53 protein-coding genes (1 of these 53 only partly in view) are annotated in these 56,145 nt (G+C 73.4%); 41 read left to right on the forward strand and 12 right to left on the reverse strand.

Going from position 1 to position 56,145, the window contains the following annotated elements:
• The first annotated feature begins 100 nt into the window (after positions 1-100).
• Both QRN56_RS23290 and QRN56_RS23295 read left to right on the forward strand, forming a co-directional pair.
• Positions 101-280 carry a hypothetical protein gene (locus tag QRN56_RS23290; RefSeq protein WP_285107310.1) on the forward strand — a complete coding sequence of 60 codons (180 nt, stop codon included), beginning with the start codon at positions 101-103 and terminating at the stop codon, positions 278-280.
• 6 nt (positions 281-286) lie between these two features.
• Entirely contained in the window at positions 287-571 is a 285-nt protein-coding gene (locus QRN56_RS23295; RefSeq protein ID WP_285107311.1) for a hypothetical protein, read from the forward strand.
• A gap of 9 nt (positions 572-580) precedes the next feature.
• Here QRN56_RS23295 and QRN56_RS23300 read toward each other — a convergent pair whose 3' ends face one another.
• Positions 581-1,573, reverse strand: coding sequence for a helix-turn-helix transcriptional regulator (locus QRN56_RS23300; protein WP_285107313.1), 993 nt, complete (start codon positions 1,571-1,573; stop codon positions 581-583).
• Positions 1,574-1,810: 237 nt separating this feature from the next.
• On the opposite strand from QRN56_RS23300, the gene QRN56_RS23305 reads away from it, so the two are divergent.
• The 21 genes from QRN56_RS23305 (at position 1,811) to QRN56_RS23405 (ending at position 22,637) form a co-directional block, all read left to right on the forward strand.
• A complete protein-coding gene (locus QRN56_RS23305; protein WP_285107314.1) occupies positions 1,811-2,953 on the forward strand; it encodes an amidase in 1,143 nt (380 codons plus the stop codon).
• Between the two features lie 171 nt (positions 2,954-3,124).
• Positions 3,125-3,652 (forward strand): 2-oxo-4-hydroxy-4-carboxy-5-ureidoimidazoline decarboxylase, encoded by a 528-nt coding sequence (gene uraD / locus QRN56_RS23310; RefSeq protein WP_285107315.1) that lies wholly within the window; start codon positions 3,125-3,127, stop codon positions 3,650-3,652.
• The gene (locus QRN56_RS23315) at positions 3,649-3,942 is read left to right on the forward strand and encodes a hydroxyisourate hydrolase (protein ID WP_285107317.1); all 294 of its coding nucleotides are present in this window, start codon (positions 3,649-3,651) and stop codon (positions 3,940-3,942) included. The genes uraD and QRN56_RS23315 overlap by 4 nt, the downstream gene beginning before the upstream one ends.
• The gene (gene pucL / locus QRN56_RS23320; RefSeq protein WP_285107318.1) at positions 3,943-4,878 is read left to right on the forward strand and encodes a factor-independent urate hydroxylase; all 936 of its coding nucleotides are present in this window, start codon (positions 3,943-3,945) and stop codon (positions 4,876-4,878) included. It abuts the gene before it with no gap.
• On the forward strand, positions 4,875-6,290 hold the full coding sequence (gene allB, locus QRN56_RS23325; RefSeq protein ID WP_285107319.1) for an allantoinase AllB: 1,416 nt from the start codon (positions 4,875-4,877) through the stop codon (positions 6,288-6,290). The genes pucL and allB overlap by 4 nt, the downstream gene beginning before the upstream one ends.
• Complete coding sequence (locus QRN56_RS23330) at positions 6,287-7,576, forward strand: pyridoxal-phosphate-dependent aminotransferase family protein (RefSeq protein ID WP_285107320.1); 1,290 nt, start codon at positions 6,287-6,289, stop codon at positions 7,574-7,576. The genes allB and QRN56_RS23330 overlap by 4 nt, the downstream gene beginning before the upstream one ends.
• Positions 7,573-8,874: an allantoate amidohydrolase gene (locus tag QRN56_RS23335; protein ID WP_285107321.1), complete on the forward strand. Its 1,302-nt coding sequence runs from the start codon at positions 7,573-7,575 to the stop codon at positions 8,872-8,874. The genes QRN56_RS23330 and QRN56_RS23335 overlap by 4 nt, the downstream gene beginning before the upstream one ends.
• Positions 8,871-9,707 carry a MurR/RpiR family transcriptional regulator gene (locus tag QRN56_RS23340; RefSeq protein ID WP_285107322.1) on the forward strand — a complete coding sequence of 279 codons (837 nt, stop codon included), beginning with the start codon at positions 8,871-8,873 and terminating at the stop codon, positions 9,705-9,707. The genes QRN56_RS23335 and QRN56_RS23340 overlap by 4 nt, the downstream gene beginning before the upstream one ends.
• Before the next feature lie 10 nt (positions 9,708-9,717).
• The gene (locus QRN56_RS23345; protein ID WP_285107324.1) at positions 9,718-10,575 is read left to right on the forward strand and encodes an FAD binding domain-containing protein; all 858 of its coding nucleotides are present in this window, start codon (positions 9,718-9,720) and stop codon (positions 10,573-10,575) included.
• Complete coding sequence (locus QRN56_RS23350) at positions 10,572-13,358, forward strand: molybdopterin-dependent oxidoreductase (protein ID WP_285107325.1); 2,787 nt, start codon at positions 10,572-10,574, stop codon at positions 13,356-13,358. Before QRN56_RS23345 ends, QRN56_RS23350 begins: the two co-directional genes overlap by 4 nt.
• A gap of 100 nt (positions 13,359-13,458) precedes the next feature.
• Positions 13,459-13,977 carry a nucleoside deaminase gene (locus QRN56_RS23355; RefSeq protein WP_285107326.1) on the forward strand — a complete coding sequence of 173 codons (519 nt, stop codon included), beginning with the start codon at positions 13,459-13,461 and terminating at the stop codon, positions 13,975-13,977.
• A gap of 150 nt (positions 13,978-14,127) precedes the next feature.
• Positions 14,128-15,174: an ABC transporter substrate-binding protein gene (locus QRN56_RS23360; RefSeq protein ID WP_285107328.1), complete on the forward strand. Its 1,047-nt coding sequence runs from the start codon at positions 14,128-14,130 to the stop codon at positions 15,172-15,174.
• Positions 15,175-15,176: 2 nt separating this feature from the next.
• Positions 15,177-16,007, forward strand: coding sequence for an ABC transporter ATP-binding protein (locus QRN56_RS23365; RefSeq protein ID WP_285107329.1), 831 nt, complete (start codon positions 15,177-15,179; stop codon positions 16,005-16,007).
• A complete protein-coding gene (locus tag QRN56_RS23370; protein ID WP_285107330.1) occupies positions 16,000-16,782 on the forward strand; it encodes an ABC transporter permease in 783 nt (260 codons plus the stop codon). Before QRN56_RS23365 ends, QRN56_RS23370 begins: the two co-directional genes overlap by 8 nt.
• Positions 16,779-17,603: an ABC transporter permease gene (locus QRN56_RS23375; RefSeq protein WP_285107332.1), complete on the forward strand. Its 825-nt coding sequence runs from the start codon at positions 16,779-16,781 to the stop codon at positions 17,601-17,603. The genes QRN56_RS23370 and QRN56_RS23375 overlap by 4 nt, the downstream gene beginning before the upstream one ends.
• Positions 17,604-17,606: 3 nt before the next feature.
• A complete protein-coding gene (locus QRN56_RS23380; RefSeq protein WP_285107334.1) occupies positions 17,607-18,191 on the forward strand; it encodes a nucleotidyltransferase family protein in 585 nt (194 codons plus the stop codon).
• Between the two features lie 98 nt (positions 18,192-18,289).
• Positions 18,290-19,591 carry a cytochrome ubiquinol oxidase subunit I gene (locus QRN56_RS23385; RefSeq protein WP_285107336.1) on the forward strand — a complete coding sequence of 434 codons (1,302 nt, stop codon included), beginning with the start codon at positions 18,290-18,292 and terminating at the stop codon, positions 19,589-19,591.
• Positions 19,588-20,343, forward strand: a complete 756-nt coding sequence (locus QRN56_RS23390; protein WP_285107337.1) for a cytochrome d ubiquinol oxidase subunit II — start codon at positions 19,588-19,590, stop codon at positions 20,341-20,343. The genes QRN56_RS23385 and QRN56_RS23390 overlap by 4 nt, the downstream gene beginning before the upstream one ends.
• Before the next feature lie 85 nt (positions 20,344-20,428).
• Positions 20,429-21,061 (forward strand): hypothetical protein, encoded by a 633-nt coding sequence (locus QRN56_RS23395; RefSeq protein ID WP_285107339.1) that lies wholly within the window; start codon positions 20,429-20,431, stop codon positions 21,059-21,061.
• A 29-nt stretch (positions 21,062-21,090) separates the two neighbouring features.
• On the forward strand, positions 21,091-21,837 hold the full coding sequence (recO, locus tag QRN56_RS23400; protein WP_285107341.1) for a DNA repair protein RecO: 747 nt from the start codon (positions 21,091-21,093) through the stop codon (positions 21,835-21,837).
• Complete coding sequence (locus QRN56_RS23405) at positions 21,837-22,637, forward strand: isoprenyl transferase (RefSeq protein ID WP_285107343.1); 801 nt, start codon at positions 21,837-21,839, stop codon at positions 22,635-22,637. Before recO ends, QRN56_RS23405 begins: the two co-directional genes overlap by 1 nt.
• A 58-nt stretch (positions 22,638-22,695) precedes the next feature.
• On the opposite strand, the gene QRN56_RS23410 is transcribed toward QRN56_RS23405, so the two are convergent.
• The 5 genes from QRN56_RS23410 to QRN56_RS23430 all read right to left on the reverse strand — a co-directional run bounded on the left by QRN56_RS23410 (position 22,696) and on the right by QRN56_RS23430 (position 27,319).
• Positions 22,696-23,745, reverse strand: a complete 1,050-nt coding sequence (locus tag QRN56_RS23410; RefSeq protein WP_285107345.1) for an iron-siderophore ABC transporter substrate-binding protein — start codon at positions 23,743-23,745, stop codon at positions 22,696-22,698.
• Positions 23,746-23,883: 138 nt separating this feature from the next.
• Complete coding sequence (locus QRN56_RS23415) at positions 23,884-24,675, reverse strand: ABC transporter ATP-binding protein (RefSeq protein ID WP_285107347.1); 792 nt, start codon at positions 24,673-24,675, stop codon at positions 23,884-23,886.
• Positions 24,672-25,736 carry a FecCD family ABC transporter permease gene (locus tag QRN56_RS23420; protein WP_285107348.1) on the reverse strand — a complete coding sequence of 355 codons (1,065 nt, stop codon included), beginning with the start codon at positions 25,734-25,736 and terminating at the stop codon, positions 24,672-24,674. Before QRN56_RS23420 ends, QRN56_RS23415 begins: the two co-directional genes overlap by 4 nt.
• Positions 25,736-26,695: a FecCD family ABC transporter permease gene (locus QRN56_RS23425; protein ID WP_285107350.1), complete on the reverse strand. Its 960-nt coding sequence runs from the start codon at positions 26,693-26,695 to the stop codon at positions 25,736-25,738. Before QRN56_RS23425 ends, QRN56_RS23420 begins: the two co-directional genes overlap by 1 nt.
• 177 nt (positions 26,696-26,872) lie before the next feature.
• The gene (locus QRN56_RS23430) at positions 26,873-27,319 is read right to left on the reverse strand and encodes a hypothetical protein (protein WP_285107352.1); all 447 of its coding nucleotides are present in this window, start codon (positions 27,317-27,319) and stop codon (positions 26,873-26,875) included.
• 503 nt (positions 27,320-27,822) lie between these two features.
• Here QRN56_RS23430 and QRN56_RS23435 point away from each other — a divergent pair.
• Positions 27,823-28,545: a helix-turn-helix domain-containing protein gene (locus tag QRN56_RS23435; RefSeq protein ID WP_285107354.1), complete on the forward strand. Its 723-nt coding sequence runs from the start codon at positions 27,823-27,825 to the stop codon at positions 28,543-28,545.
• A gap of 36 nt (positions 28,546-28,581) precedes the next feature.
• Here QRN56_RS23435 and QRN56_RS23440 read toward each other — a convergent pair whose 3' ends face one another.
• Positions 28,582-29,988 carry a glycine--tRNA ligase gene (locus QRN56_RS23440; RefSeq protein WP_285107356.1) on the reverse strand — a complete coding sequence of 469 codons (1,407 nt, stop codon included), beginning with the start codon at positions 29,986-29,988 and terminating at the stop codon, positions 28,582-28,584.
• Between the two features lie 146 nt (positions 29,989-30,134).
• On the opposite strand from QRN56_RS23440, the gene QRN56_RS23445 reads away from it, so the two are divergent.
• The 7 genes from QRN56_RS23445 (at position 30,135) to amaB (ending at position 37,586) form a co-directional block, all read left to right on the forward strand.
• On the forward strand, positions 30,135-31,103 hold the full coding sequence (locus QRN56_RS23445; RefSeq protein WP_285107358.1) for a metal ABC transporter substrate-binding protein: 969 nt from the start codon (positions 30,135-30,137) through the stop codon (positions 31,101-31,103).
• A complete protein-coding gene (locus QRN56_RS23450; RefSeq protein ID WP_285107360.1) occupies positions 31,100-31,939 on the forward strand; it encodes a metal ABC transporter ATP-binding protein in 840 nt (279 codons plus the stop codon). The genes QRN56_RS23445 and QRN56_RS23450 overlap by 4 nt, the downstream gene beginning before the upstream one ends.
• Before the next feature lie 8 nt (positions 31,940-31,947).
• Complete coding sequence (locus QRN56_RS23455; protein WP_285107405.1) at positions 31,948-32,871, forward strand: metal ABC transporter permease; 924 nt, start codon at positions 31,948-31,950, stop codon at positions 32,869-32,871.
• On the forward strand, positions 32,871-33,266 hold the full coding sequence (locus QRN56_RS23460; RefSeq protein WP_285107362.1) for a Fur family transcriptional regulator: 396 nt from the start codon (positions 32,871-32,873) through the stop codon (positions 33,264-33,266). Before QRN56_RS23455 ends, QRN56_RS23460 begins: the two co-directional genes overlap by 1 nt.
• A 114-nt stretch (positions 33,267-33,380) precedes the next feature.
• The gene (locus QRN56_RS23465) at positions 33,381-34,628 is read left to right on the forward strand and encodes an NAD(P)/FAD-dependent oxidoreductase (protein ID WP_285107364.1); all 1,248 of its coding nucleotides are present in this window, start codon (positions 33,381-33,383) and stop codon (positions 34,626-34,628) included.
• A 16-nt stretch (positions 34,629-34,644) separates the two neighbouring features.
• Positions 34,645-36,054 carry a 2-oxoadipate dioxygenase/decarboxylase gene (hglS, locus tag QRN56_RS23470; protein WP_285107366.1) on the forward strand — a complete coding sequence of 470 codons (1,410 nt, stop codon included), beginning with the start codon at positions 34,645-34,647 and terminating at the stop codon, positions 36,052-36,054.
• Positions 36,051-37,586, forward strand: a complete 1,536-nt coding sequence (gene amaB / locus QRN56_RS23475) for an L-piperidine-6-carboxylate dehydrogenase (RefSeq protein WP_285107367.1) — start codon at positions 36,051-36,053, stop codon at positions 37,584-37,586. The genes hglS and amaB overlap by 4 nt, the downstream gene beginning before the upstream one ends.
• Positions 37,587-37,670: 84 nt before the next feature.
• Here the strand turns inward: amaB and QRN56_RS23480 are convergent, their stop codons facing one another.
• Positions 37,671-38,903, reverse strand: coding sequence for a hypothetical protein (locus tag QRN56_RS23480; RefSeq protein ID WP_285107369.1), 1,233 nt, complete (start codon positions 38,901-38,903; stop codon positions 37,671-37,673).
• A gap of 227 nt (positions 38,904-39,130) precedes the next feature.
• On the opposite strand from QRN56_RS23480, the gene QRN56_RS23485 reads away from it, so the two are divergent.
• Positions 39,131-40,405: a hypothetical protein gene (locus QRN56_RS23485; protein WP_285107371.1), complete on the forward strand. Its 1,275-nt coding sequence runs from the start codon at positions 39,131-39,133 to the stop codon at positions 40,403-40,405.
• Between the two features lie 7 nt (positions 40,406-40,412).
• Here the strand turns inward: QRN56_RS23485 and QRN56_RS23490 are convergent, their stop codons facing one another.
• Together QRN56_RS23490 and dusB are read right to left on the reverse strand one after the other, a co-directional pair.
• The gene (locus tag QRN56_RS23490) at positions 40,413-42,224 is read right to left on the reverse strand and encodes a serine/threonine-protein kinase (protein ID WP_285107373.1); all 1,812 of its coding nucleotides are present in this window, start codon (positions 42,222-42,224) and stop codon (positions 40,413-40,415) included.
• Between the two features lie 47 nt (positions 42,225-42,271).
• Positions 42,272-43,501, reverse strand: a complete 1,230-nt coding sequence (gene dusB / locus QRN56_RS23495) for a tRNA dihydrouridine synthase DusB (RefSeq protein ID WP_502928828.1) — start codon at positions 43,499-43,501, stop codon at positions 42,272-42,274.
• A 227-nt stretch (positions 43,502-43,728) separates the two neighbouring features.
• On the opposite strand from dusB, the gene QRN56_RS23500 reads away from it, so the two are divergent.
• From QRN56_RS23500 to QRN56_RS23525, 6 genes are all read left to right on the forward strand, one after another.
• Positions 43,729-45,171 carry a basic amino acid/polyamine antiporter gene (locus QRN56_RS23500; protein ID WP_285107375.1) on the forward strand — a complete coding sequence of 481 codons (1,443 nt, stop codon included), beginning with the start codon at positions 43,729-43,731 and terminating at the stop codon, positions 45,169-45,171.
• A 28-nt stretch (positions 45,172-45,199) separates the two neighbouring features.
• Positions 45,200-46,462 carry an arginine deiminase gene (locus tag QRN56_RS23505; protein WP_285107377.1) on the forward strand — a complete coding sequence of 421 codons (1,263 nt, stop codon included), beginning with the start codon at positions 45,200-45,202 and terminating at the stop codon, positions 46,460-46,462.
• Positions 46,463-46,625: 163 nt separating this feature from the next.
• Positions 46,626-47,306 (forward strand): hypothetical protein, encoded by a 681-nt coding sequence (locus QRN56_RS23510; protein WP_285107378.1) that lies wholly within the window; start codon positions 46,626-46,628, stop codon positions 47,304-47,306.
• A complete protein-coding gene (locus tag QRN56_RS23515) occupies positions 47,303-48,850 on the forward strand; it encodes an alpha/beta hydrolase family protein (RefSeq protein ID WP_285107379.1) in 1,548 nt (515 codons plus the stop codon). The genes QRN56_RS23510 and QRN56_RS23515 overlap by 4 nt, the downstream gene beginning before the upstream one ends.
• A complete protein-coding gene (locus tag QRN56_RS23520) occupies positions 48,850-49,290 on the forward strand; it encodes a hypothetical protein (protein ID WP_285107381.1) in 441 nt (146 codons plus the stop codon). The genes QRN56_RS23515 and QRN56_RS23520 overlap by 1 nt, the downstream gene beginning before the upstream one ends.
• On the forward strand, positions 49,290-49,703 hold the full coding sequence (locus QRN56_RS23525) for a hypothetical protein (RefSeq protein ID WP_285107382.1): 414 nt from the start codon (positions 49,290-49,292) through the stop codon (positions 49,701-49,703). The genes QRN56_RS23520 and QRN56_RS23525 overlap by 1 nt, the downstream gene beginning before the upstream one ends.
• Before the next feature lie 54 nt (positions 49,704-49,757).
• Here QRN56_RS23525 and QRN56_RS23530 read toward each other — a convergent pair whose 3' ends face one another.
• Both QRN56_RS23530 and QRN56_RS23535 read right to left on the reverse strand, forming a co-directional pair.
• Complete coding sequence (locus QRN56_RS23530) at positions 49,758-51,524, reverse strand: glycoside hydrolase family 13 protein (RefSeq protein ID WP_502928829.1); 1,767 nt, start codon at positions 51,522-51,524, stop codon at positions 49,758-49,760.
• Positions 51,525-51,614: 90 nt separating this feature from the next.
• Entirely contained in the window at positions 51,615-52,664 is a 1,050-nt protein-coding gene (locus QRN56_RS23535) for a LacI family DNA-binding transcriptional regulator (RefSeq protein WP_285107384.1), read from the reverse strand.
• A gap of 160 nt (positions 52,665-52,824) precedes the next feature.
• On the opposite strand from QRN56_RS23535, the gene QRN56_RS23540 reads away from it, so the two are divergent.
• The 3 genes in view from QRN56_RS23540 to QRN56_RS23550 are tightly spaced (each overlapping or abutting the next) and all read left to right on the forward strand, a layout consistent with a single transcriptional unit that may run on beyond the window.
• Positions 52,825-54,048: a sugar ABC transporter substrate-binding protein gene (locus QRN56_RS23540; RefSeq protein WP_285107386.1), complete on the forward strand. Its 1,224-nt coding sequence runs from the start codon at positions 52,825-52,827 to the stop codon at positions 54,046-54,048.
• Complete coding sequence (locus QRN56_RS23545; protein ID WP_285107388.1) at positions 54,048-55,607, forward strand: ABC transporter permease subunit; 1,560 nt, start codon at positions 54,048-54,050, stop codon at positions 55,605-55,607. Before QRN56_RS23540 ends, QRN56_RS23545 begins: the two co-directional genes overlap by 1 nt.
• Positions 55,607-56,145 carry the 5' portion of a sugar ABC transporter permease gene (locus QRN56_RS23550; RefSeq protein WP_285107389.1) on the forward strand. It continues 346 nt past the right edge of the window, so the window shows 539 of its 885 coding nt (coding positions 1-539); it begins with the start codon at positions 55,607-55,609; its stop codon lies off the right edge, out of view. The genes QRN56_RS23545 and QRN56_RS23550 overlap by 1 nt, the downstream gene beginning before the upstream one ends.

The following is a 56,145-nucleotide window of genomic DNA, read 5'->3' on the forward strand; positions in this document are numbered from 1 at the left end:
TGGCACGGTCAGGACAGTGCCATTCTCTTGTTGCCGGACGGGCGGCGGGAAAGGATAAGAAACAGAAAGAAAGAATCCCCCGTCGAAACGGAGAATCATCGTGCGCATCAACAATGCCCAGCGAGTCGCTGCCGCCGTCCTGACCGCCCTCCTGCTCACGGGCGCGGGCCAGGTCGCCGCCAGCGCGTCCGACCCCCAGTGGGAGGCGCACCCGCAGTGGTCGGACTCCCGGTGGACCGACCCGCAGTGGGAGTCGGCCCCGCCGACCACCCAGCCCTGACGATCGATGCGGGTCGTCAGCATCATCGTCGAGGCGCCCACCGCGGCCTGGACCACGTCGGCGAGGCTCGTCGAGGCGGTCCAGGCCGTCGCCGTACCGCAGGACGAGCTGATGCACGTCTACGCCGGCACGCTGCCCACGGGCTTCGGCGTGGTGATCTTCCTGCTGGTCCCGCTGGAGCAGGCGGCGGCGACCGGCTGCCGCCTGCTGCTCGCCGCGGCGGACTCCCTGGAGCTGCCCGGATGGACGCTGGGCGCGGTCCGGGTCTGGAGCCCCGCGGAGCTCGGCTGAGGTCGGGGCTCAGCCGAGGTCGGCCGGGTCCAGCCACCCCCGGTCCAGCGCCCGCGCGCCCGCCTGGAAGCGGCTGCCGGCGTCCAGCCGCTCCATGAGGGCGCTGCTGAGGCGCCGCACCGTCCGCAGGGACACGCCCAGCCGGCGTCCGGCGGTCTCGTCGGTCGCCCCCTTGGCCCACAGCCGCAGCAGCTCGTGCTCCTGCACCGACAGGCCGTCGTCGTCGCGTCGCCGGTCCGCGCCGAGCGGGGTGGCCGACCGCCAGGTCTGCGCGAACAGGGCCATGAGAGCGGCCACGACGCCGGGGGAGGTCATTACCACCGCGCCGGATCCCGACTCGGTGTTGGCCAGGGGGACCATCGCGTGGCCCTGGTCGATGATCTGCAGCCGGACGGGGACCGTCGCGGCCAGCCGCACCTCGGCCCCGTTGTTGCGCAGCCAGGTCGCGTGGTCCCAGGTGGCCTGGTCGTTGCGGATGCTCTCCAGGTAGACGGTCCGCATCCGCACGCCCCGGTCCAGCAGGCGCTGGCTCAGCGCCCGGCTCGACTCCAGCGCGCGGGACGACGTGGCCCGGGTCGGCACGAACGTGCACAGCTGCTGCGTGCACCGTTCGGTGAGCGTCGCCAGGCGGTCCCGCGCCTCCTCCGCGGTCTCCAGCACCTCGACGTCGGGCCCCTTGCGCACGTTCTGCAGCTCGGAGACGAGGCGGGCGAGCGCGACCCGGCCCTCCTCGATCTCCTGGTTGCGCTGCGCGACCTGCGCCTGCTCCCGCGCGAGGAGGGCGGCGAGCCCGATCTCGGGGCTGACGGGGCGGAACCCGTCGTCACCCGCCCACGACGCCTCGACGAGCATCAGGCGGGAGAGCTCGTCCAGCGCGTCGCGGACCTGTTCCTCGTCGATGCCGAGCGCCTCGGCGATCCGGTCGGGCCCCGCGTCGCGGTCCCGGAGCATCTGCAGGTAGACGGACTCGGCCGTTCCGGACAGCCCCAGGCCTTGCAGCATCTTCGACTCCCCGATCGACCAGACCCAAGGGGCGCCGGGTGGCAGTCCCGGTCTCGGAGGATCGCACAGGGCGACGGGCGCGGCCAGGGGTTTGTCCGGACTTCACCCGCTCCGGGCCGTGGGCCGCTGACCTGCGATTTCTCCTTCCGCCCGTGCCTGACCGTCGCTCATCGCGCCGCCCGCTCCCGCACCATCTGCCCGGCCCCGGCAGCTCCACCGGCCTGGCAGCATGTGCGCATGGCTCCTGATCTCAGCGTGTGGCGGGTCCGGCCCGAGGCCGGCCCGCTGGTTGCCCCCACCGGTTCCGGCGTGCTCGACGGCGAGAGCGTCGCGGTCAAGGACCTGTTCGCCGTGGCCGGCGAGCGGGTCGGCGCCGGCAATCCGGCCTGGCTCGCGGCGGCGCCGGTCGAGGAGGAGCACGCCGACGCCGTCGCGCGGCTGCTCGCGGCCGGCGCCGCCGTCGTGGGCCTCGCGCGGACCGAGGAGTTCGCCTACTCGCTGACCGGGGCGAACGCGCACTACGGCACCCCGCCCAACCCGCGCGCGCCGGGACGCATCAGCGGCGGCTCGACGTCGGGCCCGGCGACGGCGGTCGCCGCCGGCCAGGCGAGCGTCGCGCTGGGCACCGACACCGGCGGCTCGGTGCGCGTGCCCGCCGCCTACCAGGGGCTGTGGGGCATCCGGCCGACGCACGGCGCGGTGCCGGCGGGCGGGCTGCTGCCCCTGGCGCCGTCGTTCGACACCGTGGGCTGGCTCGCCCGCGACGCCGGCACGCTGGCCCGGGTGGGCGAGGTGCTGCTCCCGGCCGACGCCGCTGCGCTCCCGGAGGACGCCCCGCTCGTGGTGAGCGACGCCCTCCTGGACCTGGCCGCGCCCGAGGTGCGCGACGCCGTCGGGCGCTTCGTGCGGACCGCCGGTGCGGAGCCGGTCGACTGGGCGCCCGAGCCGGCGTGGCTCGCCGCCTTCCAGGCGCTCCAGGCGGCCGAGGCGTGGGCCGTGCACGGCGCGTGGCTGGCCGACCGGATGGACACGCTCGGCCCCGCGGTGCGCGGGCGGTTCGAGCGGGCCCGGTCCATCGGCGTGGCCGACGCGGAGGCGGCCCGGGCCGACGTCGGGCGGGCGCGGGCGCTGATCCGGGACCGGCTGGGGGACCGGGTGCTCGTGCTGCCGTCCACGGCGACCGTCGCGCCCCGGCCCGAGGAGGCCGAGGCCGCTCGCGAGGCGACGATGCTGCTCACCTGCATCGCGGGGATCGGTGGCCTGCCGGCGGTGTCGGTGCCGGTGACGACGGCGGGCGGGCTCCCGGCGGGCGCCTGCCTGGTGGGCCCGGCGGGCTCGGACCGCTCGCTGCTCGCGCTGGCGGGCCGACTCGGGGCGTAGGGCCGTCGAACGTAGGGTTGATCGGCGCATGGGGCCCGATGCGCCGATCAACCCTACGTTCGGCTGGATCAGCGGCGTCGCCCGGGTCGCCACGGACGTCGTTCGTGAAGATTTACGGGCCTGAAACTCGTGTGCCACTCGCAAATCGCGTTGAAACCGTAGATTTGTGCCATGGACCTCGCGACGTTCAACGCCCTGTCCCCGTCCGACGCCGCGGCGGCCGTCCGCCCGTGCGCCGACGTCGACTCCTGGGTCGACGCGGTGGTGGCCGGCCGCCCCTACCTGCGCCGGGACCAGCTCCTGCTGCACGCCATGCGGTCCGCCGCAGACTGGGGGGCCGACGACGTCGACGCCGCCCTGGCGCACCACCCGCGGATCGGCGAGCGCGCCACGGGGGACAGCACCGAGGCACGCCTGTCCCGCACCGAGCAGCCCACCGCGGCCGAGGCGACGGCGGCCCGGATCGCCGAGGGCAACGTCGCCTACGAGGCGCGGTTCGGCCGCATCTTCCTGGTCCGCGCCGCGGGCCGCACCGCGGAACAGATCCTCGAGAACCTGACCGAGCGGCTGGCCAACGACCCCGCCGACGAGGCGTTGGTGACGGCGGAGCAGCTGCGCCAGATCGCCCTGCTGCGGCTGGAAGCCCTTGTCGAGGAGAGCGCCGAGGAGACCGTCGAAGAACCGGCGGTGGCGCCATGAGCACCGCCTCCACCCACGTGCTGGACGCCGCCCGCGGCCTCCCGGCCGCGGGGCTGGCGGTCACCCTCGGCACCCGGCAGGCCGTGACCGACGACGACGGCCGCATCGCCTGGGGCGAGGTCACGCCCGGCCGGCACGTCCTCACCTTCGCCGCCGGCGACTGGTTCGCGGCGCAGGGCCGCGACACGTTCTTCGGGCAGGTGCTGCTCGACGTGGTGCTCGGCCCCGACCACACGCACGTCGCGCTGCTGCTGAGCCCGTTCGCCTACACCACCTACCGGGGGAGCTGAATGTCGATAGTCCTGGGGCCCAACCAGTACGGGAAGGCCGAGGTGCGGCTGGTGCGCGTCGACCGCGACACCGCACGGCACCGCGTCACCGACCTGAACATCACCTCGCAGCTCCGCGGCGACTTCCGGGCCACGCACGAGACCGGCGACAACACGGGCGTCATCGCCACCGACACGCAGAAGAACACGGTGCAGGCGTTCGCCCGGGACGGCGTCGGCTCGCCGGAGACGTTCCTGCTGCGGCTCGCCCGGCACTTCCTCGTCGAGCCGCAGGTCACGGGCGGGCGCTGGCGTGCCGAGCAGTACGGCTGGGAGCGCATCGCGACGGGCACGCCGGGCGCCGACGGCGGGCCAGGCCACGACCACGCGTTCGTCCGGGGCGCCGCCGAGCGCCGGACGGCGCTCGTGCACGCCGACGACGCGGGCCTGACCGTGCTCGCGGGCCTGAGCGACGTCACGGTCCTGAAGTCCACCGGGTCGGAGTTCTCCGGGTTCCCGCGCGACCGGTACACGACGCTGCCCGAGACCGACGACCGCATCCTCGCGACCGACGTCACCGCCTGGTGGCGCTACGACGCGTCGTTCGCCGAGGCCGCAGGCCCGGCGGACTACGACGAGCGGTTCGCCGCCGTACGCGCGCTGCTGCTGACCACGTTCGCCGAGCTGCACTCCCTGGCCCTGCAGCAGTCCGTCTACGCGATGGGCAGCGCCGTGCTGGAGGCGTTCGGCGACATCGCCGAGATCCGGCTGTCGTGCCCCAACAACCACCACTTCCTGGTGGACCTGGAGCCGTTCGGCCTGGACAACCCCGGTGAGGTGTTCTTCGCCGCCGGCCGGCCCTACGGCCTCATCGAGGCGGCCGTCCAGCGGTCCGGCCCGGACGGGCAGACCGGTCCGGAGCATCCCGTGTGGTCCACGATCGGAGGGTTCGTATGAGCGTGGTCCTCGCGTCCGAGCGGGTGCTGGTCGAGGGCGAGCTGCGCCCCGCCGTCCTGCGTCTCGACGGCGACCGCATCGACCAGGTGTGGTGGGGCACGAGCGACCCCGACGCCGTGCTGAAGCCGGCCGACGACCTGTTCGGCGAGGTGCTCGGCGCCGCCCCGGAGCCGCCGCCGGAGGTGGTGCGCCTGGGCGAGAAGGTGGTGCTGCCCGGCGTCGTCGACACCCACGTGCACGTCAACGAGCCCGGCCGCACCGCCTGGGAGGGCTTCGCGTCCGCGACCCGCGCCGCCGCGCTCGGCGGCGTCACCACGATCGTCGACATGCCGCTCAACTCGCTCCCGCCCACCACGAGCGTCGCCGCGCTGGAGACCAAGCGCGCCGCGGCCGAGGCGGTCCGCGACCGCGGCGAGCTGCACTGCGACGTCGGCTTCTGGGGCGGTGCGGTGCCCGGCAACGCCGAGGACCTGGAGCCCCTCTGGGACGCCGGCGTCTTCGGGTTCAAGTGCTTCCTCGCCGACTCCGGCGTACCCGAGTTCCCACCGCTCGGACCGGACGAGCTGCTGAAGGCCATGGACCGGATCGCACGGTTCGGCGGGCTGCTCATCGTCCACGCCGAGGACCCGGCGGCGCTCGCGGCGGCGCCGCACCGGCCCGGCCGCGCCTACGCGGACTTCCTGGCCTCCCGCCCCCACGACGCCGAGACGACGGCGATCGCCGGGCTGCTCGACGCCGTCCGGGAGACGGGCACACCCACCCACGTGCTGCACCTGTCGTCCGCGCGGGCGCTCGACCTGCTGCAGGAGGCGAAGGACGAGGGGCTGCCCGTCACCGTCGAGACCTGCCACCACTACCTGGTGCTGGACGCCGAGCACGTGCCCGACGGCGACGCCGCGTTCAAGTGCTGCCCGCCCATCCGCGACCGCGGCAACCAGGACGCCCTCTGGGACGGGCTGCGCGCGGGGATCATCGACTCCGTGGTCAGCGACCACTCGCCGGCCACCGCCGAGGAGAAGTCCGGCGGCAGCCGGCCCGGCGAGACCGACCTCCAGGCCGCCTGGGGCGGCATCTCCGGCCTCCAGGCGGGTTTCCTCGCCCTGGCCGACGCCGCCCGACGGCGCGGCGTGCCCCTGTCGGAGGTGTCCCGCTGGACCGCGGCGAACACCGCCGCGCTCGTGGGGCTGGACCGGGGCACGCGCCCGCGCGGCGTGATCGCCGAGGGCGCCGCGGCCGACCTGCTCGTCTACGACCCCGACGCGTCGACCACCTTCCGCGCCGCCGAGATGGCGCACAAGAACAAGATCAGCGCGTATGACGGCCTGACGGTCCAGGGCGCCGTGGTGCCCGTCCCGGACGGCCGCGCGGCCGCCGGGGTGAGCCGGGGGACGCTGCTCAGGAGGCCCGCATGACCCAGATCCACCCGCCCGCCCGGCTCCTGATGGGCCCCGGGCCCGTCGACGCCGACCCGCGCGTGCTGCGCGCCATGGCCGCACCGCTGGTGGGCCAGTTCGACCCGTTCATGACCGACACCATGACCGAGGCCATGCTCCTGTGGCGCACCGTCTGGGACACCGCCAACGAGCAGACGCTGCTCGTGGACGGCACGTCCCGCGCGGGCATCGAGGCGGCGCTGGTGTCCCTGCTGGAGCCGGGCGACCGGGTGCTGGTGCCGGTGTTCGGGCGGTTCGGGCACCTGCTCGCCGAGATCAGCGCCCGGGCCGGGGCCGAGGTGCACACCATCGAGGCCGAGTGGGGCACGGTCTTCCGGCCGGACCAGATCGAGGACGCCGTGCGCCGCGTGCGGCCCCGCCTGCTCGCCGTCGTGCACGGGGACACCTCGACGACCATGGCGCAGCCGCTGGCCGACCTGGGCCGCATCGCCCACGAGCACGACGCGCTGCTGTACGTGGACGCCACGGCCACCCTCGGCGGCAACCCGTTCCACACCGACGAGTGGGGCGTCGACGCCGCGACCGCCGGGCTGCAGAAATGTCTGGGTGGCCCGTCGGGCAGCGCGCCGGTGACGCTCTCGCCCGCCGCGGTCGCCGCGATCGACCGGCGCCGGCACGTCGAGGCCGGGATCCGGACCGCGGACGACGTCGCGCCGCACGGCGTGCCCATCCAGTCCAACTACCTCGACCTCGCGCAGATCATGGAGTACTGGGGCCCGCGCCGCCTCAACCACCACACCGAGGCCACGTCCATGCTCTACGCCGCCCGCGAGTGCGCCCGGCTCCTGGTCGCCGAGGGCATGGCCACGGCCGTGGACCGGCACGCGCAGCACGGTGCCGCGATGCTGGCGGGGGTGCTCGGGCTGGGCCTGGAGGTCTTCGGCGACGTCGCCCACAAGATGCACAACGTGGTCGCCGTGCGCATCCCCGACGGCGTGGACGGCGACGCCGTCCGCGGCGGCCTCCTCGACGACTTCGGGATCGAGATCGGCACCTCCTTCGGCCCCCTGCACGGCGTGGTCTGGCGCATCGGCACCATGGGCTTCAACGCCCGCCGCGACGCCGTGCTCACCACGCTGGCGGCCCTGGAGCACGAGCTGCGCCGGGCCGGCTTCCACGCCCCGGCGGGTGGCGGCGTCTCGGCCGCGCTCGCGGCGTACGACGGCGCCGGCCACGGCGGCGTCCACGACCCGGTGCACCAGATGGTTCCCGACACCGCCGTCGCGAAGGAGGCACGCTTGTGACCGAGATCGGCACCACCGCCTGGGTCATGGCCCGGTGCGACGACCTGACGCGGCACTCCGCGCGGCCGGACGCCCTGGAACGCGTGTACCTCTCGCCCGAGCACGCCGCCGCGAACGCCGTGGTGCGGGCCTGGATGCTGGAGGCCGGCCTGGAGACCGGGACCGACGCCGCCGGGAACATCTGGGGCCGCCGCGCCGCCGACGGCACGCCGCAGCGCCCCGGCACCCCGGGCGAGCCCGCGCTCGTGCTCGGCTCCCACCTCGACACCGTGCCCGACGCCGGGCGCTACGACGGGATGCTCGGCGTGGTGCTCGCGATCGCCGTCGCGCACCGGCTGCGCGACGTGGCGCTGCCGTTCGCGCTGGAGGTCGTGGGGTTCTCCGACGAGGAGGGCACCCGGTTCGGCAAGGCGCTGCTCGGGAGCTGCGCGGCGTCGGGCCAGTGGGACCCCGCCTGGTGGGACCAGGCCGACGCCGACGGCGTGACCCTGCGCGACGCGTTCCTGCGGTTCGGCCTGGCCCCGGATCGCGTGGGCGACGCCGCCCGCAACCCCGCTGACCTGGTCGGATACCTGGAGGCGCACATCGAGCAGGGTCCGGTGCTGGAGGCCGAGGGCCTGCCGCTCGGGTACGTCACGACCATCGCCGGGGCGCGGCGGTTCGTGCTGACCGTCACCGGCGAGGCCCGGCATGCGGGCGGCACGCCGTTCGCCCGACGCCGGGACGCGCTGGTCGCCGCCGCGCACCTCGTCACGCGGATCGAGGAGCTGGCCCGCGCGACCGACTGCCTCGCCACCGTGGGCGACCTGCGCGTCGAGCCCGGCGCCGTCAACGTGATCCCCGGCCGGGCCGAGCTGACGCTCGACCTGCGCGGCCGCACCGACGCGGGCCGCGACGCGCTGTGGGAGCGGATCGCCGCGGCCGGGCGGGAGATCGCCGCCGCGCGGGGCGTCACGTTCGAGCACGCCGAGACCCACCGGGCGCCGTCGACGACCTGCGCCCCGTGGCTGCGCGAGGCCGTGGCGGCGGGCATCGCGGAGGCGACCGGGACGACGTCGGACCCGCTGGGGCTGTGGAGCCCCGCCGGCCACGACGGCATGGCGATGGACGCCGTGACCGACGTGGGCATGCTCTTCCTGCGCTGCCGCGACGGGATCAGCCACCACCCGGACGAGCACGTGGAGGCCGAGGACGTGGGCGTGGCCCTGGACGCGTACACGGCCGCGGTGCTGGCGGTCGCCCGTGGGCACCGGCCCGGGGCACCGGCTCGGACCGCGCTCCCGGAGGAGGTCCGATGACGTCGCTCGCGGACCGCCCGCTCGAGGACCGCATCGCCGCCGGCTACCGGGAGCTGTCCCCGCAGGAGCGCCGCGCCGCGGACGCCCTGCTCGACCACCTCGGCGACCTCGGGACCTACCGCGCCACGGAGCTCGCGGCCCTGGCAGGGGTTTCCAAGGCGACGATGAGCCGGCTGTTCCGCAAGCTCGGCTACGAGGACTTCGAGGGGCTGCGCGAGGACCTGCGCACCCAGCGCGGGCGCGGCCTGCCGATCGCCGTCGACCCCTCGCCCGGCCTGCGCGAGCGGCTGGAGCAGGAGGTCAAGAACCTGGAGAAGGTCTACGCGGCGCTCGACGACGGCATGCTCGACCAGATCGCCGACGCCCTGGCGACCGCGCGCGACGTGGTGGTCGTCGGCCGCCGCGGGTCGCTCGGCCCCGCGACCCAGCTCCGCCGCAACCTGGTCCAGGTGCGCGGGCGCGTGCACCTGGCTCCCGGCCCCGGCCAGTCGCTCGCCGACGACCTCGTGGGGCTGGGCCCCGACGACGTGGTCGTGGTGGTCTCGATCCGCCGGCACGCGTTCCGGGTGGGCGAGATGGTCGAGTCCCTGCTGGCCGACGGCGTCCGCGTGCTGCTGCTCGCCGACACCAGCCTGCGCCACCTCGCCGGCAGCGTGACCTGGTGGATCGAGTGCCCCATCGCGACCGAGGGCGCGTTCGACTCGCTGGTCGCGCCGGTCAGCGTCGTCGCGATGCTGTCCGACCGGGTGCACGAGGTGCTCGACGGCGCGGGCGCGCGCGTCGAGGCGATCGACGCCCGGTACGAGCTGCTGCGCGAGATCGACGAGAGGTGACCTGCGCTCCATGGATCTCGACATCGACACCGTGCGGGTGGCACGGACACGCGCCGACTGCGCGCTGCGGCCCGGCGAGGCGTTTCTGGGCGGGGGCACGTTCCTCTACTCGGAGCCGGTGCGCCCCGGGGTGACCGGCCTCGTGGACCTCATGGGGCTCGGCTGGGAGCCGTGGTCCGTGGACGGGTCCGGGCTGCGGGTGGCCGGGACGTGCACGCTGGCGGAGCTGGTGGCCGGGCCGGGTGCGCTCGGGGGCGCCGCCGGGGCGGCGGGCGCGGGACCGTACCGCGGGCTCGGGATCGTCGGGGAGTGCGTCTCGGCGCTGTCGCTGTCGGCGAAGGTGGCCCGGACCGCGACGGTCGGCGGCAACCTGGCGCTGGGCCTGCCGGCCGGGTCGATGGTCGGGCTGTTCGTGGCACTCGACGCCCGGGCGGTCATCTGGACGCCGGACGGCGGGTCCCGGGAGCTGCCCGTCGCCGACCTGGTCACGGGCGCCGGCCGGGTCGGCCTGGGCCCGGGCGAGGTGCTCCGCGAGGTGCGGGTGCCCGGTCTCGCGCTCGGGGCGCGGACGGTCTTCCGGCGGGCGTCGCTCACCCCGACCGGCCGGACGGCGGCCATGGTGACGGGGAGGGCGCTGCCGGACAGCGCCGGGCCTGGCCGGGTGCTGCTCGTCGTGACGGCGTCGGTGCCGGTGCCGCATGCGCAGCCTGTCCACGCGGGTGACCACGAGGCGCTGGACCGCTGGATCGACTTGATCGACGTCGCCGACGACTGGTACGAGGACACCCACGGCAGTGCCGACTGGCGGGCCGCGATGACCCGGCGCCTGGCGCACGAGGCACTCGACGAGCTGGGCGGTACGGCATGAGGGTCGACGGCGCCGACGTCACGGCCGAGCCCCGGCCGGGCCAGTGCCTGCGCACGTACCTGCGGGAGCAGGGGACCACGTCCGTGAAGAAGGGCTGCGACGCGGGCGACTGCGGCGCGTGCACCGTGCTGCTCGACGGCGCCCCGGTGCAGTCGTGCCTGGTGCCCGCGCACCGGGCCGCCGACGCCGAGGTGGTCACTGCGAACGGGCTCGGCCGGTTCGGGCCGGGCGGGGACCCGGACGCCGACGCCGAGGAGCTGCACCCCGTGCAGCGCGCGTTCGTCCAGGCCGCCGGGTTCCAGTGCGGGTTCTGCACGGCCGGCATGGTCTGCACGGTCGCGGGGACGCCGGAGCGCGGCTCGACCGACGAGCTCCTCAAGGGCAACCTCTGCCGCTGCACTGGGTACCGGTCGATCCGCGACGCGCTCGCCGGGCACGTGAACACCGAGGTGGCGGAGCCGGGGGAGGCGTTCGGCCGCGCCGTCGTCGCGCCGGCCGCCGCCCGCGTGGTGCGCGGCCGCGAGCCCTACACCCTGGACGAGCCCGAGCCGGCCGGGATGCTGCACGTGGCCGTGCTCGGCAGCCCGCACCCGCACGCCCGGATCACGCGCATCGACGCCACGGCGGCCCGGGACGCGCCCGGCGTGCACCTGGTGCTCACCCACCACGACGTGCCCGGCACGCTCTACTCGACCGGCCGGCACCAGAACCGGCTCGACGACCCCGACGACACCCGGATCCTCGACCCCGTGCTGCGGTTCGTGGGCCAGCGGGTGGCCGTCGCCGTCGCCGAGACGCCCCGGCAGGCGCGTGCGGCGCTCGACCTGGTGGCGGTCGAGTACGAGGTGCTCCCCGCCGTGTTCGAGCCCGAGGCCGCGCGGAGTCCGGGCGCGCCCCTGCTGCACGCGGACAAGACGCCCGCCGAGCATCGCGTCGCGGAGGCGAGCCGCAACGTCGTCGTGCAGATCCACGAGGAGTACGCCGAACCCGGGCAGGACGGCGTCGAGGCGGCGCTCGCGACGTCGGCCGCGACGGTGACCGGCACCTGGACCACGGGCCGCGTCAACCACGTGGCGCTGGAGACGCACGGCGCCCGGGCCTGGCTGGAGCCGGCGCCGGGCGGTGCTGAGGCGGACGGCGCCGAGGCGCACCGCCCGGGCGGCCCTGTGCTGCACGTGCGCACCTCCACCCAGGTGCCGTTCCTCGTGCGCGACGAGCTCGCCCGCCTCCTGGACCTGCCGCAGGACCGGGTGCGCGTCGTCGCCGGGCGGGTGGGCGGCGGGTTCGGAGGCAAGCAGGAGCTGCTCGTCGAGGACGTCGTGGCGCTCGCGACCCTGCGCACCGGGCGGCCCGTGCAGTGGGAGCTCACCCGCGAGCAGCAGTTCACGACGGTGCCGTGCCGGCACCCGTTCCGCGTCACGGTGCGTGCCGGGGCGTCGGCGGCCGGCGAGCTGACGGCGCTCGCGATCGACGTCCTGGCCGACACCGGCGCCTACGGCAACCACGCCCCGGGCGTCCTGTTCCACGGCGTGCACGAGTCCATGGCCGTGTACCGGGCCCCGAACAAGCGCGTGGACGCCGAGTCGGTCTACACGAACAACGTGCCGTCCGGGGCGTTCCGCGGGTACGGGCTGGGGCAGGTGCAGTTCGCGATCGAGGGCGCGCTCGACGAGCTCGCGGCGCGGCTCGGCGTCGACCCGGTCGAGATGCGCCGTCGCAACGTGATCCGCCCCGGCGACCCGTTCGTCGTCGGGCAGCCGGTGGACGGCGACCTGGAGTACGGGTCGTACGGGCTGGACCAGTGCCTCGACCTCGTCGAGGACGCGCTGGCCTCGGGCCGGGGCGAGGCGGCCCCGGACGGCTGGACCGAGGGGCGCGGGGTGGCGCTCGCGATGATCGCGACCATCCCGCCGCGCGGGCACCACACGCACGCCCGGGTCACGGTCGCGGCCGACGGCGACTTCGTGGTCGACGTCGGCACCGCCGAGTTCGGCAACGGCACCACGACGGTGCACGCCCAGCTCGCGGCCACGGAGCTGGGCGTGCCGGTCGACCGGGTGCGCGTGCGCCCGTCGGACACGGCGACGTCCGGCTACGACACGGGCGCCTTCGGCTCGGCCGGCTCGGTGGTGGCCGGCTTGGCCGTCGCCCGCGCCGCCCGCGCGCTCGCCGCGAACCTCGCCTCGTTGAGTGCTGGGTATTCGCCCTCTCGTAACGATTCGGAAGGGCGAATATCCAGCACTCAACGGGTGGGGATGTCGGCCGAGGCCACGCACGACGGGTCGCCGCGGTCCGTGGCGTTCAACGTGCACGGGTTCCGGGTGGCCGTGCAGCGCGAGACCGGGGTGGTGCGGATCCTGCAGTCGGTGCAGGCGGCCGACGCCGGGGTGGTGATCAACCCGGAACAGCTGCGCGGGCAGATCGAGGGCGGGGTGGCCCAGGCGCTCGGCACGGCGCTGACCGAGCGCCTGGTGGTGCGCGACGGCGTGGTCGTGACCGACCGGCTGCGGCACTACCGGGTGCCGCAGGTCGCGGACGTGCCGCACACCGAGGTGCTGTTCGCCGACACGGTCGACCGCCTCGGGCCGCGTGGCGCGAAGTCGATGAGCGAGGCCCCGTACAACCCGGTGGCCCCGGCCCTGGCGAACGCGATCGCCGACGCCACGGGCGTGCGCCCGCGCGACCTGCCGATGCAGCCCGACCGGCTGTGGGACCTGCTGCGCGCTCCAGCTGGCGGACCGGCCGGCCGTGCGGGTCGGCCCGTGTCCATGCGGCAACGCTAGCGGCCGGCCGCCGGCGGCTAAGGGGTGGGGCGAAACAGACGTTTCGACCAGGTGACCTCCTGGGAACGCCGTTGAAACGCAGCAGTGCGAGCATCGAAGGGTGACCAGCCCTCGCCAGACCTCCGGTACCCCGTCCAGGGCGTCCGTCAGCCCCGAGGACGCCGCGTGGCTCGCCCGCGCCGTCGAGGTCGCGTCCCGGAACGTGGCCGACGGCGGTGGCCCCTTCGGGGCCGTCGTCGTGCGGGCGGGCGCCGAGGTCGCGGCCGCCGGCAACCGCGTGACCCGGGACCTCGACCCCACCGCGCACGCCGAGGTGGTGGCGATCCGGGCAGCCTGCCAGGAGCTCGGCACGTTCTCGCTGGCCGGGACCACGCTGTACGCCTCGTGCGAGCCGTGCCCGCTCTGCCTGTCGGCGGCCCTGTGGGCGCGGGTGGACCGCGTGGTGTTCGCCGCGGACCGGCACGACGCCGAGCGGGCGGGCTTCGACGACCGCGAGTTCTACGAGCTGCTCGACCGCGACCGGTCGACGTGGCCCAACCCCGTCGTCGAGCACCGGATCGAGCGGGCCGGGGAGCCCTTCGAGGCCTGGCGCGAGCACACCACGCGCGTCCCGTACTGAGGTGCGCGGAACGGTTCACCCGGCGCGGGGGCACGTTTTAACGGCCGTGTAACCGGCCGACGTGAGGCGTGAAACCGCAGGTCTCTAGCGTCCTGGGCATCGGAAACGCGGGTTTCGTTCCGCTCACCCAGCACAACAGGAGAACCACTCATGATGCTTTCCCGTCCTGGGCGCGCGCTGCGCCTGACGGCCGTCGCGGCCGCCGCCTCGCTCGCTCTCGCGGCCTGTGGTTCCGGCGACGACGCCCCCGCCGAGGGGGAGGGCCTGGGCGACCTCACGGTCCAGCTCTCCTGGATCAAGAACGCCGAGTTCGCCGGCGAGTTCATGGCGGACAGCAAGGGCTACTACGCGGACGCCGGCTTCGGCGACGTCACGTTCAACGCGGGTCCCGGCGCGACGGAGAACCTGGTGGCCTCCGGCAAGGCCGACTTCGGCCTCACCAACGCCGTCACCGTGGGCCAGGTCGTGGCCAACGAGGACGCGCCGATCAAGATCGTCGGCACCACGTTCCAGAAGAACCCGTTCACCATCCTGTCCCTCAAGGACGGCGCGAACATCGAGACCGTCGAGGACCTCAAGGGCAAGAAGATCGGCGTGCAGGACGGCGGCAACGGCCTGCTGTTCGCCGCGCTCCTGGCGGCCAACGGCCTCACCGAGGACGACGTCGAGATCGTGCCGGTGCAGTACGACCCGCAGCCCCTGGTCAACGGCGAGGTCGACGGGTTCCTCGCGTACGTGACCAACGAGTCGATCATCGTCTCCTCGCAGGGCGAGGAGGTGACCAACCTGCTGTTCGCGGACAACGGCCTGCCGTTCGTGGCCGAGTCGGTCATCGCCACCGACGAGACCATCGCCGAGCGTCCTGAGGCGGTCAAGGCGTTCCTCGAGGCCGAGATCAAGGGCTGGACCGACGCCTGCGCGGACCTGGAGGAGGGCGCGCGGCTGGCCGTCGAGGAGTACGGCGCGGACCAGGACCTCGACCTGGCCAAGGAGGTGGAGCAGAACACCATCCAGTGCGAGGAGCTGATCAACACCGACGAGACGGCCGAGAACGGCATCTTCACGATCAGCGACGAGCTCCTGGCGCAGAACATGGCCACGTTCGAGGCGGCCGGGATCGACGCCACCCAGGAGGACGTGTTCGACCTGTCGCTCCTGCAGGAGCTGCTCGACGAGCAGCCCGAGCTCAAGGGCTGACCGTGGTCGACCAGTCCGTCACGCAGGTCCCGACCGGTGCCGGTCCCGCCCCGGAGGGCGGGGCCGGCACCGGCCTGCACATCGAGCACCTGTCCAAGTCGTTCGGCTCCGGCCGCCGCACCGTGACCGCCCTCGACGACGTCACGCTGCACACCGACCAGGGCAGCTTCCTGTCCCTGCTGGGCCCGAGCGGCTGCGGCAAGTCAACGATCCTGCGGATCCTCGCGGGTCTGGAGGCGCCGACGTCGGGCACCGCGAAGGTGGACGGCAAGGACCCGGCGCGCCTGCGGGCCGGCCACGAGCTCGGCATCGCGTTCCAGGACGCCGCGCTGCTGCCGTGGCGGTCGGTCGAGTCCAACCTGCGCCTGCCGTTCCAGGTCTCGGGGCAGCCCGTGGACCACGAGCTGGTGGCCGAGCTCATCCGGCTGGTGGGCCTGAGCGGTTTCGAGAAGGCGCGGCCCGGGCAGCTCTCGGGCGGCATGCGCCAGCGGGTCTCGATCGCGCGCGCCCTGGTGGTCAAGCCGTCGGTGCTGCTGCTCGACGAGCCGTTCGGGGCGCTGGACGACATGACCCGCCAGCGGCTGAACCTGGAGCTGCTGCGGATCTGGACCGAGAAGCCGGCCACCACCCTCATGGTCACGCACGGCATCTCGGAGGCGATCTTCCTCTCCGACCAGGTGGCGGTCATGAGCCCGCGGCCGGGCCGGATCAAGGAGGTCATCGAGGTGGACCTGCCGCGCCCACGCCTGCCGGAGATGATGCGCACGCCGGAGTTCCACGCGCTGCACGACCGGGCCTCGGAGCTGTTGTTCACGGCGGACCCCGATGCCTGACCGCGCCCGCACCTGGCTCGGTGGGGCGGCGGGCCTGGCCGGGCTGGTGGCGCTGTGGTGGCTGCTCGCCGTCACCGTCTTCGACGGTTCGTCCATGCCGACGCCGCCCGGCGTGCTGCGCCAGTACGCCGCCGACGGCTGGGCGTTCTACGCGACCAACTTCGGCGGCACCGTGGTCGAGGCGCTGATCGGGTTCGCGTGGGGCAACGGCCTGGCGCTCGTGCTCGCGGCGCTCGTGCTGCTCACGCCGCGGCTGGAACCCGTGATCTCGCAGATCGCGGTCATCAGCTACTGCGTGCCGACCATCGCGATCCTGCCGATCCTGTACATCGTGCTGGGCCCGCCGGACCCGGGCGAGCCGTCGCCCACGGCGGTCGTCCTGGCGGCCCTGTCGGTGTTCTTCACGACCGTCGTCGGGGCCGTGCTCGGCTTCCGGTCCGCGGACCCCGCCGCGCTCGACGTGGTGCACGTCTACGGCGGCGGCCGCTGGCGCCAGCTCGTCACGGTGCAGCTCGTGTCCGCGCTGCCGGAGATCGTCAGCGCGTGCAAGATCGCCGCCCCGGCCGCGTTCCTCGGGGCGATCCTGGGTGAGTACATCGGTGGCGTCGACCGCGGCGTCGGGCCCGCGCTCATCGCCGCCGGCCAGGGCCTCATGGTGGAGCGCGCCTGGGGCATCATGTTCGCCTGCGCCCTGGTGGCGGGCATCGGGTACGCCGCGTTCGGCCTGCTGGGCCGGGTCGCGGTGCCGTGGTCGACCGGAGGAGGACGACGATGAGCGGGGTCTCGACAGGTCCGGTCCGCCGCGGGGGCGCCGGACGGGCGCTCGCGGCCGGGCTCGGCCGGGCGGTGGCCACGGCGCTGCTCATGGCCGCCGTCCTCACGGTCGTCTGGGTCGCCTCCGTGGCGCTGGTCGACAACACGTTCGTGGCCAAGGGCCCCGCCGAGGTCTACGAGTTCCTCGTCACGGCCGACGACGCCGCGACCACCCGCGCGCAGCTCGGCACCGCGCTCGGGGTCACGCTCGGCGACGCCGCCATCGGCTTCGTCGCGGGCATGCTCGCCGCGACGCTCGCGGCGGCCCTCATCGTGCTGTCCCGGCCCGTGGAGACCGCCGTCATGCCGGTCGCCCTGATCCTGCGCGCCGTGCCGCTCATCGCGCTGACCCCGATCATCCGCCTGCTGTTCACCGACGAGGTGGTGCGAGTGGCGGTGGTCTCCGGCATCGTGGTGCTGTTCCCCGCGCTCGTGAACATCGTGCAGGGCCTGCGCTCCGTGTCCGCGCAGCTGACCGACGTCGTGCACGTGTACGGTGGCGGGCCGGTGGCCCTGCTGTTCCGGGTCGCCTTCCCCTCGGCGCTGCCCGCGCTGTTCGCGTCGGTCCGGATCTCCGTGCCCGGCGCCATCACGGGCGCGCTGCTGGCGGAGTGGCTGATCACCGGCGAGGGGATCGGCAGCATGGTGGTCAACGCGGTAGGACGGTCCGAGAACAACCTCGTGTGGGCGTGCGTCCTGGTGGTCACGCTCGCGTCGCTCGTGCTCTACCTGGCGGCGCAGATCATCGAGTCGTTCGTCCTCGCCCGATACGGACGGAGCTGATCCATGGACGGCAGGTACGGCACCACGGCGGTCGGCATCGTGCTCGCGGCCGGCGCCGGCACCCGGTTCGGGATGCCCAAGGCGCTCGCCCGGGCCGACGGCGGCACGCCGTGGCTCGAGCTCGCCTGCCAGGCCCTGGTCGACGGCGGGTGCGCCGACGTGGTCGTCGTGCTCGGCGCGCGGGCCGACGAGGCCGAGCGGCTGGCGCGCGCCGACGCGACGCCCGTGGTCGCCGACGACTGGGAGAGCGGCATCGCGGCCTCCCTGCGCACCGGCCTCGCCTCCGCCCAGGAGACGGGGGCGGACGCCGCCGTCGTCTCCCTCGTGGACCTGCCCGGCCTCCGCGCCGACTCCGTGCGCCGCGTGCTGAAGCCGTTCGGCGAGCCCGACGCCGCCCGTCACGCGCTCGCCCGCGCCACCTACGACGGCCGCCCCGGGCACCCCGTCCTGCTGGGCCGCGAGCACTGGGCGGCGCTCGCCGGCACGGTGCGCGGGGACGCCGGGGCCGGACAGTACCTGCGGGCGCACGGCGCCGTCGGCATCGACTGCACCGACCTGGGCGGCGGCGACGACGTCGACCGGAGGTAGGGCCAGCCCCACCGCGGGCTAGGGGTCATCCCTGACCTTTCCCCGGTCCTGCCCGAATCCTGTCGCCGCGACCGGTTCGGCTACGTAGTCTCGGGAACGTGGAGGCCACGGAACTCGCCCGCCTGCAGTTCGCGCTGCTGGCCGCTGTGCACTTCCTCTTCGTGCTGCTCACGCTCGGGCTCGGCCCGGTCGTGGCGATCTTCAACACGCGCTGGGCCCGCGCCACGGGCGACCGCGCCGTCGTCTTCGAGCGCGCGACCCGGTTCTGGGGGCAGATCTACCTCGTCAACTACGCGCTCGGCATCGCCGCCGGCATCGTCCTGGAGCTCCAGTTCGGCCTGCACTTCCCGGGCCTGCTCGACGTCGCCGGCGAGGTCTTCGGCGCGCCGCTGGCCGTGGAGACCCTTGTCGCGTTCTTCCTGGAGTCCACCCTGCTGGGCCTGTGGGTGTTCGGCTGGCACCTGTTCCGGCGCGGGCTGCACGCCGCGATCTTCTGGGCCGTCGTCGTCACCGGGTACGCCTCGGCCTTCGCCGTGATGGTGGCCAACGGGTTCCTGCGCAACCCCCTCGGGTACGTGCTGGAGGGCCCCGCCGGCGCACAGGTCGCCCGCATCACCGACGTCGGCGCCCTGGTCACCAATCCCGCGGCGCTCCTGTCCGGCCTGCACGTGGTCGGCGCCTGCCTCATGGCCGGCGGGTTCGTGCTCGTCGGCGTCGCCGCGTGGCACCTGCGGCGCTTCGGCGGCGGACAACGGCAGCCGACCGGCCCCGACGAGGACCTGTGGCGGCACTCCATGCGGGCCGGCATCTGGACCGGCGTGGCCGGCGTGCTGCTCGTGCAGGCCTTCGGCTACGCCCAGTTCGGCTACATCGAGGGAGGCTTCGGCCAGGACACCGCCGTCGGTGTGCTCCTCGAGGTCATGATGCGCAGCGCCGACCTCGTCTTCCTCGGCGCACTCGTGCTCCCCTTCCTGCTCATCGGGGGCGCCCTGTTCCGCATGCGCGGCCGCCGCGGCCTCTACGTGGTGCTCACGGTCCTGCTGCCCCTGCCGTTCGTCGTGGCGCTCGCGGGCTGGCTCGTGCGCGAGCTGGGGCGGCAGCCGTGGGTCGTGCAGGGTGTGCTGCGGGTCGACGAGGTCACCTCCGACCAGTCCGCTCGCGCGGTCCTGGCCTCGCTCGTGCTGCTCGTGGGCCTCATGGTCACGCTCGCCGTGCTCGACTGGTGGGTGCTGGGCCGGCTGGCCCGCGCGGGGACCGACCGGCTCGTGCTGGGCGCCGCCGCGGCCGACGTCCTGCGGGACGACGGCGCGGGCGACGAGGTGCTGCTCCGGTTCGGGGCGCCCGACGACGGGGCGGGCGGCGCGTCCGGCGGCGGTCCGGCGCCGGAGGGCGCCCGATGAACGCGGCGGCGTGGGCCGTGCTCCTGACCGTGCTGCTGGTCGGCTGGGTGGTGCTCGACGGCGCCGTCCAGGGCGCGGGCGCCACCCTGCTGCAGGACCGCGGACCGGACGGCAAGGACAAGCGCCGCGAACCGGCGCAGCGCCGGGTGGTGCTCGGGGCCGTCGGCCCGCTGCTGCTGCCGGGCGAGGTGTGGCTGGTGGCGGCGCTCGGGGTGCTGATCGGCGTCTTCCCGCACGCCGAGGCCGACCTGCTGGCCGTCGGGTACCCCGTGGCGATCGTGCTCGTCGCGTCCTGGGCGCTGCGCGACGCCGGGATCTGGCTGCGCAGCCGCCGCCCGGGCAACGTGTGGCGGGACGTGTGGGACGTGGTGCTGGTGGTCGCGAGCATCGCGCTGGCCGGGAGCTGGGGCGCGCTGCTCGGCGTGGCCTGGGGGAGCGGCCTGGTCGCGCTGGCGCTGGGCGTCGCGGCGGTGGTCGTGACGCGCCTGCACGGGGACGCCGTGGTCGCGTGGCGGCTGCGCCGCACGGGCCCGCTGCCGGTGGTCGTCACCTCGGTGATGATCGCGGCCCCCGTGGTCGGCACGGCGATCGCGGCGTGGCCGCGGCTGGTCGGCGGCGCGGTCTCGGAGGAGACGATGGCGGGGCTCGGGATCGTCGCGCTGGTGGTGCTCCCGCTGATCCTGGCGTTGCAGGTGGCCGCCTGGTGGCTCGTCTCCCGGCCGCTGGACCGCCGGGACACGCTCTTCTTCTGAGGTGCGCCCGGCACCCAGAACTTAGGTCTCGAAACGGACTTATCGCTCCGGTGACCCACGAGATGCCGGTAAAGTCCTACCTACCATGACCATGAAGAACCGCATCGTCTGCGCACTGCTCGGCGCCCTGGCGTTCGCCACCGCGACACTGCTCCTGCCGTGGCTCCCGGACGCGCTGGTGGGCCTGCTCGGGACCGGCGGCGTGCTGCTGTTCCTGGCCGCCCTGGTGCTGCCGACCAACACCCGGCAGCCGCCCGTGCACAGCCTGGCGATCCTTGACAAGGGGTACCTGACGCCCGCCGAGATCCACCAGATCCTCGGGATCTGGCTGCCGACGGGCAGCGCCGCCCTGGAGGCGCGGGACGCGCAGTGGACGGTCGCCCGGCACGTCGCCAAGTGGCGCGCCGACCACGTGGTCAACGTGATGGACTACCACGGCGTGGTGGCCGAGCGCCGGGTCGACATGCTCTCGGTGGTGCAGTGGGTCGGCATCCAGCTCCTGCCCGCGTTCCTCGGCCTGATCTTCCTGATCCCCACGCTGGCACTGACCGGTTTCGACAAGATCAGCATCAACTTCCTCCAGACCCTCCTGCTCTTCGTGATCTGGGGCGGCGTCGCACTGCTGGCGCGCTGGATCCTGGAGAAGCACGTGATCCACCGGTTCGTGTGGGAGCCGGAGCTGACGCCGGACGGGACCCGGTTCGTCGAGCGTGCCTGAGTGTCGGTGACTGGGGGCAGAATGGCTCTGTGCCCCTGTACCGAGACGACGCGATCGTGCTGCGCACCCAGAAGCTGGGCGAGGCGGACCGCATCGTCACGTTCCTGACGCGCGAGCACGGCAAGGTGCGCGGGGTGGGCAAGGGCGTGCGGCGCACGTCGTCCAAGTTCGGGGCGCGCCTGGAGCCGTTCATGGCGGTCGACGTGCAGCTCCACACGGGTCGTAACCCGCGGCCGGGCATGGGGCTGGACACGGTGACGCAGGTCGAGACCATCGGGGCCTACGCCCGCTCCATCTGCGAGGACTACGGCCTGTACACGTCCGGCACGGTGATGCTGGAGGCCGCCGACCGGCTGGTCGCGCAGGAGAACGAGCCGGCGGTGCAGCAGTACTGGCTGCTCGCCGGGGGCCTGCGGGCGCTGTCCGAGCGGCACCACGACGCCGGCCTGGTGCTGGACTCGTACCTGCTGCGGGCCCTCGCGGTGGCCGGCTGGGCGCCGTCGTTCGAGGACTGCGCGCGCTGCGGCGAGCCCGGGCCGCACCACTCGTTCAACGTGGCGCAGGGCGGCGCCGTCTGCCCGCGCTGTCGGCCGCCGGGCTCCACAGCCCCCGCGCCCGAGACCTTCGCCCTGCTGTCCTCGCTGCTCGCGGGCGACTGGGCGACCGCCGACGCGTCCGACGCGCGGCACCGCAAGGAGGCGAGCGGCATCGTCGCCGCCTACGGCCAGTACTACCTGGAGAGAACGTTGCGATCGTTGAAGATGGTGGAGCGCTGATGGCCCGGAACGCGAACCGGGAGCTGGTCAAGCCGTTCCCGCACCCGTCCGGCGAGCAGGCCCCGCGGATCCCCAAGGAGTTCCTGCCGCGCCACGTCGCCGTCGTCATGGACGGCAACGGGCGCTGGGCCAACGCGCGCGGCCTGCCGCGGATCGAGGGGCACCGGGCGGGCGAGAACTCCCTGCTCGACGTCGTGGCGGGGGCCGTCGACGTGGGTGTCGAGTACGTCTCGGCGTACGCGTTCAGCACGGAGAACTGGAAGCGCTCGCCCGAGGAGGTGCGCTTCCTGATGAACTTCACGCATGAGGTCATGAAGCGCCAGTGCGACGTCATGGCGTCGTGGGGCGTGCGGATCCGGTGGGCCGGACGCCGTCCGAAGCTGTGGAAGTCCGTGATCGACGTGCTGCTGGAGGCCGAGGAGCGCACCAAGGACAACGACCTCTGCACGCTGACGATGTGCGTCAACTACGGCAGCCGGGCCGAGCTGGCCGATGCGGCCGCGGCCATGGCCCGGGACGCCGCCGCGGGCAGGCTGGACCCGAGGCGCATCAACGAGAAGACGGTGCAGAAGTACCTGTACCTGCCCGACGTGCCCGACGTGGACCTGTTCCTGCGCTCGTCCGGCGAACAGCGCACGTCCAACTTCATGCTGTGGCAGGCGGCGTACGCCGAGATGGTGTTCCTCGACGAGCCCTGGCCCGACGTCGACCGCCGGCACCTCTGGCACGCCGTCGAGGAGTACGCGAAGCGCGACCGGCGGTACGGCGGGGCGCTCGACAAGCCCGACACCGGGAAGTGACGAGTGCGGGGCTTCTGTGGGGTGTCGGCCCCACAGAAGCCCCGCACTCAGCGGATCGTCAGCCGAGCGTCTCGGCCAGCGAGTCGATCAGCAGGGGCATGCCCTCGGGGTACTCGACCGAGAGGGCCGTGGGCGGCGAGACGGCCGAGACCGCGACGGTGCCGACCTGCTGTGCCACCATGCCGTTCTTGACGGCGGGCAGGGCCTGGAGCTCCTTCTTGTCGGGGAGCGCCGCGGCCTCCTCCTCGGTGTACGTGTAGGCCACCACCAGGTCGGACTCGAGCTTGTCCAGCTCCTCGTACGACAGCGTGTAGAAGAACGAGCCGTCGTCCGGCGCGAGCTCCTCGACGGCCGGGGCGGTCTCGAAGCCGAGGCCCTCCAGGAACCCGGCGCGCGGGTCGCCGGCCCGGTACACGTAGATCAGGCCCTCGTCGGGCGAGTCGACGATCGCAGCGACCGTCTTGCCCGCGAACTCGGGGTGCGCCTCGGCCTGCTCGGCCAGGTAGTCGTTGATCTCCTGGACCTTGGCCTCACCGGCGGCGCTGCGGCCCAGGGCGGCGTCCGTGGCGGTGATGATCTCGTCCCACGGCGTCTGCCAGGCCGTCTCCGGGTAGGCGACGGTCGGGGCGATCTCGCTGAGCAGGTCGTACTGCTCCTGCGTGAGGCCCGAGTACGTCGCGATGATGACGTCGGGCTCGGCGGCCGCGAACTCCTCGTAGGGCACGGTTGCGCCGGCCTCGGCGTCGGTCAGCACGGTGGGGTGCTCCACGCCCGCCTCGTCGTAGGCCTCCTCGACCCACGGCAGGAGGTTGCCCTCGCCGACCGTCCAGGTCTGCTCGGCGACGGCGACCGGGAAGACGCCCGCCGCGATCGCGGCCTCGGTCGAGCCCCAGCCCCAGGTGGCGACGCGCTCGGGCGCCTCCTCGATGGTGGTCTCGCCGAGCGCGTGCTCGATGGTCAGGGGGAACTCGTCGGTCACGCCGGAGGCACCGGCGGACGGCGTGGCGGCGTCGCTGCCGGCCGGCTCTTCGGACGCGCAGCCCGCGAGGGCGAGGGCGGACGCGGCGACGAGGCCGACGGCCGCTGCGAGGGATCGGCGAGGTCGCACGGTTTCTCCCGGGGTGTTCAGTCGAACGACCGGCGGGCGCCGGTCGAGATGAGGTAACCCTAACCACAATAGGTCACGGGGATGTTGCGAAATTGAGGGAGGTCCGAGTGAGGTAAACCACGCCCCCGTCGGGCGTCACTACTTCGAGTGGTAGCGCCCGACCGGGACCACGAGCGGCGAGCCCGCCACGGGGTCGGGCACGACCTGGGCGCGCAGCCCGAACGCCTCGTCGACCACCTCGCGGGTCAGCACGTCGGACGGCAGCCCCTCGGCGACGATCCGGCCGGCCGACATCACGACCAGGTGGTCGGCATACCGGGCGGCGAGGTTGAGCTCGTGCAGCACCATCGCGACCGTGGTCCCCTGGTTCCGGTTCAGCTCCGTGAGCAGGTCCAGCAGGTCGAGCTGGTGGCGCACGTCGAGGAAGGTGGTCGGCTCGTCGAGCAGCACGATGTCGGTCTGCTGCGCCAGCACCATGGCGATCCACACGCGCTGCCGCTGCCCGCCCGAGAGCTCGGCGACGGGCCGGTCCGCGAGCTCGGCCACGCCGGTGGACTCCAGCGCCGTGGTGACCACGGCGTCGTCGTCGGAGGAGTGGCGGCCGAACCAGCCCTGGTGCGGGTACCGGCCGCGGCTGACCAGCTCGGCGACCCGCACGCCGTCCGGCGCGATGGAAGACTGTGGCAGCATGCCGATCTTGCGGGCCAGCTCCTTGCGCGGCATCTGCGTGATGTCGGCGCCGCCCAGCGTGATGCGGCCGCCGTCGAGCGGGTGCAGGCGGGCCAGCCCGCGCAGCAGCGTGGACTTGCCGCAGGCGTTCGGCCCGACGACGGCGGTGATCTTGCCGTCGGGCAGTGTCAGGTCGAGGTTCTCGATGACCCTCAGGCCGTCGTAGCCCAGGCTGACGCCCTCGGCGCGCAGGTTGGTCATCGGCTCCTCTTCTCGGTCGTGGCGAGCAGCCACAGCAGGTAGGGGGCGCCCACGAGCCCCGTGACGATCCCGACGGGGGCGGCGACGCCGAGCAGCCCGTGCTGCGCGATCACGTCGGCGGCCAGGGTCAGGGCGGCGCCGGTCGCGGCCGAAGCGACGAGGGCGGCCCCGCCGTCGTTCACCAGGCGGCGCGCGATGGCGGGTGCGACCAGGGCGACGAACGCGATGGGGCCGGCGGCGCTGGTCGCGAGCGCGACGAGCGCGACGGCCAGCAGCAGGGCACCGACCCGGGCGGCGTCCACGTGCACCCCCAGGGCGCGCGCGTTGTCGTCGCCGAGGGCGAGCGGCCCCTGCGTCCGCGAGACGACGGCGGCCGCGGCGCACAGCACGAGCGTCCCGGCGGCGACGAGCGTGAGCTGTTCGCCGCGGACGTCGGACACCGAGCCGACGGTCCAGATCAGGACCGCCGCAGCCTCGTGCTCCTGCGACCGGGCCATGGCCCAGGCGATCAGCGAGGAGCCCAGGTAGGCGAACCCGACGCCGACCAGCACGAACCGGATCGAGTGCAGCCCCTTGCGCCACGCCAGCAGCCAGATCGCGAGCGCGACGACGCCCGCGCCGGCGAACGCCAGGCCGGACAGCGCCATGCCGCTCAGCCCCAGGACGAGCACACCGATCACGGCCCCGAGGCTGGCGCCGGTGGAGATGCCCAGGATGTCGGGGGAGGCGAGCGGGTTGCGCAGGGTCGACTGGAAGAGGGCGCCGGCCAGGCCGAACGCCACACCGACCACGACGGCCGCCTCGATGCGGGGCAGACGGAGCTTCTGGACGACGAAGACGTCGCCCTTGTCGCCGAGGCCGAACACGCCGGAGATCGCCTGGCCCGGCGTGAGGCCGGCCGCGCCCATCAGGAGCGCCGCGGTCCCGGCGACGAGCACCACGAGCACCATCCCGGACACGACGAGCGCCTGCCGGCGGCGGCGGAGGGTGCGCAGGTCGGCGACGGTGGTGACCGTGGTGTCGGTGACCCGCGTGGGGGTGGCGGGAGCGGGTGCGGACATCAGGCCCCCACCACGTTCCTGCTGCGCGCGACGGCGACGAGCACCGGAGCGCCGAGGAGCGCCGCGACCACACCGGCCTCGAGCTCGGAGCGGGGCAGGATCAGCCGGCCGAGGACGTCCGCGGTCAGCAGCATCACCGGGCCCAGGAGGGCGCCGACCGCCATGACCCAGCGGTAGTCCGTGCCGACGAGGCGCCGGGCCGCGTGCGGCACCACGAGCCCGACGAGCGCGATGGGCCCGGCGAGCGACGTCGCGGTGCCCGCGAGCAGCACGATCGCGACGGCCGCGAGGGCGCGCGTGGTGCCGACCCGCTGGCCGAGCGCCGTGGCGACGTCGTCCCCGAGGGCCAGCATGTTGAGCCGGTGCGCGAGCGCGGCCGCGAGCACGAGGCCGACCACGATGAACGGCCACAGCGCCGTGACGGTGTCGAGGCCCCGGCCCGTCAGGGAGCCGACCGACCAGAACCGGTACAGGTTGAACGCCTGCTGGTCGCGCAGCAGCACCAGGGTGATCAGCGGTGTGATCAGCGCGGTCACCGCGGCCCCGACCAGCGCCAGCCGCACCGGCTGGCCGCGTCCCACCGAGAAGACGATCGCTGCCGCGACGGCGGCCCCCAGGAACGCGAACCAGACGTAACCGAGGGGCGAGGTGATGCCCAGCAGCCAGACCGCGCACACGACCGCCAGCGACGCTCCCGAGTTCAGCCCCAGCAGGCCGGGGTCGGCGATCGGGTTGCGGGTGACGCCCTGGATCAGCGTGCCCGCCGTGCCGAGCGCGACGCCCGCCGCCAGGCCCACGATGGTGCGGGGCAGGCGCTGCTCCAGCACCACGTCGTGGTCCATGAGCCCAGCGACGGGTGCGGTCAGCGCTCGCCAGACCTCGGCCGGGTTGATGTCGCGGACGCCGAGCGCGAGGCTCGCCAGGACGACGAGCAGCAGGGCGGCAAGCGCCGTGAGCAACGCGAACGTCCGACGTCGGGCACGCTGGGCTACGGCTTCCGCACCCTCACGGCGTCCCGCGGGCGCAGCCGCAGGTGAGGTAAGCATTGCCTAAGCATTCCACACGGTCCGGCATGGTCGGTACGTGCGCCCGGTCACCGGAGCTCGGACGACCGGGCGCACCCGCCGGGCAGGAGATCAGGAGTACGAGTCGCAGCCCCAGCCGTCGTTGTCGGCGTCGAGCGCGTGGTAGTCCTTGGTGCCGACCCAGACCGTCTTGCCGATGTCCTTGCAGTCGAGGTCGGGGTTGGTCGGCGAGACGGGGCACTGCCACCGTCCGGCCGAGTACACGCAGACGGCGTCCGCGGCGGAGTCGGCCCGGAAGGAGCCCGCCTTGCCCGCGTACCTCACCGTCCACTTGCCCGAGCGCGACGCCGTGGCCTTGTAGGTGTAGGCGCCGGTGCGCGTGGTCCGGACGAGGCCGATCTTGCGCGGCTCGTCCGGCCCGGACGGGTCGAAGGTCACGGTCAGGACCTTCGTCGTGGGCAGGGCGCGCCACTGACCGTCCTTCTTGTACTTGAGCGTCCCCTTGAGCGTGACCGTCTTGTTCTTCGCGACCGGCTCGGGCTTCGCGTCGAGCGTCACGTTCGTGGAGTAGACGGTCGCTGCCTGCGCGGGGGCCCGACGCCGTGAGAGCGAGCGCGAGCACGCTCACCAGGGCGACGATGGTGCGGCGGATCATGAGGCCAACCTCTTCGATGACTCGGGGCGCCCCGGACGGGGCACGCTACGAGTTCTCAAGCCCGCTCACCGCACGGTATGACCTGATTCGAGCCGACCTCACCCGGGTGAACCGACGCCGGGACGATCTCCCCGCGCCGTGCGGGCACCTCCGGGGAAGACCTCTGCCAGCCAGGTACGTAACGCAGAGCTAGCACTGCTACATCTCCGTTACCCACCTGGCTGACAGAGGTCTTCCCCGGCGGTGCACGGCGACGAGCCGGCCGGACAGGGCGCGCCGGACAGGGCACGCCGGACGAGGCACGCCGGACGCGGCACGAGCGGACCGACGCCTGCGGGATCGAGGTTGTCCACAGGCGCGTCGACCCCGCCCGGCTCGCGGGCCCGATCGCTGACACGATCGTGGGATGGATCTCGCCGCACTGATCAAGGAGGCCCGCCAGGAGGCCCGGCTCACGCAGGAGGAGCTCGGGCGCCGGGTCGGCCGGTCCCGGGCATCGATCTCCCAGCTCGAGGCAGGCGTGCGGACACCCAGCTTCGGGTCGCTGCGGGAGATCCTCGCCGCGCTGGGCAAGCAGGTCCGGCTGGAGCTGGAGCCCCTCGACGAGGACATCCGCCGCCAGATCGTCGAGCACCGGCACGATCCGGACCTGGCCGATCGCGTCTTCTTCGCGGTCGAGCAGATCGAGGACCTGGTGGGCCTGGACCTCCGGATCGAAGGGCTCGCGGCGGCAGCGCTGCTCGGTGCGCCCGTCGACGCCGGCGACCCTCAGGTCGCCGTCGCGAACACGGAGCGCACGACCGACTGGCTCGCCGACAAGCTCCGACACGACCGGATCCGCTTTCGGCCGGCGGGCTGGGTGGGGACCGCCTGGCCCCGCACGCCGCAGGAGGTGTACGACCTGATCGAGGTCGAGTGTCCCGACGGCTGGATCATGGTGCACGGCTTCTTCCACGAGACACCGATTCGGTTCGCGCCGGCCGAGGACGTCGCGCGGCACGTCCTGATCGACAACGGCGAGCACGGGCCGTTGCGGGTGCAGCCGCTGCACGAGATCGACACCACGGACCGTGACGCGGCGCGCGTCCTGCGCCTGCTGCGGGAGCAGGCGCAGGACGCGCGTGGTTAGCCGGGCTCAGGCCCCGAGGCGTCAGGGGCCTGGGCGTCAGGCGCCGACGAGGTGGCCCGCCAGGTAGCTGACGACCTTGTCCAGGGCGACGCGCTCCTGCTGCATGGTGTCACGGTGCCGGATGGTGACGGCCTGGTCGTCGAGGGTGTCGAAGTCGACGGTGATGCAGAACGGCGTGCCGATCTCGTCCTGCCGGCGGTAGCGCTTGCCGATCGCCTGGGTCACGTCGTAGTCGACGTTCCAGTACTTGCGCAGCTCCGCGGCCAGCTTCTCGGACGCCGGGAGCAGGTCCGCCGTCTTGGACAGCGGCAGCACCGCGGCCTTGATCGGGGCCAGGCGCGGGTCCAGGCGCAGGACCGTGCGCTTGTCGACGCCGCCCTTGGTGTTCGGCGCCTCGTCCTCGGCGTACGCCTCGACGAGGAAGGCCATGAGCGACCGGGTCAGGCCGGCGGCGGGCTCGATGACGTACGGGAAGTACTTCTCGTTGGTCACCGGGTCGCGGTACGCCAGGTCCTTGCCCGAGCTCTCCGTGTGGGTCTTCAGGTCGAAGTCCGTGCGGTTCGCGATGCCCTCGAGCTCACCCCACTCGCTGCCCTGGAAGCCGAAGCGGTACTCGATGTCCACGGTGCGGGTCGAGTAGTGCGACAGCTTGTCCTTGGGGTGCTCGTAGTGGCGCAGGTTGTCGGCCGAGATGCCGAGGTCCGTGTACCAGTCGGTGCGGTAGTCGATCCAGTACTGGTGCCACTCCTCGTCCTCGCCCGGCTTGACGAAGAACTCCATCTCCATCTGCTCGAACTCGCGCGTGCGGAAGATGAAGTTGCCCGGCGTGATCTCGTTGCGGAACGACTTGCCGATCTGGCCGATGCCGAACGGCGGCTTCTTGCGGGCCGCGGCGGCGACGTTGGCGAAGTTCACGAAGATGCCCTGCGCGGTCTCGGGGCGCAGGTAGTGCAGCCCGGACTCGTCCTCGACGGGGCCGAGGTACGTCTTCAGCATCATGTTGAAGTCGCGGGGCTCGGTCCACTGGCCGCGGGTGCCGCAGTTGGAGCAGACGATCTCGGCGAGGCCGCCCTCGGGGGCGCGGCCCTTCTTCTCCTCGAACTCCTCGATCATCTGGTCCTCACGGAACCGCTTGTGACACGAGAGGCACTCGGTGAGCGGGTCGGTGAACACGCCGACGTGGCCGGAGGCCACCCACACCTGGCGCGGCAGGATGACCGACGAGTCGAGGCCGACGATGTCGTCCCGGCTCGTGACCATCGCGCGCCACCACTGCTTCTTGATGTTCTCCTTGAGCTCCACGCCGAGGGGTCCGTAGTCCCACGCAGAGCGCGTACCGCCGTAGATCTCGCCCGACGGGAAGACGAAACCTCGTCGCTTCGCGAGCGAGACGACGGCGTCGAGCTTGGCGGTCTGCGCAGAGCGCACTGACTTGTCGGACACGAGGGATCTCTCCAGGGGAACAGGTGGAAGTAACGTCCGCCCAGCCTACCGTCCGGGCCGGTCGGGGCCCGCGCGAAAAAGCGCGTGACCGACCTCTCGATCCCGATCTTTGACAATCGTTCTCAACAAGCGTGAGAATCGTTCTCATGACTTCGACTCGCGCCACCGGCGCCGCCCTGACCAGCCTCGTCCTCGCCGGTGCGGCGACCCTCGCGGGTTGCTCCACCCAGGCGGCGGGCGGTGCGGGCGGGGCGTCCGACGGCGTCGTCGTGCTCGCGTCCTTCTACCCGCTCCAGTATGTGGCGCAGCAGATCGGCGGGGACCTGGTCACGGTCGACAACCTCACGCCGCCGGCCGCCGAGCCGCACGACCTGGAGCTGTCGCCGGCGCAGGTCCGCGAGATCGGCACCGCCGACCTGGTGGTCTACCTCTCCGGCTTCCAGGCCGCCGTCGACGAGGGCGTCGAGTCCCGCGCGCCGGAGCACGTGGTCGACGCCGCGGACGCCACCGGGCTCGTCGAGCACGCGGAGGAGACCGAGGAGGAGCACGCGGAGCACGCCGAGGAGGGCGACGGGCACGACCACGGCTCGACCGACCCGCACTTCTGGCTGGACCCGAGCCGGCTGGCCGCCGTCGGGCAGGCCGTCGCCGACGAGCTGTCCGCCGTGGACCCGGAGCACGCCGACGAGTACGCCGCCGGCGCGCTCCGGCTGGGCGAGCAGCTCGACGGGCTGGACCAGGAGATGGCGGACGGCCTCGCCGCCTGTCAGGGCGCGACGCTGGTGACGAGCCACGCGGCGTTCGGCTACCTCGCCGACCGGTACGCGCTGGAGCAGGTGGGCATCTCCGAGCTCGACCCCGAGGCGGAGCCGTCCCCGGCGCGCCTGCGCGAGATCGGCGCCGTGGTCAGGGAGAACGGCGTCAAGACGCTGTACTCGGAGACGCTGGTGAGCCCCAAGGTCACCGAGACCCTGGCCGCCGACCTGGGCGTGGACACGGCCGTGCTGGACCCGCTGGAGGGTCTGTCGGAGGAGGCCTCGGCCGCGGGTGACGACTACGTCTCCGTGATGCGGGCCAACCTCGCCGCGCTCGAGGAGGGACTGGTCTGCGCATGACGAACACCGGACGGGTGGAGACTGAGCAGGTGACCGAGACCAGCGAACCCGTGATCGAGGCGCGCGGCCTGCACTTCCGTGCGGGCGCGAGCCACATCCTGCGCGGCATCGACCTGACGGTCGAGCCCGGCGAGGTCGTCGCGCTGCTCGGCGCGAACGGATCCGGCAAGTCCACGCTGGTCAAGTCGCTGGTGGGCATCAACGTGCCGTCCGAGGGCACCGTGCGGCTGCTCGGCGAGCCCCTCGGCGCCGGCGGGCGGGGCGGGACGGTCGACTGGGGCCGCGTCGGCTACGTGCCGCAGCGCGCCGGGGCGGGCGGCGGCATCCCGTCGACGGCCCAGGAGGTCGTCGCCTCGGGCCTGCTGCACGGGCGCCGCCTGAGCCTGCCGCGCGGCTGGCGCGACCGCGTCGCGGCGGCCCTCGAGCAGGTGGGCCTCGCCGACCGCGTGCACGACCCGGTGCACCTCCTGTCGGGCGGCCAGCAGCAGCGCATCCTCATCGCGCGCGCCCTGGTCCGCGAGCCGGACCTGCTCGTGCTGGACGAGCCCGTCGCGGGCGTGGACGTCGCCAGCCAGGAGGCGTTCGCCACCACGATGCGGCGGCTGGTCGACGGCGGCCTCACGGTGCTCGTGGTGCTGCACGAGCTGGGCGAGCTCGAACCGCTCGTCACGCGCGCCGTCGTGCTCAAGCACGGCAAGGTCGTGCACGACGGCGCCCCGCCGCAGGCCCGGCACGACCACGACCGTGCGGGGCACCGCCACCAGCACCCGCACGCCGACGACAACTCCCTCGACCCCGCCGAGTCCAGGGCCTTCGACCTGGAGGTGCGCCCGTGATCACGCTCATGCTCACGGACCCGTTCATGCAGCGGGCCCTCCTGGCCGCGCTCCTGGTCGGCGTCACGGCGCCCGTCGTGGGCACCTACCTGGTGCAGCGCAAGCTCTCCCTGCTCGGCGACGGCATCGGGCACGTCGCCCTGACCGGCGTCGCTCTGGGCTGGCTCGTCGGCGCGGGCATGGGCCTCACGCCGAACGACGCCCTCGCGATCCCCGGCGCCGTGGTCGCCGCGGTGGTCGGCTCGGTGCTCATCGAGGTGGTCCGCCGCCGCGGCCGCACGTCGGGCGACCTCGCGCTCGCCATCATGTTCTACGGCGGCATCGCGGGCGGCGTGCTGCTCATCGGCATCGCCGGCGGCTCCTCCGGGAACCTCATGACCTACCTGTTCGGCTCGATCTCCACGGTGTCCGACGCCGACCTCTGGCTCACCGTCGTGCTCTCCGCCGTGGTCCTCGCGATCGGCGTGGGCCTGCGGCACGCGCTCTTCTCGGTGAGCCACGACGAGGAGTTCGCGATCGCCTCCGGCCTGCCGGTCTGGGCGCTGAACGTCGTGGTGGCCGTCGTGTCGGCCCTCACCGTGACGGTGGCCATGCGCGTGGTCGGGCTGCTGCTGGTCAGCGCGCTCATGATCGTGCCCGTCGCCATCGCGCAGCAGGTCACGCACGCCTTCGGGCGCACCATGCTCACCGCGTGCGTGGTCGGCGTGGTCGTCTGCCTGACGGGCCTGAGCATCACCTACTGGTACAACGTCTCACCCGGCGCCACTATCGTGGTGCTGGCCATCGCCGTGTACGCGGTGGTCTCCCTGCTGGCGCCGCTCCTGAGCCGACGGCGCCCCGCGCACGACCCGCATCCCGACCTGCCCGACGACGTCGACCTGCCCGCGGCCGCCACCGAACGTGCGGCCGCCGCCGCGAAGGAGTGCCGCTGATGACCGCACGCATGACCCGCCAGCGCACCGCTGTCGTCGAGGCGCTCGACGAGCTCGCCGACTTCCGCTCGGCCCAGCAGCTCCACGAGGCGCTGCGCGCCCGGGGCGAGTCCGTGGGGCTGGCAACCGTGTACCGCGCCCTGCAGGCGCTCGCCGAGGCCAGCGAGGTGGATGTCCTGCGCGCGGAGGACGGCGAGAGCCTGTACCGCCGGTGCGCCCGCCGCGAGCACCACCACCACCTGGTGTGCCGGATGTGCGGCCGGACCGTCGAGATCGACGGCCCGACGGTCGAGGCCTGGGCCTCGAAGGTCGCCGCCGCCCAGGGCTTCGACGACATCGAGCACACGATCGAGCTGTGGGGCACGTGCGCGGACTGCCGCGCGGCGGCGCACTGATCTGACGACGGTGCGGGCCCCGATCGGCACCTGATTCCCCCGGGTCGGGCCCGTCTCGCAAGAACAATTCCGGTGTCGGCCATTTCCGGCCGGAGCCCGTGGCAGGATGCGTGCATGACCTCAGTACGGCGCCCCGCGGACCGTCGGGGACGGCTGCCCGGGCGCGCCGACGTCGTCGTGGTCGGCGGCGGCGCGCTCGGCGCGTCCGTGGCGTTCCACCTGGCCGAGGACGGCGTCGACGTGCTCCTCCTGGAGGCCGACGAGCTCGCCTCGGGCAGCTCGGGCAAGCCGATCGGGGGAGTGCGCGCCCAGTTCTCCGACCCCGCCAACGTCGACCTCGGCAACCGCAGCCTGGACCTGTACGAGGACTTCGCCGCGCGTCCCGGCGCGGACATCGGGCTGCAGCAGCCCGGCTACCTGTTCCTCCTGCCGACCGCCGACGACGTCGCGCTGTTCGAGGAGTCCGTGGCCATGCAGAACGAGCGCGGCGTGGCCAGCCGCATGCTCGGCCACGACGAGGTGCGCCGGCTCAACCCGTACGTCGACGCCGACCGCTACGCCGGGGCCGCCTACGCCGCGCGCGACGGGTTCGCGCACCCGAAGGCCGTCGTCGAGGGCTACGCGGACGGCGCCGAGCGGCACGGCGCCACGGTCCGCACCCACGTCACCGTGACCGACGTCGAGACGCGGGGCGACGCCGTGGTCGCCGTCTGGACCAGCCAGGGCCGCGTGCGCACCGGCGCCGTCGTGCTGTGCACCGGGGCCTGGACCCGGGACCTGGCCACGAAGGCGGGCCTCGACCTGCCGGTCGACCCCTACCGGCGGCAGATCGGGTTCACGCCGCGGCTGGACCCGGCGCCGCCCCGCATCCCGTTCACCATCGACTACGGCACCACGTTCTACTTCCACAACGCCGAGCCCGGCGGCCTGCTGCTCGGCATCGCGGACCCGGCCACGCCGATCGCGTTCGAGCGCACCTACGACCCGGGCTGGCTGCCGCTGCTGCGCGGCGCGATCGGCGCGTGCGCGCCCGGGCTGGACGACGTGCCCGTCGCGCGCGGCTGGGCCGGGCTCTACGAGATGACGCCCGACCACAACGCCCTGATCGGCGAGGCCACCGGCGTGCCCGGCCGCGTGCTGTACGCCACGGGCTTCTCCGGGCACGGGTTCCTCCAGGCCCCCGCCGTGGGCGAGGTGGTGCGCGACCTGTACGCCGGCCGCACGCCGCGGATCGACGTGTCCGGGTTCGGCGCGGACCGGTTCGCGCCGGACGACGACGACCCCACCCCACCCACGGCGAGCGCCACGAACGCTCGCAGCACGCGCCCGGGGCGACGAGGCCCCGAGGCGAACATCATCTGAAGGCAAGGAGAGATCGATGTCGGCACCGACGTTCCTCGAGCCCTGGCAGCTGAGGGCCGCGTTCGCGCGCAGCCTCTCGGACATGTACGGCAAGGAGGTTCCCGCCTACACCACGCTGCTCGACGTGTCGCACGAGGTCAACGCCGACTTCGTGGCGCAGCACGGGGCGGACGCCGAACGGCTCGGCTCCATCTCGCGTGTCACGGCGGAGCGGCACGGCGCGATCCGGGTGGGCACCCCCACCGAGATGGCGCAGGTCGCCCGGGTCTTCGGCGCGATGGGCATGCAGCCGGTCGGCTTCTACGACCTGCGGGACGCCTCCTCCAGCTCCGTGCCCGTCATCTCCACGGCGTTCCGCCCGGTCGAGCGGGCCGAGCTGGCCCGCAACCCCTTCCGGGTGTTCACCTCGATGCTGGTGCCCGCCGACCGCCGCTTCTTCACGGCCGACCTGGAGCAGCGCCTGGAGAACTTCCTCGGCGCCCGCACCCTGTTCGGCCCCGAGCTGCTCGCCCTCGCGGACCGCGCGGAGGCCGACGGCGGCCTGCCCGGGGACCAGGCCACGGAGTTCCTGCGGCTGGCGACCGAGGCGTTCGAGCTGTCCCGCGAGCCCGTGGACCAGGCCTGGTACCGCGAGCTGGAGGCGGTCAGCGCCGTCGCCGCCGACATCGGCGGCATCGCCTCCACGCACATCAACCACCTCACGCCCCGCGTGCTGGACATCGACGACCTGTACGCGCGCATGGAGGCCCGCGGCATCACGATGATCGACGCGATCCAGGGCCCGCCCCGCTGGGAGGGCCCGGACGTGCTGCTGCGGCAGACGTCGTTCCGCGCGCTCGCCGAGCCCCGGACCTTCCGCACGGCCGACGGCGAGATCGTCAGCGACTCCCTGCGCGTGCGGTTCGGCGAGGTCGAGGCCCGCGGCATCGCGCTGACCCGCGCGGGCCGCGCCGCGTACGACGCCGCGGTGGTCGAGATCGACGAGGCCGCCGCCGCGGCTCGCGCCGGCGACGCCGGCTTCACCGAGGCGCAGCGCCAGCAGCTCGCCCGCGCCGTCTGGCAGAAGACCTTCCCCACGACCGAGGCCGCGCTGGCCGACCAGGAGCTCGGCTGGTTCACCTACGAGGTGGACCCGTCCGGCACCGGCGTCGTGCGCGAGCCGATCGTCTACGAGGACTTCCTGCCGCGCTCGGCGGCCGGGATCTTCCAGTCCAACCTCACGTCCGACGGCGCCAAGGACGCCAGCCAGGAGGGCACCGACCGCGACGCCGACTGGATGGCGGGCGCGCTCGGGCGCGAGCTGAACGACCCCTTCGACCTGTACGCCGACCAGGTGGCCAGGTCCCTGACCGCCGCCGCCGAGACCCTCGGCGTCGACCCGGCCACCCTCACCACCACCCACCGCACAACGGGAGCACCGCGATGACCAGCACCACCACCCACAGCCCGCTGACGACCGAGCTGCACGACGCCGCCCTGGCCGCGCTGGAGCGGCTGGGCGCCACGGTGCCCACCGGGACGGGCCTGCCCGTCGTGTCGCCGCTGTCCGGGCAGCCGCTGCTGGAGCTGCACCGCGCCGGTGCCGCCGAGGCCGCCATCGCCGTCGGCGAGGCCGCCGAGGCCTTCACCACGTGGCGCTCCGTGCCGGCTCCGGTGCGCGGGCAGGTCGTCAAGCGCCTCGGCGAGCTGCTCACCGAGCACAAGGCCGACCTCGCGGAGCTCGTCACCATCGAGGCGGGCAAGATCACCAGCGAGGCCCTGGGCGAGGTCCAGGAGATGATCGACATCTGCGACTTCGCCGTCGGGCTGTCGCGCCAGGTGGGCGGCCGCACCATGCCGTCGGAGCGGCCCGGCCACCGCCTCATGGAGACGTGGCACCCGATGGGCGTGGTCGGCGTGATCAGCGCGTTCAACTTCCCGGTCGCGGTGTGGTCCTGGAACACGGCCGTCGCGCTGGTCTGCGGCGACACCGTGGTGTGGAAGCCGAGCGAGAAGACCCTGCTGTCCGCGGTCGGCGCCTCCGCGCTGCTCGACCGGGCGCTGGCCGAGGCGGGGTTCCCGGCGGGCGTCTCGCAGCTCCTGCTCGGCGACCGCGAGGCCGGTGAGGCGCTCGTGGCCGACCCCCGCGTCGCGCTCGTGTCCGCGACCGGCTCGGAGCGGATGGGCCAGCAGGTCGCGCCCGTCGTCGCGGCCCGTGGCGGCCGGTACCTGCTGGAGCTGGGCGGCAACAACGGTGCGATCGTCGCGCCGTCGGCGGACCTCGACCTCGCGGTGCGCGGCGCGGTGTTCGCCGCCGCCGGAACGGCCGGTCAGCGCTGCACCTCGCTGCGCCGCCTGATCGTGCACGAGTCGATCGTGGACGACGTCGTGGCGCGGCTCGCGAAGGTCTACACCGGCCTGCCCGTGGGCGACCCGCGCACCGACGGCACGCTGGTGGGCCCGCTGGTCGACGCCGCCGCGCGCGACCGCATGCTGGCCGCGATCGACGAGGCCGTGACGGCGGGCGGCGAGCTCGTCGTGGGTGGCACGGCCGTGGACGTGCCCGGCGCGGAGGACGCGGCCTACGTGCACCCGGCGATCGTGCGCATGCCGGAGCAGACCGACGTGGTCAAGCGCGAGACGTTCGCGCCGATCCTGTACGTGCTGACGTACTCGGAGCTGTCCGAGGCGATCGCCGTGCACAACGACGTGCCGCAGGGCCTGTCGTCGTCGATCTTCACGCTGGACGTGCGCGAGGCCGAGACCTTCCTGTCCGAGGTGGGCTCCGACTGCGGCATCGTGAACGTCAACATCGGCACCTCGGGCGCGGAGATCGGCGGCGCGTTCGGCGGCGAGAAGTCGACCGGCGGCGGCCGCGAGTCCGGGTCGGACGCGTGGAAGCAGTACATGCGCCGCGCCACCAACACGGTGAACTACTCCACGGAGCTGCCGCTGGCGCAGGGCGTCAACTTCGGCTGACCGGCGCGGCGACCGAGACAGCCCGGCCTCACGCGTGCTGACGCGTGGGGCCGGGCCGTCGTCGTGCTCCCGGTCAGGAGCCGCTCAGGAGACGGCGGCCGGGATCGCCATGAGGGAACCGGTCTCGGTCGTCGGGTCGGTGCTCGGGGCGTACCGGTTCACCGAGGCGATGGGGACGTCGAGGCGTGCCGCGACCTCCTCGATGCTGAGGTTCTGCGCCCACCGGAGCACGCGGATCTCGCTGATCTGCGCCGTGGTGAGGGCCGGCGCCGGCTCCGTGGGCGCGGCGACGAGGGCAGGCGCGGTGACGGGCGCCGGTGCCGGGGTCGGCGCGACCTCGGGGGAGAGGTCCTCCCAGTCGGCGGCGGGCGCCTCGGCGGGCGGGCTCACCGGCACGGCGGTCCGGTCCGGCTTCACGGGCGCATACTTGTCCTCCAGGTGCAGCCGCTCGGCGCTGATCGTCCCGGCGTCGGCCGGCGGGGTGTCGGCGGTGCTGTCGGCCTCGACCGGGTCGACCAGGGTCCCGTCCTCCGGGTTGATGGGCAGGACGAGCTTCGGCAGCACCATCTCGGCCAGGGCGGCGCCGCTGGCGGCCGCCTCCTCCGGCGTCCGCCGGGGTGCGTTGGGCTCCGGCATCCACTCGCCGGCCAGCGTCGCGGCCTCCTGGACCACGTCGCGGATCGTGCGCTCCGACTCCAGGTGCGGACGCGTCACCTCCGCGGTCACGGCCGCGGGCACGTGACGGTGGACCCGGCCCACCGCGGCGTTCACGTCGGCGATGCGGGCCGCCCGCTCCTCGTCGGGGGCGATCTGCGCGAGCCGCACCGCGTCGAGCATGTCCAGCACGGCCGTCTGCCGGTCGTTGTGGATCTGCGCGGCCCGGTCGAGGGCGCGCGAGCTGGAGGCCGACTGGAAGAAGAGGTGGACCGCGACGGCGGCCAGGACGGGCGCGACGGCGCGGGAGATGGCGAAGATGCCCTCCCCGAGCAGCCAGCCGTGCCAGGCGGCGAGCGCGCCGGAGAGGATGCCGACGACGATCGCGCCGCCGAGCCAGCGGGCGTGCCCGGACACCGGGCGGCCGGTCTCGAGCGCGCGGTCGGCCCGGCGGCGCCCCTCCCAGGCGAGGCCGATCACCAGTGCCTCGTAGGCGACGCCGAGGGCGTAGCCGAGCCGGGGGCCCTCATAGGCAGCGATCGTGTGCGACATGCCGATGTAGGCCCAGGCCGAGAGCCCGAAGGCACCCAGGGCGAAGCCCGGGTTCCTCCGCGTGTCGGCGATGACCGCCGGAACGCGTCGGGGACGTTTCTCCGATGCCATGTTGGGTAGGTCCCTTTCGGTCAGAACAGGTGAGGACGGTGGGGTGGTGCAAGGCTGATCTTCGTCTACTTTGCGTCCTATGCGCTCTTCACGCCGAAGATCGACCTCAATCTTTTATCGAACGACCTGTTCGCGGGCCGGGCAAGCTGGTCGATAAGGGCTCACAGTTATCCACAATGACGCCTCATGGCGGAGCGCGATAGATGTTCGTGCCGAATGATATCCCTATGAGTTCATCACTTCGGTCCACGCCGACCACCACCGCCGTCGGCCCGCTCGACGGGCTCAGCCTGCGCGACCGGCTCGACCTCGCCGCCCGGCTCGCCGGGCGCCTGACCGCGCACGTGCTGCGGCCCGCCAACGCGGCGGCGGTCGAGCGCCTCGTCGCGTACGTCCGGTCCGAGTCCCTCGTGCCCGCGGACGAGGTCGACCCCGAGCGGTACGACGCCGTCACCCGGGACTGCGCGACGGACCTGCTCGTGCACGCGGGGTCGCGGGAGGAGCGCGCGTCCCTGGTCCGCCGGCTCCTCGGCGAGGCTCCTTCGCGCACGGTCCACGGGCCTGGCGAGGGCCTCGAGGACGACGGCGCCGCCCCGGCCGGCCTCGTCGTCGACGCCGCCGAGCGTGCGCTCCTGGAGCAGTGGCACGACGGCGGGGTGCTCGGCCACTTCATCGTGACCGACCTGGTGGACGAGCACGTGGTGCTGCACAACCTGGAGGACGACCTGGACTACCGGGTGTTCACGGGGCGCTCCGAGATCCGCGCGGTGGCCCTCGTGCCCGGCCTGCCGCTGTCAGGGCGCGTGCTGCCCGTCGGGGCGGTCTGGATCTTCGCGGGCACCCCGGCGGTCTTCCCGCCGGACGCCATCGAGGGCGTCGTGCACGGCGTCGTGACGCTGCTGACGTCGTCGCCGTGCCCGGCCTTCCGCAACCCGCGCACGCTGGCCCGCGCCCGCGAGCTCGTCGCCGACCACCACCGGGCCTTCCTCGACCTGTTCGGGGACGTCGTCGTGGAGGGTACGGCGTCGCACGTCGTGGACTGCTGCCTGCGGTTCAAGGACCGCGTCGGCGCCCCGGCCGAGGAGTTCGCGCTGCTCGGCGCACTCCGCGACGAGCGTTGGCTGCCCGACGACGCGGCCGACCCCGACGACGCGACGTTCGCCCTGGTGCACCACCCCGTCAAGGGGCTGCGGCTGCTCGACTGGTACGCGCAGCTCCGCGAGGTGCACACCGCGCCGCTCCTGCCGTGGAAGCCGCGGCGGCTGGCGCAGGTGCTGGCCGACCCCGACGCGCCGTCCTGGGTGCTGGCCCTGCTCGCCGAGCGCCACCCGGACCACCTGGACGCGCTGTACCGGGCGGCGTCCGGCCGGCCCGGTCTCACCTGGGCGCGGGACGGCGCGGCACTGCTGCGGGACCGCGAGCCGGCATCCGGCCGGGACGAGCCGGGGATCGTCATGGCGGCGTCGATCATGGGGCGGGTCCCGCCGCCGGGCTGGTCGTGAGGCGAGGTCAGCCGGCGGGGACCCACTCGTCAGGCAGGGTGAAGTTCGTGCCGAACTCGGCCGAGCGGTAGCCCTCCCGCTCCGCGGTCACCGTCACCCTCGCCTGGTGACCGGCCCGGCCGCCGCCGATCCAGATGCGCCGGCCGGGCGGGTAGTTCCCCCACCTGATGGTCTCGTCACGGGTGACGTCGACCCAGGACCACGTGTAGGTGACGTCGGGGTCCTGGTCGACCTCGCAGTAGGTCATCCAGCCGGAGTTCACCTTGCCGGGGTCCATGCGGACCGAGCAGCTCGGCTGCGGCACGGACGGCTGCGGCACCGTGCCGGTGGCGTCGGAGAGCACCGCGGCCTCGGCGTAGCCCGACCGGGTCGCGGTCAGCCGGACCTGGACCGGCTTGCCCACGTCGCCGAGCGCGACGGTGTAGCTGCACGAACCGAGGTTGTCCCGCTCCTCGCCGCCGATGCTCCACACGCACGCGGTACTGGCCGGCTGCGGCGTCCAGCCCTTCGGCCACGCGGTGATCTTCTGGCCCACCTGGACCTGTGCGGGGATCGACACGGTGCCCGGTCGGAACTGGGCGAGGGCGGCGGCCTGCTCCTCCTCGGCGGGCCCGGCGTCCTGCTCGTCGACGGGCGTGGCGGCCGGGGCGCTGGGCGACGCCGACGGCTTCTGCGACGGCTCCTCCGCGCTCGGGCTGGGGCTCGGCGTGGCGGAGGGCTCCGCGGGCGCGGACCCCGCGGCCTGGGGCGTGGTGGGCGTGTCGTCGGGGCCCAGGAAGTGCACCAGGGCCGCCGCGGCCCCGCCGCCGACCAGCACCAGGCCCAGGGCGACCAGGCCGGTCAGGACCTGGCGGCGGATCCGGCCCGGCGTGGGCGGGGGATCCGACGACGCGGCGCCCGGCGCCGACGCCGCGCCCAGCACCGTGTCCGCGCCGGCCAGGCCGGAGCTCGTCAGGCCCGTGACCTCGGCCTCGACGTACGGCAGGTGGGCGACAGAGGCGAGCACCGCCGCCGTCGTCGGGCGCGCGCCGGCGTCCTTGGCCAGGCACGCCGCCACCAGGCCGCGCAGGCCGGGCGGCACCGCGTCGAGGGCGGGTGGCTCGTGCACGATCCGGTAGGTGACCGTCGCCAGGCTGCCCGTCCCGAACGGCGGGGTCCCGGTCGCCGCGAGGTGGGTCACGGCGCCGAGCGACCACACGTCGGTGGCGGTGGTGACGGCCTCGCCGCGGGCCTGCTCGGGCGACATGAACTGGGGCGTCCCCGGCTGGACTCCCGTGGTGGTCAGCGAGGTGGCGTCGGAGTCGGCGACCACGCCGAGGTCGATCAGCACCGGGCCGTCGGGGCCGAGCAGCACGTTGGTGGGCTTGACGTCGCGGTGGACGAGCCCTTCACGGTGGACGGCGTCGAGGGCCTCGGCGAGACCGGCGACGAGCTCGCGGACGGCCTCCTCGGGCAGGCTCCCCAGCTCGGCGATGGCCTGTGCCAGCGTGGGCCCGGCCACGTACTCGATGGCGAGCCAGGGCGTGGCCGCGTCGACGTCGAAGTCGACGACGGCGGCCGTGCGGCGGCTGCGCACCCGTGTCGCGGCCGACACCTCACGGCGGAACCGGGTCCGGAACTCGCTCTCGCCCGTGCGCTCCGGGTGGATCACCTTGATCGCGAGCAGGCGACCGCTGCGGGTGGCCCCGAGGTACACCACGCCCATGCCGCCCTGGCCCAGCCGTCCCCGGATCTCGTAGCCGCCGATCTCGGGCGGGTCGTCGGCGGTGGAGGGCCTGACCTCAGGTACTCGGACACGTCGGACCACGGCGGACAGCACGGGAGGAGCGTATCGGACGGGCGAGGACCTCCCGCGGCCGGGGGGTGCTAGCCGCCGCTGACGCTCAGCTCCGCCTCGCGGAGCTTGGCCTCGAACTCCTCGGACAGCTCCCGGGAGTCGAGCCAGCCGTACGGCAGGTGCGGGGTCTTGGGGGAGCCCGCACGGCCGCGCGGGCCCTCGGCGTCGTCCCCGGGGTAGGGGGCGTCCAGGTCCAGGGCGTCGAGCCGCTCGCGCAGCTCGGCCAGGGTGTCGATCAGCGCGAGGGAGTGCCGCTTCTCGCCGCCCACGGCGTAGCCCTTGAGGTACCACGCCATGTGCTTGCGCAGGTCGCGCATGGCCTTGCCCTCGTCGCCGTCGAAGTACTCGACCATGAGCAGGCCGTGCCGGTAGATCGTGTCGGCGACCTCGCGCAGGCCGGGCCGCACGCGCAGCTCCGAGCCGTTGAACGCGGCGGCGAGGTCCGCGAACAGCCAGGGGCGGCCCTGGCAGCCCCGGCCCACGACGACGCCGTCGGCGCCGGTCTCCTCGACCATGCGCAGCGCGTCCTCGGCGGACCAGATGTCGCCGTTGCCGAGCACCGGCACCGTCCGTACGGCCTCCTTGAGGCGCGCGATGGCCTCCCACTCGGCCTGGCCGGAGTAGTGCTGGGCGGCGGTGCGGGCGTGCAGCGCGACGGCGGCGGCGCCGAGCGACTCCGCGATCCGGCCCGCCTCCAGGTACGTCAGGTGGTCGTCGTCGATGCCCTTGCGCATCTTGACCGTGACGGGCACGCCGTGCGGCTCGGCCGCCTCGACCGCCGCCTTGACGATGTCCGTGAAGAGCTGGCGCTTCCACGGCAGCGCGGCGCCGCCGCCCTTGCGCGTCACCTTGGGCACCGGGCAGCCGAAGTTGAGGTCGACGTGGTCGGCGCGGTCCTCGCCCGCGATGATCTTCACGGCGGCGCCCACGGTGGCCGGGTCCACGCCGTACACCTGCGCGGACCGCGGGGTCTCGTCCGCGCCGAACGTGACGATCCGCAGGGCCTCGACGTTGCGCTCCACCAGCGCGCGGCTGGTGACCATCTCCGCGACGTACAGGCCCGGGTCGAAACCGGCCGACTGCCCCGCCTCGCGGCACAGGGTGCGGAAGGCGCGGTTGGTCACTCCCGCCATGGGCGCCAGCACCACCGGCGTCCGCACGGTGATGGGCCCGATCTGGAGGGGCGCGAGCAGCGGTGTGCCCGACGTCCCGCCGGGGGCTGGGGGCGCCTGGGTGGTCGTGTCGAGGACTGAGGTCACGGTGCCATTGTTCCATCCGTGGGCGCCCGGGTCGTCGGGTTGTGGCGGCTCTCACGGTCCCCCCGGTGCCGCGACGGTGCGGCCACCATGTACCTCCTGGCGTATCTTTTGCCGACTTCTTACCCCCAGGTATGTAATTGCTGAGCCGGTGGCATCGCGGGGGCTCGATGCGGCCGGAGACGTGAACCGGGCAACCGGACCGTGCTCGACCGCATGGGGGTCTCGCGATGGCGCAGCAGTCGGAGAGCAGCACGCAGGGCCGCACGGCGAAGATCAGCGTGGCCACGCTGACCGCCATGGTGGTCGGCTCCATGGTCGGCGCGGGTGTCTTCTCGCTGCCCAGCCGGTTCGCCGGCGAGACCGGGGTGCTCGGGGCGCTCATCTCCTGGACGGTGGCCGGCACCGGGATGCTCATGCTCGCCTTCGTCTTCCAGCGCCTGGCGATCCGCAAGCCCGACCTCGACTCCGGGGTCTACGCGTACGCGAAGGCCGGGTTCGGCGAGTACCTCGGCTTCTTCTCGGCGTTCGGCTACTGGGCGAGCGCCTGCGTCGGCAACGTCACCTACTGGATCCTCATCATGTCCACGCTGGGCGCCGTGCTGCCCGTGCTCGGCGAGGGCGACACCGTGGTCGCGTTCGTCGCGTCCTCGGCCTGCGTGTGGCTGTTCTACCTCCTCGTGCGCCGCGGGGTGAAGGAGGCGACGGCGATCAACCGCATCGTCACCGTCGCCAAGCTGGTGCCCATCATCGTGTTCGTGCTCATCACGGCGTTCCTGCTCGACCCGCAGGTGCTCGCGGACAACTTCGAGGGCTACGGCATCACCGGCCCGCTGTTCGACCAGGTGCGCGGCACCATGCTGGCCACGGTGTTCGTCTTTCTCGGCGTCGAGGGCGCGAGCGTCTACTCCCGGCACGCGCGTCGCCGGGAGGACGTCGGCCGGGCGACCGTCCTGGGCTTCCTCATGGTGCTCGCGATCTTCGCCTCCGTGACGATCGTGTCGTACGGGATCCTGCCGATGGAGGAGCTCGCGCAGCTGCGTCAGCCGTCGATGGCGGGCGTGCTCGAGGCGGCCGTCGGCGGCTGGGGTGCCGTGTTCGTGAGCGTCGGCCTGATCGTGTCGGTGCTCGGTGCCTACCTCGCGTGGACCCTCATGTCGTCCGAGGTGCTGTACGTCGCGGCCAAGGACCGGGACATGCCGCGGTTCCTCGCGACGTCGGACGCGAACGACGTGCCCCGCGCCGCGCTCCTGCTGACGACCGCGCTGATCCAGGTGGTCCTGTTCATCACGCTGCTGTCGGACGACGCGTTCACCTTCGCGCTGGACCTGACCAGCGCGCTCTCCCTCATCCCGTTCCTGCTGGCCGCGGGCTTCGCGCTCAAGCTCGCGCTGGGCCGCGGCGGGCCGGCGGAGGGCACCCGCACCGCCGTCGACCTCGTCATCGCGAGCCTGGCCGTGCTCTACACCGCGTTCCTCCTCTTCGCGGCCGGGCTGACGTTCGTGCTGCTGTCGTTCGTGATCTACGCCCCGGCGACCATCCTGTTCGCGATGACCCGGCGCGAGCAGGGCCGGCGCGTGTTCAGCCGGGGCGAGCTGGTGATCTTCGTCGTGTCGGTGATCGGCGCGGTGATCGGCGTCGTCGCGCTCGCCACGGGCGCGATCTCCATCTGAAGGCGATCTCCGTCTGAAAGGGAAGACCATGACGATCCAGAGCGGCGGCACGACCCTTCCTTCGGCTGCCTACGGTGTGCACTCGGAGGTCGGGCGCCTGCGCAAGGTGCTGGTCTGCCGGCCCGGGCTCGCGCACCGGCGCCTGACGCCCACCACCTCGGACGACCTGTTGTTCGACGACGTGCTGTGGGTGGACCGGGCGATCGAGCACCACGCCGCGTTCGTCGCGGACCTGCGGGCGCGCGACGTCGACGTGGTCGAGCTGCACGACGTCCTCGCCGCGACCCTGCGGGTGCCCGGCGCCCGGGACTGGCTGCTGGACCGCAAGATCGTCCCCGGCATCGTCGGGCCGGGCCTGATCGACGCGACCCGGGGTTTCCTGGAGGGGCTGGCCCCGGAGCAGCTCGCCGAGCACCTGATCGGCGGCCTGGCCACCCATGACGTGCCCGACCTGCCGGCCGCCTACCGGTCGCTCGCCGAGTACACGCAGGACGCCCGCGAGTACCTCATGGCACCGGTCCCCAACACGCTGTTCACGCGCGACACGACCTGCTGGCTCTACGGCGGCGTGACGCTCAACCCGCTGTACTGGCCGGCCCGGCACGACGAGACGCTGCTCATGAAGGCCGTCTACGAGTTCCACCCCGACTTCGTGGGGTCCACCGTCTGGTGGGGCGACCCGGAGACCGACCACCAGCGCGCGACGCTGGAGGGCGGGGACGTCATGCCCGTGGGCAACGGCACCGTGCTGGTGGGCATGAGCGAGCGCACGTCCCGGCAGGCGATCACGCAGGTCGCCGCGGCCCTGTTCGAGGGCGGCGCGGCGCAGCAGGTGGTGGTCGCGGGCATGCCCAAGCTGCGCTCGGCGATGCACCTGGACACCGTCATGACCTTCGCCGACGTCGACACCGTGACCGTCTACCCGCGCATCGTCGAGGCGATCCACCCGTTCGTGCTGCGGCCCGGCGACGGCGGGGAGGTGGCCGTCACGGACGAGGGCAGCACCCCGTTCCTGGACGTCGTCGCCCGCGAGACCGGGCTCGGCGAGCTGCGTGTGATCGAGACCGGCGGCGACGTCTACGAGTCCGAGCGGCAGCAGTGGGACAGCGGCAACAACGCCGTCGCGGTGGAGCCGGGCGTCGTGTTCACCTACGACCGGAACACCACCACGAACGACCTGCTGCGCAAGGCGGGCATCGAGGTCATCGAGATCACGGGTGCCGAGCTGGGCCGCGGGCGGGGTGGCGGGCACTGCATGACCTGCCCGATCATTCGTGAGCCGGCCTTCTGACCGGACCTCGCCGGTTCGCCCGGACACCCCTGGCCGGGCAAGATACGCCCTGACCTGATCTTTGGCCATGGGCAGTTCTGCCGTGGACGGGCCCCGTGCCCGGGGATACGGTTCGGCTGCTGTATGCCGAGGGTTGCTGACGGGTGTCGACGAGGGAGTGCGCATGGCCGGCCGGATTCTGGAGCTTGACGCGAAACAGTGGGCTGCGGTGACGGCCGAGGCGCGGGACGGCGGCGGGGCGACGGCCGTGGGCACGGCGCTCGCCGAGCACCTCGGTGCGCCCGTCCGGGCGACCTTCATCTCCACGTCCGGCTCGAACGGCACCGTGACCCGGCTCACGATGATCGGGGACCGCGTGCTGCTGGTGATCCAGGTGATCGCCGAGCGCGACGGCGAGACGTTCCTGGCTCCCGGTGCCGAGCTGCGGTTCGCCACGGCCGACGAGCTCTGGCCCGCGCTGACCGCCGCTCTGCCGCCGTTCGAGGCCCTGCGGGCCCCGGCGTCGGCCGTGCCCGGTCCCGCCCAGGGTTCCGAGCCCGGCACGGGCCCGGTGGCGGACCGGGCCGAGCTGATCCGCCTGCTCGACGACGAGCAGGCGAACCTGCAGGTCAGCGTCGAGGCGTGGGGCACGTCGGACGCGCCGCAGGTGGTGTGGCCGCGGCTCTGGTCCGTGGTGGACGGCAAGCTGCTCGACGTGCGGACCGACGACGGCGCGCCGGCGCCCGTCGAGCGGCCTGCCGGGTCGGTCGCGGCCGAGCTCCAGTGGGCCCTGGTGGGCGCGGTCGACGCGACCACGCCGGCCGCCGGCACGGGCACCGACGCCGAGGGTGAGGCGGGCCGGTGAGCGACACGATGCAGGGGCAGGACCCGGAGCAGGTACGGGCCCTCGCCCGGATGCTGGACGACGGCGCGTCGTCACTGGAGTCGGTCAAGCAGGTCACCACCGCCGCGGTCTGGTCCTTCGACGGGGCAGGGCCCAACGTCGAGCAGATGCGGGACGAGTGGGAGTCGCAGCACGCCCCCATGCTCGTGACCGTCGCGGAGTCGCTGACCACCTACGCGCAGCGCGCGCGGGCCAACGCCGACGCCCAGGACCAGACCTCGAACACGTATGACGGCGGCGGCTTCGCCGGGGTCTCGACGCAGGCGTCGGGCAGCTCGGGCGGGGACGACGACGGCGGCGGCGTGCTCGACTGGCTCGGCGACAAGGCCGGTGACCTCTGGGACACCGGCGGCGACGCCGTCGACTGGGTGGGAGACAAGGCCGGGGACGCCGCGGGCTGGATCGGCGACCGCGCGACCGACCTCTGGGACGCCGGCGGCAACGCGGTCGACTGGATCGGCGACAAGGGCTCCGACGCCCTCGGCTGGCTGGGCGACCGGGGCTCCGACGCGCTGGGCTGGCTCGGCGACCGCGCGAGCGCCATCGGCGGGGCGTTCCAGAACGTGGGCGACTCGGGCCTGCAGCTCTGGGACGCCACCGGCGGGGCGATCCTCGACGGCGAGTGGCCGCGGACCACGGAGGTGCTCGCCTCCGGCATCCGGCTCGCGGGCGCGACGGTCGGCGCCGGTCTCACCACCGCCACGGGCGGCATGTGGGACCCGAAGGTCTTCGACGACGGCGACCCGTACGCGGGCGAGCCGACGAGCGTCGCCGCGCCGCGCGAGCCCTCCAGCATCTCGGATGTCGCGCTCGGCGTGACCGACTCGTACAACGCCGGCGACGGCAACGTCCGGATCACGACGATCGAGGGGCCCGACGGCCCGCGGGTCATCGTCAACGTGCCCGGCACCGAGGCGTGGAACCCCGCGGCCGGCGACAACCCCATGGACCTGACCGGCAACCTGGTCACGGCGGGCGGCTCGCGCTCGACCATGAGCGAGGCCGTCATGCTCGCCATGCGGAACGCGGACATCCCGCCCGGTGCCGAGGTCATGATGGTCGGCCACTCGCAGGGCGGCATGACGGTGGCCGACCTGACGTCCGATCCCGGGTTCGTGAGCGAGTTCAACGTCACCCACGCGATGACCTACGGCTCGCCGATCGACAGCGCGCACATCGACCCGTCGGTGAGCGTGCTGGAGATGCAGCACCAGCACGACGTCGTCCCGCGCCTGGACCTCGGCGACTCGCGGTTCCCGTTCCTGCCCGGCGGGCAGAACGAGAGCGCCAACCACACCAGCGTCACGTTCGACGACCCGGGCTCCGCCTTCAACGCCGTGGCCAACCACGACCACGCCGAGGCCTACCCGAACTCGATGGCCAACAGCACGGACCCCGGGTACCTGGCCTACCAGCAGTCGCTGCGCGACAGCGGGTTCCTGACCTCGCCGGGCGACGGCTCCAGCGTGACGGCGCAGGACGTCCACGTCGGCCGGAAGAACTGATGGGCGCAGGCTGGGCGCGCCGCCGGCGCCGGCTCGTGGCCCGGCTCTCGGAGTCGGGTCCGGTCGGCGGCGGGCTCGCGGCGCTGCTCAGCCTGGGCAAGGCGCGCGACCCCGACTGCGAGGAGCTGCTCACGGCGACGGCGCTCGCCGTGGACGGCGTGGTGTCGGCCCGGTTCGAGTGCAGCGACACGTTCGGCGGCGGCTGGCAGCGCGGCAAGGTGGTGCTCCGGGCGTCGTCGCAGGACGAGGCGGTGGGGATCATGGACGCGCTGCTCCGTGCCTTCGCGGCGGAGCCGCGCCTGGAGCCGCGCTGGGCCACACCGCAGGAGTACCGGAACGAGGACGGTTCGGTCGTCGTCGGGGCACGGGCTGTCGGGTTCTCGGGCGTGCCGACGATCCGCGAGGTGCGGGAACACTACGGAGAGGGACCTGCGAGATGATGCGACGCGAACGAGCGCGGTACCTGCCCGCCGTCCTGGCGGCGGCGCTGGTGCTGCCCGTCTCGGCGTGCTCGTCCGGGGAGAACGACCGGTGCGCCGAGGCGTTCGCCGAGGCGGCGACGTCGGTCGCCGGCGTGGTCTCGGCCGAGTGGGAGTGCAGCGACAACTTCGGGGGCGGCTGGCAGCGCGGCGACGTGGTGGTCTCGGCGACCACCGAGGACGAGGCCGTCGAGGTGATGGACGGCGTGCTGCGGTCCATCGCCGCGGCGGGCGATCTCGAGGACTCCTGGGCCACCCCGCAGCAGTACTCGAACGAGGACGGTTCGATCGTCGTGGGCGCGAACGACCTCGGCTTCAACGGCCCGCCGACCGTCGGCGAGGTCCGCGAGCACTACGGCGTCACGCCGGGCTGACCAGACACCGCGGGGCAGGACGCCGTCCGGCGTCCTGCCCCGCGGGGCGTGCCGTCAGGCGCGCAGCCAGACCGTCGTGTCCGACGGCAGCTCACCCGAGGTCTCGTCGAGCTCGCCCGAGGCCACCAGCACCTGCGCCCCGGCGGGCAGCGCGAACGGCGACGCACCGAGGTTGGCGACCACGACGACGTCCGCCACCCGCAGGGCGACGACGTCCGGGTGGTCGGTCAGGGAGTCGACCCACGCGAGCGCACCCGCGCCGAGGTTCTCGGCCCGGCGCAGGCCGAGCGCCGCCCGGTACATCTCGTAGGTGGAACCCTTCACGCCGTACTGCTGGTCGGCGGCGAGCTCGGCGTAGACGTCGGGCTGCGGCAGCCACGTCTTGCCCGTGGGGCCGAACCCGTTGCCCGGCGCGCCGCCGACCCACGGCAGCGGCACACGGCAGCCGTCGCGGCCCGGCTCGGCGCCGTTCGTGCGGAAGAACGACGGGTCCTGGCGCACGTCGTCGGGCAGGGCGGTGTGGTCGGGCAGGCCGAGCTCCTCACCCTGGTACATGTACGCCGAGCCCGGCAGGCCGAGCATGAGCAGCGTCGCGGCGCGGGCGCGGCGCAGGCCGAGCGCGGCGTCGGGCTGCGGGTCGGTGGCGCCGATGCCGTTGAGCTGACGGCCGCCGATCTCGTCCAGGCCGAAGCGCGACGCGTGCCGCACGACGTCGTGGTTGGAGAGCACCCAGGTGGTGGGGGCGCCGACGGCCTCCATGGTGCTCAGGGAGGCGTTGACGACGGTGCGCACCGTCGCCGCGTCCCATGGCGCCGTGAGGAACGAGAAGTTGAACGCCTGGTGCATCTCGTCGGGGCGCACGTACCGGGCCAGGCGGCTCAGGGGCTCGACCCAGGCCTCGGCCACCAGGCAGCGGTCGCCGTCGTACTCGGCGAGGACCTTGTGCCAGGCGCGGTAGATGTCGTGCACGCCGTCCTGGTCGAACATCGGGCCGCGGTTGCCCGCGCCCGTGGAGCCGTCCTCGGGCGCGGCCGGGTCGGTGGCCTCCTCGACCGTGCCCTCGACCATGGCCACCTGGCCGTCCCAGTCGGGCAGGCCGGCGGCCTTGATCATGCCGTGCGCGACGTCGACGCGGAACCCGTCCACGCCCCGGTCGAGCCAGAACCGCAGCACGTCCTCGAACTCCGCGCGGACCTCGGGGTTGTCCCAGTTCAGGTCCGGCTGCGTGGAGTCGAAGAGGTGCAGGTACCACTGCGGGCCCAGCGGGCCGTCGTCCTCGCGCGGCGCGAGCCGCGTCCAGGCCGGGCCGCCGAAGATCGACTGCCAGTTGTTCGGTACCTCGTCGCCGGCCGGGCCGCGGCCGTCGCGGAACATGTACCGCTCGCGCTCGGCCGAGCCGGGGGCGGCGGCCAGTGCCTCCTGGAACCAGGCGTGCTGGTCGGAGGAGTGGTTGGGCACGAGGTCGACGATGACCTTCAGGCCGCGCTCGTGGGCGCCGGCGAGCATCTCGTCGAAGTCGGCGAGCGTGCCGAACAGCGGGTCGATGTCGCGGTAGTCGGCCACGTCGTAGCCGGCGTCCTTCTGGGGCGAGCGGTAGAACGGGCTCAGCCACACGGCGTCGACGCCGAGCTGGGCCAGGTGGTCGAGCTTGGCGGTGACGCCCGGCAGGTCGCCGGTCCCGTCGCCGTTCCCGTCCGCGAACGAGCGCGGGTAGACCTGGTAGATCACCGCGTCACGCCACCACTCGCCGCTGCCGGCGGGGGTGTGGACGGGGGCTCCGGCGGTGAGGTCGTCGGTGGTGATCGGGGCAGTGCTAGTCACGTGTCGCGTCCTCAGGGGTCGGGAAAGGGGGCTGTAACGCTTGCTGCAAGCGTACGGGAGGAATCGCGCCCGATCGGACAGTGTGCTGCGTCAGACAGCGGCGTGCGGCGCCGCCCCGGTCGAGCCCCGCACCACCAGCTCGGGGGTGAACAGCAGCTCCGAACGGGGCGCGCGCTCGCCGTGGATCTCGGTGAGCAGGGCGCTCACGGCCGCATGCGCCATGTCGGCCACGGGCTGGCGCACCGTCGTCAGCGGCGGGTCGGTGAACGCCACCAGGGGCGAGTCGTCGTAGCCGACCACGCTCACGTCGTCGGGCACGGACAGGCCGCGGGCGTGCGCCGCCCGTACGGCGCCGAGCGCCATCAGGTCGGACCCGCAGACCACGGCGGTGTGCCCGGAGTCGAACAGCTCGCCGGCCGCGGCCTGGCCGCCCTCCAGCGTGTAGAGGGTGAGGCTGACGTGCTCCCGCGCCTCCTGCTCGGTGGCGGCCAGGCCGTGCCGCAGGAGCTGCGCCACGAACGCCTCGATCTTGCGCTTGGCCGGCACGAACCGGTCCGGGCCGATCGCCATGCCGATGCTGCGGTGGCCCAGTGCCACCAGGTGCCGCACCGACAGCTCGATGCTGGCGGCGTCGTCCGGCGAGACGAAGGGGGCGTCGATGCCCTCGGCGTAGCCGTTGATCAGCACGATCGGCAGGCCGCGGCCGCGCAGCCGCTGGTAGCGCTCGGTCGACGCCCGCGTGTCGGCGTGCTTGCCGGAGACGAAGACGATGCCGTCCACGGCATGGTCGATGAGCGTCTCGACGTACTCGTCCTCGGTGGTGCCGCCCGGCGACTGGGTGCACAGCAGCGGCGTGTAGCCGCGCGACGCGAGCTGCGACTCGATGGCCTGCGCGAACGCGGGGAACACCGGGTTGGACAGCTCGGGGACCACCAGGCCGATGAGGCCGGCGGGGCGGGCGCGCAGCGCGGACGGCCGCTCGTAGCCGAGCACGTCCAGGGCGGCGAGCACCGCCTGGCGGGTCTCGCCCGCCACGCCGGGCTTGCCGTTGAGCACGCGCGACACGGTCGCGGTGGAGACCCCTGCCTGTTCGGCGAGGTCGGTCAGTCGGGTGCGCACGCCTGGCAGCCTAGGCGACATGCGGTTCCTTCGTCCTGGGTGTTTACCGGGTGTCGGATGCCGGGTTGCAAGCGATGCTGAAACTTTATCGCAACTTCTTGCACAATCGGCCGACAGCGCCGTACGGTTCGGGCATCGAAACCCAGGCCCGACGTCGGGCCGCGAACCATCGGGAGTGACGATGCGACGGAGCATCCTGACCGCCGCTGTCCTGACCACGACGCTGGCGCTGGCCGCCTGCTCGGGCGGCGCAGAGGATCAAGCAGGCGGCGAGGAGTCCGCCCCGCCGAGCGGCGAGGGCGCCACCCTCACCGTGTGGGTCGACGAGACCCGCCAGGCCGCCGTGGAGGAGGCCGCCACCGGCTTCGAGGAGGCCACGGGCGCGCAGGTGGAGGTGGTCCTGAAGAACTTCGAGGACATCCGCCCCGACTTCCTGGCCCAGGTGCCCACGGGCAAGGGCCCGGACATCACCGTCGGCGCCCACGACTGGCTGGGTGAGCTCACGACCAACGGCGTGGTGGCCCCGATCGAGCTCGGCGACGCGGCCGACGCCTTCGAGCCGGTCTCCGTCTCGGCCTTCACGCAGGACGGCCAGGTCTACGGCCTGCCCTACGCCGTGGAGAACATCGCGCTCATCCGCAACACGGAGCTCGCCCCGGAGGCGCCCGCCACCTGGGACGACGCGATCGCGGCCGGCAAGGACGCCGGCACCAAGTACCCGCTGCTGATCCAGACCTCCACCGAGGGTGACCCCTACACCTTCTACCCGCTGCAGACGTCGTTCGGCGCCCCGGTCTTCGAGCAGAACGAGGACGGCTCGTACAAGCCCGAGCTCGCGCTCGGTGGCGAGGGCGGCACCGCGTTCGCCGAGTGGCTCGCCGATCAGGGCGACGCCGGCAACCTGAGCACCGACGTCACCTACGACATCGCGCTGGCGGCCTTCGCCAAGGGCGAGTCGCCGTTCATCGTGGGCGGCCCGTGGATGCTGGAGTCGTTCGGCGACCTCGACCTGGCGATCGACCCGATCCCGAGCGCCGGCGGCGAGCCCGCCCAGCCGTTCGTGGGCGTGGCCGGGTTCTACGTGAGCGCGCAGAGCGAGAACGCGCTGCTCGCGAACGACTTCCTGGTCAACTACATGGCCACCCCCGAGGCGCAGCTCGCCCTGTACGAGGCGGGCGACCGTCCGCCGGCCCTCATCGAGGCCGCCGACACCGCCTCCGAGGACCCGATCACCGCGGGCTTCCGTGAGGTCGGCGCCGACGCCGTCCCGATGCCGTCGCTGCCCGAGATGGGCGCCGTGTGGGCGTACTGGGGCGTGACCGAGGCCGCGATCGTCTCCGGCAAGTCCGACCCGGCGAAGGCCTGGGACAAGATGGTCGCCGACATCCAGGGCGAGATCGGTTGATGTACTCACCGGTGACCCGGGGCTCCGGCTGGAGCCCCGGGTTTCTCGTCAAGCTCGTCCTCATCGCCCTGGTGGACGCCCTGGGCGTCTACGCCGTGCTGGCCGCGTGGGGCGCCGAGTCCTGGGGCGTGCTGGCCGCCATGGTGGCGCTGCTGCTCGTGGCCAACTGGGCCTACTTCTCCAAGCGCGCCCTGCCGCTCAAGTACATCCTGCCGGGCCTGGCCTTCCTGCTCGTCTACCAGGTGTACGTGGTGGCCTACACGGGCTATGTCGCGTTCACCAATTACGGCGACGGGCACAACAGCACCAAGGAGCAGGCCATCGAGGCCCTCCTGGTGCAGAACGAGCGCCGGGTCGAGGGCTCGCCCTCCTCGCCGCTGACGGTCGTGGCCGACGGCGACACGCTCGGCTTCGCCGTCGTCTCGCCCGACGGCGCCGTCCAGGCCGGCACCGCCGACCAGCCGCTGCAGGCCGTGGACGGCGCGACCGTCGACGCCGGCCGCGTCACCGCGCTGCCCGGCTACGACGTGCTGGACTACGCCGCGGTCCTGGAGCGGCAGCAGGAGGTCACCGAGCTGCGCGTCCCCGTCTCGGACGACCCGAACGAGGGCTCGGTCCGCACGCAGGACGCTCGCACCGGCTATGTCTTCACCTCCACGCTGGAGTACGACGCGGCGTCGGACACCATGACCGACACCACCACCGGGGTGACGTACACGCCCAACGACGACGGCCAGTTCGAGGCCGCGGACGGCACCACGCTCCCCGTGGGCTGGCGCGTGCTGGTGGGGCTGGACAACTTCGTCACCGCGTTCGGCGACGACCGCTACGCCGGGCCGTTCGGCAAGATCCTGGTGTGGACGTTCGCGTTCGCCGTGCTCTCGGTGGCCTCCACGTTCCTGCTCGGGCTGTTCCTGGCGATCGCGTTCAACGACGCACGCCTGCGCGGCCGCCGGGTCTACCGGACGCTCGTGATCCTGCCGTACGCGATCCCGGGGTTCCTCGCGGCCCTGCTGTGGTCCGGCATGCTGAACCGGTCCTACGGGTTCGTCAACGAGGTGCTGCTGGGCGGGGCGTCGATCCCGTGGCTCACCGACCCGGTGCTCGCCAAGCTGGCGGTGCTCGGCGTGAACCTGTGGCTCGGCTTCCCGTACATGTTCCTGATCTGCACGGGCGCGCTGCAGTCCCTGCCGACCGACGTGCTGGAGGCCGCGAAGATCGACGGCGCGGGCCGCTGGCGCACGTGGCGCTCGATCACGCTGCCGCTGCTCCTGGTCGCGACGGCGCCGCTGCTCATCTCGTCGTTCGCGTTCAACTTCAACAACTTCACGCTGATCTACATGCTCACGGGCGGCGGCCCGCGATTCGACGACGCCTCGGTGCCGCTCGGGCACACCGACATCCTCATCTCGATGGTCTACTCGGTGTCCGGGCTCGACGGGACGGCGGCCAAGGACTACGGCCTGGCCAGCGCCCTGTCGATCGTGATCTTCGTGGTGGTCGCGACCATCTCCGCCCTCGCGTTCCGGCGCACCCGATCGCTCGAGGAGATCGCCTGATGAGCGCAAGGACAGCACCCTTCGTCCGCCGTCCGGGCCACCGCGCCCGCTGGTTCTCCGAGATCGGCTGGCGCCACCTGGTCGGCATCCTCGCCGTGGCCTACGCGGGCTTCCCGCTGGTCTACGTCGTCTCCGCCTCGCTGGCCGACGGCGGCACGCTCACCGGCTCCAACGAGCTGTTCGCCTCGGTGTCGGGGGCCAACTACGTGGCGCTCGGCGGCACGCGGTTCTGGACCTGGATGGCCAACACCCTGGTGGTGGCGGTCGCGACGGGCGCCGGGACGGTGCTCATGGGCGCCGCCGCCGCGTACGCCTTCTCGCGGTTCCGGTTCAGCGGACGCCGGGTGGGGCTCACCGCCCTGCTCGTGATCCAGATGTTCCCGCAGATGCTGGCCTTCGTGGCGATCTTCCTGCTGCTCATCTCGCTCGGCAACGTGGTGCCGGGCCTGGGCCTGGACTCCAAGCTCTCGCTGATCTGCGTGTACCTGGGCGGCGCCCTCGGCGTGAACACGTTCCTCATGTACGGGTTCTTCAACAC

It is taken from the genome of Promicromonospora sp. MEB111 (genome assembly GCF_030209445.1).
In the GTDB taxonomy this organism is placed as follows: Bacteria; Actinomycetota; Actinomycetes; order Actinomycetales; family Cellulomonadaceae; genus Promicromonospora.

Excerpts from the sequence above, each read along its gene's own strand:
- QRN56_RS23295 (WP_285107311.1), top strand. The coding sequence starts at position 287 with ATGCGGGTCGTCAGCATCATCGTCGAGGCGCCCACCGCGGCCTGGACC.
- QRN56_RS23300 (WP_285107313.1), bottom strand. The coding sequence starts at position 1,573 with ATGCTGCAAGGCCTGGGGCTGTCCGGAACGGCCGAGTCCGTCTACCTG.
- QRN56_RS23305 (WP_285107314.1), top strand. The coding sequence starts at position 1,811 with ATGGCTCCTGATCTCAGCGTGTGGCGGGTCCGGCCCGAGGCCGGCCCG.
- uraD (WP_285107315.1), top strand. The coding sequence starts at position 3,125 with ATGGACCTCGCGACGTTCAACGCCCTGTCCCCGTCCGACGCCGCGGCG.
- QRN56_RS23315 (WP_285107317.1), top strand. The coding sequence starts at position 3,649 with ATGAGCACCGCCTCCACCCACGTGCTGGACGCCGCCCGCGGCCTCCCG.
- pucL (WP_285107318.1), top strand. The coding sequence starts at position 3,943 with ATGTCGATAGTCCTGGGGCCCAACCAGTACGGGAAGGCCGAGGTGCGG.
- allB (WP_285107319.1), top strand. The coding sequence starts at position 4,875 with ATGAGCGTGGTCCTCGCGTCCGAGCGGGTGCTGGTCGAGGGCGAGCTG.
- QRN56_RS23330 (WP_285107320.1), top strand. The coding sequence starts at position 6,287 with ATGACCCAGATCCACCCGCCCGCCCGGCTCCTGATGGGCCCCGGGCCC.
- QRN56_RS23340 (WP_285107322.1), top strand. The coding sequence starts at position 8,871 with ATGACGTCGCTCGCGGACCGCCCGCTCGAGGACCGCATCGCCGCCGGC.
- QRN56_RS23345 (WP_285107324.1), top strand. The coding sequence starts at position 9,718 with ATGGATCTCGACATCGACACCGTGCGGGTGGCACGGACACGCGCCGAC.
- QRN56_RS23350 (WP_285107325.1), top strand. The coding sequence starts at position 10,572 with ATGAGGGTCGACGGCGCCGACGTCACGGCCGAGCCCCGGCCGGGCCAG.
- QRN56_RS23360 (WP_285107328.1), top strand. The coding sequence starts at position 14,128 with ATGATGCTTTCCCGTCCTGGGCGCGCGCTGCGCCTGACGGCCGTCGCG.
- QRN56_RS23370 (WP_285107330.1), top strand. The coding sequence starts at position 16,000 with ATGCCTGACCGCGCCCGCACCTGGCTCGGTGGGGCGGCGGGCCTGGCC.
- QRN56_RS23375 (WP_285107332.1), top strand. The coding sequence starts at position 16,779 with ATGAGCGGGGTCTCGACAGGTCCGGTCCGCCGCGGGGGCGCCGGACGG.
- QRN56_RS23380 (WP_285107334.1), top strand. The coding sequence starts at position 17,607 with ATGGACGGCAGGTACGGCACCACGGCGGTCGGCATCGTGCTCGCGGCC.
- QRN56_RS23390 (WP_285107337.1), top strand. The coding sequence starts at position 19,588 with ATGAACGCGGCGGCGTGGGCCGTGCTCCTGACCGTGCTGCTGGTCGGC.
- QRN56_RS23395 (WP_285107339.1), top strand. The coding sequence starts at position 20,429 with ATGACCATGAAGAACCGCATCGTCTGCGCACTGCTCGGCGCCCTGGCG.
- QRN56_RS23405 (WP_285107343.1), top strand. The coding sequence starts at position 21,837 with ATGGCCCGGAACGCGAACCGGGAGCTGGTCAAGCCGTTCCCGCACCCG.
- QRN56_RS23415 (WP_285107347.1), bottom strand. The coding sequence starts at position 24,675 with ATGACCAACCTGCGCGCCGAGGGCGTCAGCCTGGGCTACGACGGCCTG.
- QRN56_RS23420 (WP_285107348.1), bottom strand. The coding sequence starts at position 25,736 with ATGTCCGCACCCGCTCCCGCCACCCCCACGCGGGTCACCGACACCACG.
- QRN56_RS23435 (WP_285107354.1), top strand. The coding sequence starts at position 27,823 with ATGGATCTCGCCGCACTGATCAAGGAGGCCCGCCAGGAGGCCCGGCTC.
- QRN56_RS23445 (WP_285107358.1), top strand. The coding sequence starts at position 30,135 with ATGACTTCGACTCGCGCCACCGGCGCCGCCCTGACCAGCCTCGTCCTC.
- QRN56_RS23450 (WP_285107360.1), top strand. The coding sequence starts at position 31,100 with ATGACGAACACCGGACGGGTGGAGACTGAGCAGGTGACCGAGACCAGC.
- QRN56_RS23455 (WP_285107405.1), top strand. The coding sequence starts at position 31,948 with ATGCTCACGGACCCGTTCATGCAGCGGGCCCTCCTGGCCGCGCTCCTG.
- QRN56_RS23460 (WP_285107362.1), top strand. The coding sequence starts at position 32,871 with ATGACCGCACGCATGACCCGCCAGCGCACCGCTGTCGTCGAGGCGCTC.
- QRN56_RS23465 (WP_285107364.1), top strand. The coding sequence starts at position 33,381 with ATGACCTCAGTACGGCGCCCCGCGGACCGTCGGGGACGGCTGCCCGGG.
- hglS (WP_285107366.1), top strand. The coding sequence starts at position 34,645 with ATGTCGGCACCGACGTTCCTCGAGCCCTGGCAGCTGAGGGCCGCGTTC.
- amaB (WP_285107367.1), top strand. The coding sequence starts at position 36,051 with ATGACCAGCACCACCACCCACAGCCCGCTGACGACCGAGCTGCACGAC.
- QRN56_RS23480 (WP_285107369.1), bottom strand. The coding sequence starts at position 38,903 with ATGGCATCGGAGAAACGTCCCCGACGCGTTCCGGCGGTCATCGCCGAC.
- QRN56_RS23485 (WP_285107371.1), top strand. The coding sequence starts at position 39,131 with ATGAGTTCATCACTTCGGTCCACGCCGACCACCACCGCCGTCGGCCCG.
- QRN56_RS23500 (WP_285107375.1), top strand. The coding sequence starts at position 43,729 with ATGGCGCAGCAGTCGGAGAGCAGCACGCAGGGCCGCACGGCGAAGATC.
- QRN56_RS23505 (WP_285107377.1), top strand. The coding sequence starts at position 45,200 with ATGACGATCCAGAGCGGCGGCACGACCCTTCCTTCGGCTGCCTACGGT.
- QRN56_RS23510 (WP_285107378.1), top strand. The coding sequence starts at position 46,626 with ATGGCCGGCCGGATTCTGGAGCTTGACGCGAAACAGTGGGCTGCGGTG.
- QRN56_RS23520 (WP_285107381.1), top strand. The coding sequence starts at position 48,850 with ATGGGCGCAGGCTGGGCGCGCCGCCGGCGCCGGCTCGTGGCCCGGCTC.
- QRN56_RS23525 (WP_285107382.1), top strand. The coding sequence starts at position 49,290 with ATGCGACGCGAACGAGCGCGGTACCTGCCCGCCGTCCTGGCGGCGGCG.
- QRN56_RS23535 (WP_285107384.1), bottom strand. The coding sequence starts at position 52,664 with ATGTCGCCTAGGCTGCCAGGCGTGCGCACCCGACTGACCGACCTCGCC.
- QRN56_RS23540 (WP_285107386.1), top strand. The coding sequence starts at position 52,825 with ATGCGACGGAGCATCCTGACCGCCGCTGTCCTGACCACGACGCTGGCG.
- QRN56_RS23545 (WP_285107388.1), top strand. The coding sequence starts at position 54,048 with ATGTACTCACCGGTGACCCGGGGCTCCGGCTGGAGCCCCGGGTTTCTC.